29 protein-coding genes are annotated in these 44,187 nt (G+C 30.6%); 3 read left to right on the top strand and 26 right to left on the bottom strand.

All coding sequences use genetic code 11. The annotated features are described in order from the left end of the window. Positions 1-319 precede the first annotated feature (319 nt). The 11 genes from IEW40_RS13915 to IEW40_RS13865 form a co-directional block, all read right to left on the bottom strand. A complete protein-coding gene (locus IEW40_RS13915; RefSeq protein ID WP_188618729.1) occupies positions 320-4,384 on the bottom strand; it encodes an L-type lectin-domain containing protein in 4,065 nt (1,354 codons plus the stop codon). 492 nt (positions 4,385-4,876) lie between these two features. Further along, positions 4,877-5,464 (bottom strand): Crp/Fnr family transcriptional regulator, encoded by a 588-nt coding sequence (locus tag IEW40_RS13910; RefSeq protein ID WP_188618728.1) that lies wholly within the window; start codon positions 5,462-5,464, stop codon positions 4,877-4,879. Between the two features lie 245 nt (positions 5,465-5,709). Then, positions 5,710-6,294 carry a phage tail-like protein gene (locus IEW40_RS13905; RefSeq protein WP_188618727.1) on the bottom strand — a complete coding sequence of 195 codons (585 nt, stop codon included), beginning with the start codon at positions 6,292-6,294 and terminating at the stop codon, positions 5,710-5,712. Positions 6,295-6,406: 112 nt separating this feature from the next. After that, a complete protein-coding gene (locus IEW40_RS13900) occupies positions 6,407-10,435 on the bottom strand; it encodes a phage tail-like protein (protein WP_188618726.1) in 4,029 nt (1,342 codons plus the stop codon). 125 nt (positions 10,436-10,560) lie between these two features. Continuing rightward, positions 10,561-11,223, bottom strand: a complete 663-nt coding sequence (locus tag IEW40_RS13895; protein WP_188618725.1) for a hypothetical protein — start codon at positions 11,221-11,223, stop codon at positions 10,561-10,563. A gap of 201 nt (positions 11,224-11,424) precedes the next feature. Continuing rightward, positions 11,425-12,897, bottom strand: a complete 1,473-nt coding sequence (locus IEW40_RS13890) for a helix-turn-helix transcriptional regulator (RefSeq protein ID WP_188618724.1) — start codon at positions 12,895-12,897, stop codon at positions 11,425-11,427. An 11-nt stretch (positions 12,898-12,908) separates the two neighbouring features. Beyond that, a complete protein-coding gene (locus tag IEW40_RS13885; RefSeq protein WP_188618723.1) occupies positions 12,909-14,351 on the bottom strand; it encodes a helix-turn-helix transcriptional regulator in 1,443 nt (480 codons plus the stop codon). Positions 14,352-14,362: 11 nt separating this feature from the next. Further along, positions 14,363-15,850, bottom strand: coding sequence for a tetratricopeptide repeat protein (locus IEW40_RS13880; protein ID WP_229663464.1), 1,488 nt, complete (start codon positions 15,848-15,850; stop codon positions 14,363-14,365). A gap of 288 nt (positions 15,851-16,138) precedes the next feature. Beyond that, the gene (locus tag IEW40_RS13875) at positions 16,139-18,676 is read right to left on the bottom strand and encodes an alpha/beta hydrolase family protein (protein ID WP_188618721.1); all 2,538 of its coding nucleotides are present in this window, start codon (positions 18,674-18,676) and stop codon (positions 16,139-16,141) included. A gap of 34 nt (positions 18,677-18,710) precedes the next feature. Beyond that, on the bottom strand, positions 18,711-20,150 hold the full coding sequence (locus tag IEW40_RS13870) for a RagB/SusD family nutrient uptake outer membrane protein (RefSeq protein ID WP_188618720.1): 1,440 nt from the start codon (positions 20,148-20,150) through the stop codon (positions 18,711-18,713). 4 nt (positions 20,151-20,154) lie between these two features. Further along, positions 20,155-23,151: a SusC/RagA family TonB-linked outer membrane protein gene (locus tag IEW40_RS13865; RefSeq protein WP_188618719.1), complete on the bottom strand. Its 2,997-nt coding sequence runs from the start codon at positions 23,149-23,151 to the stop codon at positions 20,155-20,157. 611 nt (positions 23,152-23,762) lie between these two features. On the opposite strand from IEW40_RS13865, the gene IEW40_RS13860 reads away from it, so the two are divergent. Next, positions 23,763-24,089, top strand: coding sequence for a hypothetical protein (locus tag IEW40_RS13860; RefSeq protein ID WP_188618718.1), 327 nt, complete (start codon positions 23,763-23,765; stop codon positions 24,087-24,089). A 359-nt stretch (positions 24,090-24,448) separates the two neighbouring features. On the opposite strand, the gene IEW40_RS13855 is transcribed toward IEW40_RS13860, so the two are convergent. The 8 genes from IEW40_RS13855 to IEW40_RS13820 form a co-directional block, all read right to left on the bottom strand. Beyond that, entirely contained in the window at positions 24,449-26,335 is a 1,887-nt protein-coding gene (locus IEW40_RS13855) for an AAA family ATPase (protein WP_188618717.1), read from the bottom strand. Next, positions 26,319-29,324, bottom strand: a complete 3,006-nt coding sequence (locus IEW40_RS13850; RefSeq protein ID WP_188618716.1) for a DUF262 domain-containing protein — start codon at positions 29,322-29,324, stop codon at positions 26,319-26,321. Before IEW40_RS13850 ends, IEW40_RS13855 begins: the two co-directional genes overlap by 17 nt. 296 nt (positions 29,325-29,620) lie before the next feature. Then, on the bottom strand, positions 29,621-29,875 hold the full coding sequence (locus tag IEW40_RS14280) for a P-loop NTPase fold protein (RefSeq protein ID WP_188618715.1): 255 nt from the start codon (positions 29,873-29,875) through the stop codon (positions 29,621-29,623). Positions 29,876-29,907: 32 nt separating this feature from the next. Beyond that, on the bottom strand, positions 29,908-30,873 hold the full coding sequence (locus IEW40_RS13840; RefSeq protein ID WP_188618714.1) for a toprim domain-containing protein: 966 nt from the start codon (positions 30,871-30,873) through the stop codon (positions 29,908-29,910). A gap of 3 nt (positions 30,874-30,876) precedes the next feature. Further along, complete coding sequence (locus IEW40_RS13835) at positions 30,877-34,119, bottom strand: DNA repair protein Rad50 (protein WP_188618713.1); 3,243 nt, start codon at positions 34,117-34,119, stop codon at positions 30,877-30,879. After that, positions 34,116-34,763: a condensin complex protein MksE gene (locus IEW40_RS13830; RefSeq protein ID WP_188618712.1), complete on the bottom strand. Its 648-nt coding sequence runs from the start codon at positions 34,761-34,763 to the stop codon at positions 34,116-34,118. The genes IEW40_RS13835 and IEW40_RS13830 overlap by 4 nt, the downstream gene beginning before the upstream one ends. Further along, on the bottom strand, positions 34,733-36,052 hold the full coding sequence (locus tag IEW40_RS13825) for a hypothetical protein (RefSeq protein ID WP_188618711.1): 1,320 nt from the start codon (positions 36,050-36,052) through the stop codon (positions 34,733-34,735). Before IEW40_RS13825 ends, IEW40_RS13830 begins: the two co-directional genes overlap by 31 nt. A gap of 78 nt (positions 36,053-36,130) precedes the next feature. Further along, the gene (locus IEW40_RS13820) at positions 36,131-36,469 is read right to left on the bottom strand and encodes a DUF1016 N-terminal domain-containing protein (RefSeq protein WP_188618710.1); all 339 of its coding nucleotides are present in this window, start codon (positions 36,467-36,469) and stop codon (positions 36,131-36,133) included. Positions 36,470-36,832: 363 nt separating this feature from the next. Between IEW40_RS13820 and IEW40_RS13815 the strand changes: the two genes are divergently transcribed. Both IEW40_RS13815 and IEW40_RS13810 read left to right on the top strand, forming a co-directional pair. After that, complete coding sequence (locus tag IEW40_RS13815; RefSeq protein WP_188618709.1) at positions 36,833-37,093, top strand: hypothetical protein; 261 nt, start codon at positions 36,833-36,835, stop codon at positions 37,091-37,093. Then, a complete protein-coding gene (locus IEW40_RS13810; RefSeq protein ID WP_188618708.1) occupies positions 37,081-37,800 on the top strand; it encodes an ATPase in 720 nt (239 codons plus the stop codon). Before IEW40_RS13815 ends, IEW40_RS13810 begins: the two co-directional genes overlap by 13 nt. A 257-nt stretch (positions 37,801-38,057) precedes the next feature. Here the strand turns inward: IEW40_RS13810 and IEW40_RS13805 are convergent, their stop codons facing one another. The 7 genes from IEW40_RS13805 to IEW40_RS13775 all read right to left on the bottom strand — a co-directional run. After that, positions 38,058-39,095 (bottom strand): DUF2931 family protein, encoded by a 1,038-nt coding sequence (locus IEW40_RS13805; protein ID WP_188618707.1) that lies wholly within the window; start codon positions 39,093-39,095, stop codon positions 38,058-38,060. Between the two features lie 197 nt (positions 39,096-39,292). After that, a complete protein-coding gene (locus IEW40_RS13800; RefSeq protein WP_188618730.1) occupies positions 39,293-40,030 on the bottom strand; it encodes a DUF2931 family protein in 738 nt (245 codons plus the stop codon). A gap of 20 nt (positions 40,031-40,050) precedes the next feature. Beyond that, a complete protein-coding gene (locus IEW40_RS13795; RefSeq protein WP_188618706.1) occupies positions 40,051-40,341 on the bottom strand; it encodes a DUF2931 family protein in 291 nt (96 codons plus the stop codon). Position 40,342: 1 nt separating this feature from the next. Further along, complete coding sequence (locus IEW40_RS13790) at positions 40,343-41,386, bottom strand: DUF2931 family protein (RefSeq protein ID WP_188618705.1); 1,044 nt, start codon at positions 41,384-41,386, stop codon at positions 40,343-40,345. Between the two features lie 4 nt (positions 41,387-41,390). Next, the gene (locus IEW40_RS13785) at positions 41,391-43,409 is read right to left on the bottom strand and encodes a phospholipase effector Tle1 domain-containing protein (RefSeq protein WP_188618704.1); all 2,019 of its coding nucleotides are present in this window, start codon (positions 43,407-43,409) and stop codon (positions 41,391-41,393) included. Positions 43,410-43,487: 78 nt separating this feature from the next. Then, the gene (locus tag IEW40_RS13780; RefSeq protein ID WP_188618703.1) at positions 43,488-43,808 is read right to left on the bottom strand and encodes a hypothetical protein; all 321 of its coding nucleotides are present in this window, start codon (positions 43,806-43,808) and stop codon (positions 43,488-43,490) included. Beyond that, positions 43,790-44,187, bottom strand: a 398-nt coding sequence (locus tag IEW40_RS13775) for a hypothetical protein (protein ID WP_229663463.1), incomplete at its 5' end; no start/stop codon positions are given. The genes IEW40_RS13775 and IEW40_RS13780, both read right to left, overlap by 19 nt.

Genomic DNA, 44,187 nt, shown 5'->3' with positions numbered 1-44,187 from the left:
TATTACAGCAACTAAATAATAGAATTGAAGTTTTAGTGTTATTTATTAATAATATCTGTAATAATATTGGATATTTCGAAATTAAATATTGTAATAATAAAAATCTTTATACATTTATTATGTTAATAATTTATTCGTTCTAATTAATAATTAATTATCAGAAATAAATAATTGACAAGAAAAACATCGTTAATAATTAAAACAAAAATTAAATATTAAAAAAAGACATGATAAAATTATTTTTTTAAACTGCAAACTTTAATTCAAAAAAAGATGTATTTAAAGTTCTTTGAAATTATTTATCATTTGCTTTTGTTTATCAATTAGGACAAGTTTGCGTACCGAAACAGTACCAATTAAAATTTACCCCATTGTCAATAGAAGTATACACTTTCAAACAATTATTAGTAGTATCATAAACCAACATTCCTTCAATTGGATTGGTAATTACCAATGTTATCCCATTATCAGCAACAGGTTGATTACTTGCATTAAATTTAACTCTATTAATTACAAAACCTTTGGTTTTAGCCTCTAAAACCGTCCAAGCACTTTGTCTTACCATAGGCCAATTGTCGCTACTTGCACCTGCTCTTCCTAAAGCTGTAATACCATGATTTGTTGGATAAGTATTACCATCTGTAATAGCTGGCTTATAGCAGAAAGCACTACTACATTGAGAATTTACACTAGCGTTCTGCGCATCTCCTATAGCTTGTCCGCTAGCTCCAACAACAGTTGGTACGCCATTAGCATCTACACTTGTTCCAAAATTAATATTCGGCGTTTGAGTACTTAAAGCTCCAGATGCTGTTGTAGATGGATTGAAATTGCCAGCTCCTTCTATTGCATCTGGGCAACTATCTCCATCACTATCCAAATCTAATTGATTAGAAATTCCGTCGCCATCAATATCACAATCTATCTGTATTCTTGGTCTTATAGTTTCACTTAAAGCTCCACCATTAAGAGTCAATACAGTATAACCCATTTTCACAATACGTTTTGTTCTATCTACGCCTAACAAAGTTAGATCCGCTGAAGCCTGAACTCCAATTGTCTCAATAGAAGTTGCTCCATTTGTGGAGGAAAGAAGAATTCCATTCGCCGGTGAAATATTAGCTAAACTTAGATTTAAATTACTTAATCTGGTACCATCTTCATAAACGATAAAGAAGTGCCCGAATTTAGAAGAAGTATCCATACCATTTAAAATAAAATCTATCCCATCAGTAGCTAAATATACCGGGTTGCTAAAATTAATAGACATTTCTTTACCTACGGCTACAGTAGCGTTACCCATATGCCAACCTATAAAATAATCTGTAATAGCAGGTGTTATTGTTGCTGTTGTAGGAATCACATTAGCGCCATTTACAGTAGTAACTGTAGAAGTTTGACCTCCAAAAAAATCTGTAGAAATAGCAGATTTACATATTTCTGTGGTATCCAAAATTCCATCATTGTCATCATCCAAATCCTGCCAATCAGGAATACCATCACCATCAGAATCTAAACACTGGCTGTAGTTGGTTGCAATTTTTGAACCTCCCACACCTTGTCCTGTTCCTGCAATGGTGGGAACCCCCATTGTAGCCACTGTACTTCCTACGATATTTCCTAAGTTGCTTGTTACTGGTCCTGCTGTACCAGTATAACTGCCTCCTGTGTTTCCTCCAGGCATTGATGAATTTACGAGATTGGATATTGTAAATGCAGCATCGCCTTCTATAGCATCTGGACAACCGTCACCGTCTGAATCTAAATCTAAATTATTTGAAATTCCATCTTGATCTGTATCGCAGGTTTTTAATGCAAACAAAGAAAACGCTACAGAATCTCCTGAGCCTATGTTTGTACTATTTATGGTTATACTACTTACCAAAGAGTCACCTTGCCCTTTGAGTAAAATTCTTTGATTATCAGTTCCATCGTGAGTCATCACTCCAGTAACAGGATTAAAATTTAGATAAGGATCAGTTGCTGGTGGACCATAAATAACTTGTGAGGTAAATTTCCCATTAGGATCCGCACCATTTACTTTAAAGCTAATAGAAGAACTTACACTGCCTGCAGGATCTAAATCATTTAAATAGAAAGCTATTTCTTTGGCTTTAACAGGTGTACTAAAGGTATAGGTAAAGTTATTAAAATTGCCACTCACCACATATCTATTTTCTGCACCACTATTATTTACGTAATAATAATGTTTGCCATCATTAAAAGAATTACTATTGGTTTGAGAAGTAGATGTACCTAAACTTACGGTAAGATTAGAGTTTGTATCTCCTTTCCAAGTGCCATTAGTATTTTGGGCTAAAAATCCTGTACAATTTTCATCAATATCAAGAATTCCGTCATTATCAGAATCAAGATCTAACCAATTTGGAACGCCATCATTATCACTATCTAAACAGTTATTTTTACTAATATCCTGTGATTCTCCTATTCCTTGTCCAGCAGCTCCAACTTTTGTCGGAATGCCATTTCCATCAACTGCAATTCCAAAGTTTTGATTAGGACTTTGAGATGAAATATTTCCTGATGCTGCAGTTAACTGGGAAGTTGTAAAACTTCCTGCGCCTTCTATAGCATCTGTACAACTATCTCCGTCACTATCTAAATCTAAATGATTTGAAAATCCATCTTGATCGGAATCTAAATAAATAGGCAATGTACATAAGGTATCAAAACCTACAGAATTATTACTTCCTGCTCCTCCTGTAGAAGCTGTAAAACCAAAATACGCTGAATTTCCTGCTAAAATGGTTTCAATAGCATTGGCTCCTGTTTCAGGGAAAGTGTAATTGGTAACCGCAACACCATCAAATGTATAAGAAAGATTTCTGGTTACAGAATTCCAATTAATTACCACATCGTGCCATAAACCGTCATCCACTGTTCCATCTCCCAACTGACCATCTCCTGCCAGTTTACCAGCATTGATCCAGCCAGCAGTAGTTCTGATGCTTCCGTGGTCAAAAATTGGGTCACAATTTGCGCCATTATTTGCATCATTTACACAACTATTAGCAAAAGTATCTAGCTCTAAAGCAATTCCATTGGCAATTCCTCTTGCGCCAAGACCTTGTCCATTTGTACCTGATGCTGACTGTGCAAGCGGACTATTGTGAAAAACAATGGCAATACCATCTGCATTTGATAGTAAAGCTTTTGTAGATAGCGTGAAACTTTTTGTAAAATCTACCTTACCATAAGACCAAACCTGCCCGTTTTGAGAGCCTCCATTTGTTAATCTATACTGATGTACCGGTCCTATAGAAGGACTTGCCATTAAGGTAGCATTGTTATTGGCTTTAAAAATTTTGTCTAAAGTAGTGTTGAGACCGTTTTCCGCACAATCCAGAATGCCATCATTATCGTCATCAAGATCTTGCCAGTCCGGAATACCATCTCCATCAGAATCTTTGCAGTCTTTAATCACATCTAAAGAATCACCAATACCTTGTCCGCTTGCTCCAACTGTTGTAGGGATACCATTAGCATCTACCGCAGTTCCAAAATTGATATTTGGAGACTGAGTTGTAAGAATACCTGAAGCCGATGTGGAAGGATTAAAATTACCTGATCCTTCAATTGCATCCGGACATCCATCACCATCGCTGTCTAAATCCTGAAAATTAGGAATTCCGTCTGCATCAAAATCCGAACAAGAAATAAGTTGTACAGATTCAATCGATAGATCATCAGCATTGGTAGAACCTGAAGTGAATCTTATCTGAAATTCTCCGCTGGATGGTAAAGATGAAGGCAATGAAATAATTATATTAGAAGGAGTTGAATAAACTCCGGTTGAAGCTATTGATGGCAAAGTATTAATATTGGTAACCGCACCATTATTTCCGGTTACAGTTGGTATGCTTCCTGCAACGCCAACTCCTGTATCAATCGTTGCATAAACGGTTCCACTATACAAAATTTCTGTAATTAGTCTTCCTGAAGCAGTTGCATTATTGGTTGTGAGCCATCTAAGGTTATTCAAATTAATGGTGCTCCCGAAAAAAACACTTGAAACAGTCTGTCTCACAGTGGTTACTGCATTATCCGCATCAAATTGCAATCCTCTTGCATTTAAAGCAAATAGGCCAGTTGTGGTCCAACCAGGAATAGTAGCTCCAAAAGTAGGGAAAACTCCCGCTGTAATTTTGTTTGATGACTGACATTCATCAGCATCTAAAATTCCATCGTTGTCATCGTCTAAATCTAACGAATTAGTGATTCCATCTCCATCAATATCAGAACTTTGTGCCGATAATTGCTGAAAGCTTGCGAAAATCAATATCAATAGAAATACTGCTTTTACAAAGCATTCCTGAATTGAAGATGCATTTTTCATAATAAATTTGATTCTTGGTAATTTCATTTAGTTTATTTGATTTTTTTAGTTTATAAAGTCATTCTAATGTTTTAAAATATCTTTTATAGACTTACCTGAATTTTCATCTTCTTAATCATTTGCATCTACGGCATTCTCAAAAACTAATTTTTATTTGAATTAATCTAGGTGAGAGAGGTTTTTGCCGAAAGCAGGAAGCTTGTTGAAGGGTTATACCACCCTACTATCTATTTCATTATGTATTTTTTAATTCTTAATTAAATTATATAGAATCTTGTTTAAAAAATGTATAATTAAATTTTTAGGTTTACTAATAATCATTCAAAACATTGATGTATTAAAAAATTGAAATAATATTCAAAAATCTTAGTTTAACGCTAAATATTTTAACAAAAATAAATTAATTGAACATTATTAATAAACAAAAACCCCAATATTTGTGAATAATATACTTTTACCACTTATCTTATTAGCAATTGTCAATAATACTATAAACAAAAGATTAGAATATGTAGTAAATCATACTTTACTATCTTTCGAAACAAAATATCTTTTCTTCAATCTACTCAATGAGGTAGGATGAATTCCTAAATAAGAAGCAAGATCTTTGGACTTCACATTTAAAATTAACTGAGGATTTTTCTGCAAAATTTCTAAATACTTTTCTTCCGGAGATAAACTTAAAGATGTATAAAAATTACGGTAAATTTCTACAGTTGTTCTTTTCCAATACATAAGAAGCAAACTAGCAATATTTGGATATGATTTAATTGATTTTTCTAAATCATCATAGTTAAGCAAAAACATACTCGTTTCTTCTAATGTTTCAAATGTTAGAGATGAAGCACGATTAAGTGCTAAAGTATCTATTGAACCATATATACCATTATTTTGAACAAACCAAACCGTTCTATTATCCTTATTATAAACTCTAATCAATCCTTTCAGTATTATCCCAACTTGTTTTATTTGTTCACCTCTATGAAGTAAAATTTTATCCTTTGGAATGGTGACAAATTGAACCAATTCTAAAAGTTTTTCTCTGTCTCTTGAGTCTAAAAAAGTATTTTGATCAAAATATTTATCTGAAAATTCATTTAATGTCATAGTAATTTTGATATCCGATTTTGGAATAATAAATTTATAATTAATGACTAATTTGTGTTAAGACTAGTCTATTTTTAACTGTAATTTCTAATAGTTCATAGCATATTTTACCTAAAATCAATTACAACTTATCTGAAATTAATTAAAAAACCTTCAGCTAAAAAGCATGAAATCTGAAAGATTCCTAAAAACACATTTGACATTTTTAGACTGAAGGTAAATCCAATTATAATTTTCTTTTTAAATTATGGTTTCCAAAATGACCAATTAGTTCCATTAAAAACCGCTAGCTGTCTATTGACAGTATCATAAACCAGCATTCCCGCTGTAGGATTCTTAATATTGAGATGAGGCAAGGCAACCTTTGGCAATACCATTGCTTTATCCGAATCAGTAAGTACTAAAATTCCAGGAGTAGTATCAGTATCACCATTTGTTCCTATTGCTGCTTTTGCTGTAGGTAATTCTGGTTTAGAATCTTGCAACGTGGTATTGGCATTTCCATTGGTATCAACGCTTAAATCGAACCAAGTTCCTGCTTTTTTATACTTTACTTTATAATCAGAAATGTCATAAACAATAGTTCCATCAACCACCGTATCAGCACCAGTATACCCACTTATAAAAGGTGAGGTATTAGTGGTTCCCGTAACCCATGGAAGTACAATTCCTCTTTTTTCGATAGTATCTGTTCCGAACTCTAAAGAAATATCAGGATTAGGAGTAAGGTTATCAGATAGTTTTGTAATTTCTAATTTTCCAATCGCAACTTGTGAAAATACAATTGAAGAAAAAGTAGATAATAATAAAATAAATGTTTTTTTTCTCATAGCTTAGAATTTGTTTGTTAGGCTTTATGATGTAATGTTTTTATTTTGAGATTTCAAGAGCAGCGGAATTTAAACGCTGCTCAATGAAAATCTCTTATCATTTGTGTTTTTATTAGTCAGGACAGCTCTGCGTACTCATACAGCGCCAATCGAAAGTTGTTCCGTTTACCGTAGTATATACTTTCAAGCAATTATTAGTGGTGTCATAAACCATCATACCTTCAACTGGATTAGTAATTACTAATGTTGTTCCGTCGCTAGCAACAGGTTGGTTACTTGAATTAAATTTTACTCTGTTTACTACAAATCCTTTTGTTTTAGATTCTAGCGCAGTCCAAGCACTTTGTCTTACCATAGGCCAATTGTCACTATTTGTTCCTGCTCTTCCTAAAGAGGTAATACCGTGATTAGTAGGAAAGGTGTTACCTGCATCCAAAACTGCTGGTTTGTAGCAATATGTAGCACCTACAGTAACCGCTGTTGTAGGACTATAGCATATTGCTAAACCGTCATAGAATGAAACATAATAAGTTGTGCCACTAACTATTGCTGTAGAATTTGATAATCTGTTAGCATCTGTAGCTGGAGTTGCAGAATGTATGGTAATCACTGTACCTGCTGGTTTATTGCTAGCCGATAACAAAGAGATTAAATCTCCTACAGTAGTAGGATTAGATGTAATATTTGTACTTGTTAAAGCAGGTGCGGCAGTACCAGATTGACAGGTAATACAAGCCCAATAAATGTTATTTGGAAGCTGTCCGCTTATTGATCTTCCATCTGTCGAAAACTGAAGCTGAGAACCAACTGAAGAAGGTGGGGTATTGGCATCTGCATTAATATAAAATAATTGTCTTATAGATGAACCAGCTGGTCCAACATAACCTATTCTATAAAGTTTACCATCTGGTGCTATTTTAATAGCTCCTATAGGTCCAATTACTGATTCTAATTGAGTAGTAGTATTAGTTACTAAATCAAAATACTTTAGATACATCCCATTACTTGGCTGATCATATTGGTTGTAATAAATATATCTTCCATTGGGTGATAATGCAGCACTATAACCTGTATAAAGTGATGTATAAGCAAGCGAATTGTTAACAGTTATATATACTTGCCATATACCCAAAATTCCTGTGGATGGATTAAAATTAGCCAAACCTACTTTATTTTGCCTTGCAATAAGAACTTTTCCTGGTATTCTAGGATCCCAAGAAATAAATGAATTTGTAGCACTATTCTCTGCGTAAGGTACCTCTATTGAAGAAACTGGAGTTGTATTGAACCCTGAAGCTTTTGAATATAAAAACGATTTTGTTTTTTGATCAGAAGTGGTTACCAATACCCAATAGTCTGTACCATTGGTATGAGGTATTACTTCTAAAGCTTCACTAGTTAAACCAGAAAGATAAGTCACTTTGCTGTGAATGGTATTGGTTTCCAGATTATATTTTGCTCTTACGATTGATCCAAAACTACTCGTTGCACTGTTTCCAAAAATGACAAAATCTCTTCCTAAAACACCTTGTGGATCTGGAATCACAGCAGCAGCTTCCGCAGAACTGGTACTCCCACCAGCAAATCCAGTTGCTTTGGCGCCATCGGATGCTCTATAAACGTTGCTTCCATCTGTCGCAAAAAGTAACTCTCCGGTTACGGGATGAGTAACAGTCGTATTCCCTTCCTGACCATCTCCAATAACTCCTTGCCCTAAAAATCCTGTTGAAGGATTGTTTAAAATAGGGTTTCCTGTTTGAAAATCAATTCTTACTTTGTTTCCAGCACTAGGTAGCCACCAGGTTTGCATTGCCGAATAAGGATCTGGTGGACAAGTGGTAGTAATACAATCATTCACAAAAGAATTGGCAGCATTGTTTATGGTTTGTCCCGTTCCTGCAATTGTTGGTACACCCATAGTAGTAGCGGTATTGCCTACAGTATTGCCAAGATTTTGAGTTACAGAAATAGGAGTACCTATGTAACCTACACCAGAATTGCCACCTGCCATAGATGAATTTTGTAAATCACTTGTAGTAAATGTTGCACCACCTTCTATTGCATCTGGGCAACCATCTCCATCAGAGTCTAAATCTAGTTCATTAGAAATACCATCACCATCCAAGTCACATATACTTGTATCAATAGATACATTGTCAATAGTCCAATCATCATAACCTGCACCGTGATTAAATGTCAATGTTGCAGAATTTGGACCTATATATGGAATGGTTATTGTTACATTCTGTGTGGTATATCCTGATATTGGAGCTGTTGAAAAAGGTGTAAATGTAGATGTAGCACCTGAAAATAAAGTTTGTGTAACATTGTTAGATTCCAAAATCCTTACTGTACCATTAGTAAATGTAGCATAAGTAGTTCCGTTTAAAATGATGTTTAATGAAGCTGAATAACCTCCACTATTAAAACCATCTTGTGCACCCAAAGTGAAAGATAATTTTAACGTTCCATTAGTTGCATTAAGATTGTTAAGCGTCTGTGAAAGGTTAGAATTGACATTGTCATTTTCATTTCTTGCGATTCCTGTTGTTGTATCCCATCCTGTACCCAATGTCCATTCTGTAACTGGTGAAGTAAACGTACCATTGTTAATAATAGTAACATTTGGACATTCATTAGAATCAAGAATTCCATCATTATCATCGTCTAAATCCATCCAATTCGGATATCCATCATTATCAGAATCCAAACAATCATTTTTAGTATCATCTTGTGACTGCCCTACTATTTGTCCCGAAGAACTAACAACTAGTGGAATACCATTTACATCTACAGTTGTTCCAAAATTTTGATTTGGGGATTGAGATGAAATTATACCCGAAGCATTTGTTAACTGAATAGAAGTAAAATTACCACCTCCTTCAATTGCATCTGGACAACCATCATTATCAGAGTCTAAATCTAAATTATTTGGAATACCATCTGTATCAGAATCACAAGTATTAATGCTTACATTATCAATAGACCAGTCATCAATTTGGTTAGCTCCCATTTTAAATGTAAGAGAACCTGAAGATGATCCTGAATAAGGAATATTTATTGTAAAGGTTTGTGAGGCATAAGTAGTAGTGCTTGTTGCAGTAAATGGAGTAAAATTAGATGTTGCACCATTACTTAATGTTAAAGTAATGTTATTGCTCGTTCCTGTAGAATTATTAACTGTGGCATATAATGTTCCTCCTAAAAATACCTGAAGTAATCCTGTAGAATTGGTGCTACCATCTTTAGCTCCTAAGGTAAATGTTAAAGGGATGTTTGCTGGAGGCAAATTACTTAGCAGTTGTGTCAAATTTCCTAAACTAGCCGACCCAATAAAAGAAGTATTCTCTACATATTTCCCTGTAGCATTATAAGTCCACCCCCCATCATTAGTCCATCCTGAAGTAAAATTAGTTTCAAAATTACCATTTGATACTAAGTTAGTAAGAATACACTCGTCAGTATCTAGTATGCCATCGTTGTCATCATCTAAATCACATTCATCAGGAATATTATCTCCATCAGAATCAAAAGTTCCTGTACAACTCTCTTCGATTGAAGTTTCACAGATAGCGAGAAGCGATCCACCGTCTCCTCCATCACCTTTCATAACAAGTTGGGTAAAAGGAGTTGGAGATGTTAAAGTAAAGATACCTCCTCCGCCTGTACCGGTAGAGCTAGCTCCTTGACCAGAAAGAATAATATTCCCAGAAACAGTACTAAAACAGCTACTATTATCAGTAACAGTAATTGTACCATTATTAGATGTAAATTCGAATTTTTCATTATGAATACTACCAGTAGCTGATAATAATATTACGATGTTGTTTACAGGTTTTGAAAACGTAAGCGTAGTTTGCCAAGGTCTAGAATTTGCAGTAGAAGCTCCAGAACCAACATACAATGCCCCTTCACTTAACAAAAGTGTACTTGATGTACCACAGACTTGATAATCCATAGGATAACTTGTTACTGCTCCTGAAGAAGAAGATGTTACGTTTATACCGTTTATTGTTAAACTACCATTAGGTGGAATGTTTGCTGTTTTGGAACAAGTCTGCCCAAAGAGTTGAGTTGTTGATAATGCAAGAATAAAGCTCACATTAATGAAAATTGTTATAATTTGTATTAATTTCATCATTTGTTTGTGTTCATTACACACCGAGACAGATTGACTGAAAAGCCAATAATCTCAGTATGCAACTATAATTAATTTGTGTTTTTGAAAAATAATTAGAAAATAAAGCTGCAAAGTAGAACTTGCAACTATTTCAAAAATTGAAAAAGTGTAGGAGGTCTTGTAGAATATTTACCAGAAAAATAGTGAGTTTTAACACTTGGATTCGTGTAAATAGCATCCTGACTTTTTGATAAAGAAAGTAAATTTGTTGTTAGACTAACACAAGACGCTAATGCTTTGGCAGAAGTTTGTACTCTGCAAGGTGAAACAACTACTCTATCTTTTAGCTTTTGCGAAAATTTCTCAGAACTTTTTTGAGACGTATAATAAACATCTGTCTCTAATGTATTTTGAGATTTATATTTAGGCTTAGAGACAATTGTTTTATTAGAAGTTCGTTTTTTCGCTTTTGGAGTAAACTTTTTTGCCTTTTCTAATTCTACAATTGATACATTGCTTATAGAATCACCATTATAAATTACTGCACCCTCTGATATGAAAACTACTGCTTTTTTACTTTCAGAGCTATTCTCATTTACTCCTACTTTTCCTATTATTTTTAAATCATCAGACTCAAAAATAATAACACCGCCTGTCATACTTATAACAGTAGTAGTTTTAGAATTTATCTCTTTTATTTTAGCAGAAAGAGTGAAGCTAAAACATATTGCCCATAAAAATGTGATAGATTTCGCCATTTTCATGACAAAACCAAAAGCCCCAATTTTATTTACAATTTTAGTTAACATCAAAAGTAATTTTTCTATAGTCTTAAAACGATATTCTCATATAGAATACCACTCTGCAAAATTACTTTTATATTACTTCCTTGACATTACACAAGCGTGACGACTCTTCACAAAATATTAAATTTAATACTCAAATACTACACAAAACTAAAATAACTCACAAAAAATAGCATTTTTTTAACATTTTGACAATTTTAGAATTTATTTTTTAGAAAGCCATTCATAAATATTTTGATTAGATAAAACACCTAATTTTTTTCTTAATCTGTATTTTTTAGAATCCACAGCTCTTAGAGATATTTTTTTTGACCATGAAATTTGCTGGCTGTTGAGTTTAAGTTTTAATAGAGCGCAAAACTCAATATCAGAATTATTGAGAGCAGGGTAAATTCTTAATATGTTTTCTTTGAATTCAGGATATACTTCTAAAAAACTTGGCAAAAAAGCGATATTGTTTTCTAGCGCCAATTGACGAAGCTCTTTATTTTTTTCATCCAAAGATGCATCGCCAGAATCAACACTACCATAAAATTCATTACTAGCTCTTTTTCTCCTTTTATAGTAGAAAAGTAAAAAAAACAAGATAAGCGATAAAATAATAAGAATAGGGTACAGTACCGCAGATTTTGTTTCTTCTGGTTTTACCAATCTTGTTGTTAACTGCATTGGTTTAATATTATCATCATCAGCCTGAAACACAAGTTTCTCTATAGTTTTATTTTCCTTTTTAACCACTGTATCTTTTAGTTCAGTGTATTTATTCAAATATTGAGCTTGTTTTTCTTCATTTTTTTTGGCTTCATAAATTTTGGCAATATTAGGATAAATTGCTTCTTTTAACATAAGATTATTAGATTGTCCCGCGTATTTTTCCGCCAACTTATAATGTTCAAGAGCCCTATCCAGGTAATCTTTTTGATTTTTTTGATAATTGTATATAAATTCGGCCTTCGTTTTATGATAAAATGTAAGGTCAAACAAATTATCAGTTTGATTGATATATTTTTCTTGAAGATTTAAGTAATATTCTAATTTTTTAAAATTCTTGGCAGTAGCATAATAAATACAAAATAATCTAGCGGTGGACAAGATAACAATTGGTTTTTCCTTTTCTGTATTTGGAAGCAACAGCGCCGACTTTAACCTTTTCGTAGCGTAATAATGCACAAAATCTTCCATATTCTGGTTTCCGTATAAATTAATGTACCTGCCATAAAAGAAGGTCTCCATCAATCTTCTCTTATTTTTGTCTTTAATTTTCGGAATTAATTTAATGTTTTCATCTAATACCTTTTGAGTTTGCGAATATAACTTCAGCGCGTTTAGCATAGCAGCTTCTATCGTTTTGGCTCTTGCCATAGAATAATAATCATCTTCTTCTACGGATAGACTTATTGCTTCATTTAGGTCTTGTTGCACTTTGTCAAACTCTTTGATATTTACTCTATGAGCAGCTCTACGCAATAAGGCATTTATTTGCCCTTTTGTATAACTTATTTCTTTAGATTGATAATATAAATCTGTAGTTATAGTCTCTATTTTACTAGCATTCTCAGAATTGGTGGTGAATATAGTATTCTGAATACTATCTATTTGTTTTTTAGTAAGTTGGTTTTGAGAAAACAATGCTACATTTAATAAAGTAAAAAAAAGAAAGTAAATATTTTTCATCATTATTTTCATCATTAAATTTTAGACATCCATACATACAGATTTTCATCTGAAGGAACATTCAATTTTTTCCTTATTCTATATTTTTTAGAATCCACAGCTCTTATCGTCATTTTTTTTGCAGATGAAATTTGAAGCGAGTTTAAACCGAGTCTTAATAATGCACAAAATTCTATCTCAGAATGAGTAAATGTAGAATTAATTTTTAACAGATTTTTTCCAAAATTAGGATAAACCTCTAAAAAACTTGAAAAAAAAGCAATATTATTTTCTAATGCCAATTTTTTAAGACGCATATCTTCATTTAATACATTGTTGTCTAAAACTCCATTAGGAGCAATAATTTTTTGTTTCTTTTTATTAAGAATATGCAGGATAAATAAAATTAATACAATTAAAAATAGTAAAAAAATAAAATATGTCCATTGATTTTGACTAAGTCCCTTTTTATCTTTATTAAGAGATTGTTTGGCGTTTTTTTTGTCAATAATATCATTTATGGTTTTATTATCATTTTTTATTATTGAATCTGTAATATTTATATGTTTTTTAAGATACGAAGCTTCTTTTTCCATTTCTTTTTTGTCTGCATAGATATGCGCTATTTCTGGATATATAAGCTCTAAGAATTCTGGATCGTTGTATATTTTCGCATAAAGTTCTGCTTTTTTTAAATGAAACAAAGTACTATCTAAATATCCTTTTTCATTTTTATGATGATCATAGATAAAATCGGCTTTTCTTTTATGGTAATTGATCAAGTCAAAAAGGTTATCCGTTTTGTGAAGGTACTTTTTTTGTACATCTAAATAGTATTCTGCTTTTTGTATATTTTCTCCGTTGTAATAATGTGTTAAATAACCTGCCGTAGAAACAATTATTCTAGGCTTTTCAATATCGGAATCAGGCAAAGATAAAGCAGCCTTTAGCCTTTTTTTAGAATAATGCAAAATAGAATCATTATAATCAGAATAGAGTTGTATATATCTAGCATAATAATAAGTCTCCATAAAAAGCCTCTTATTTTTGTCCTTAATTTTTGGAATTAACTTGATATTTTCATCCAAAGTTCTTTTTCCTTCATTGTTTAACTGAAGATGCATCAACATGGAGGCTTCCATAGCCTTTGCCTTAGTAAGATAAAAATAATCTCGCATTTCATTGGCTAAGTTTACACATTCATCTAAGTACTGCTGTACATTTTCATAGTTTTTACTATTAATTCTAAAAGCTGTTTTCCGCAATAGTGCTTCTACCTGCCCTTTTTTGTAACCAATTTTTTTGGATTGATCATACAATTCGGTGCAAATTTGTTCTATCTTGTCAGCATTTTTAGCATTTGTAGTGTAAATTGTATTTTGTAAGCTATCAATCTGTTTCTCAGTTAATTGTTTCTGAGAATACAATTTTATTAAACCAAGAAAAATAAAAAGAAAAATTAAATAATTTTTTTTCATAGTTAAATGTTCTAGATTTTAGACATCCAAACGTACATATTATCGTCTTTAGAAATAAAAAGTGCTTTTCTTATTCTGTATTTTCTGCCTTCTACTGCCCTCACAGAAATATTTTTGATAGCAGCTATTTGCTTTGTAGTAAAATTAAGTTTTATAAAGGCACAAATCTCTAAATCTAATGGTTTTAAAGATGAGTTAATACTTAAAATTTTCTCCTCAAAGCAAGGAAAAACTTCTTTAAATTTCATATAAAAAGAAGAATCATTTTCATGGGCTAGACAAGTTAATTCTGAAATGGATATGGGATTCTTGTCAGTAGCACAATTATCCTTTTTCAAGATTGGTATAGGAACTTTTTCTAATAAATTATTATTTTTAGAATAGACATTCAACAAAACAACAATAAAAATAATAATCAGTAATAATGCATAGATCAAATTTCGGGTAGAAAAGGAATGTTCTTCATAGTCATTCAAATTAATTTTATTAATTTGAGATTTCATTACCCTATCTATACTATCCTTTATTTTACTATTAAGCTTTAAATAATAGACATGCTTTTTTAAGTCATTTTTGCGATGATAATAATCTGCGATATCGCCATAAACTCTAGCTTTTAGCGTAGGATAATGAATTTTAGAGGTCAATGAATCTGCTCTAGAATAAAAGTTTAAAAATGATTTTTCATCTCTATTTAAAAGAGCAAACTTTCCCATCAAAAAGAAAAAATCTGCATTCAAAAAAGGGTTTTTATTAATCTTAGAAACAAAATCAAGATGACTTCTTGCTTTATCTAAAGCCTTTTCTTGTGTATAAAACTCCGCCATTTTTAAATGGCTTTCTACAATATAGTCATTTTTAAAAATGAAGCCTTTTGAAATTTCACTAGATTCATGCAAAGTTCTTTGAAGGTAAAAAAATGCAGAATCTTTCTTTTGCTTTTGCTGATAATATAGCGCTAAATATTTATAATTTTTGTAATTTAAAATATTTCTTTGCTCTTGATTAGATATATTTTTGCTATCCTTAATACTTTTAAAAAAATTCTTTTTTCCTTCATCTTCAAGACCTAATTCTGTAAAAGCAATCCCCAAGAAATTTCTGATAACAGGCAAAGAATTACTTTCAGTTTCAATAGCAATTTTTTCTGCAATTTTCCCTTTGTCTATTACTTCATCATACTTCTCTTTTCTAGAAATATAATATTTACAAAGTAATAAGATAGCATCAAGCTGTCCTTTTTCATAATTATTTTCTTTTGATTGGTAATATATTTCTGTAAGTTCAGCCTCTTTATTTAAAGTTTCATCATTTAATCTAGCGTTTCTATGTGAAGATATTTTATCATCAATACTTTTGATGATGTCGTTTTTTTGGGAAAATACATTGCCCGTAATAAATATAAAAATTATGAGAATGTAGCTCTTCATATATCTTTGTGTTTTTATCTTCGCAAAAATACTTTTTTTTATTTTATTATTAATTTCTGTTAAATACAAACAATAAGAGCTTTTAAGCTTATTACAAGAATCTAAAAAAGATTATTCATTTTGAATTTTAAATAGAATTTAATTTATTTTCTTTGCTATTTATAAATTTTTGCATCCAATTCATTATTCTAAAACATTTCATAATTGTTTAAGTGATGACAATCTATTAAGAAGAATTTAAGTTCATCTAACTATATTTAATAAGTGATTATGTCATTTATAAATATATAAAAACAAAAACCAACAACATTTCTGCTGTTGGTTTAGTTTATTATTTTTTTCTGTCAAAGTCATTAATCATTCCTTCAAATATTTATCCCACCACTCCATTATCCTTTGGGTAGCCTCTAATTGGTTAAACTTACGTAATAGTCCATGTCCATCTTTAGGAAAAAGCAAGAGTTTGACCTCTTTCTTTAATCCTGCTAAAGCAACATACATAGCAACACTCTGGTTCCAATTCACGTGGTAATCTTCTTTGCCTGCCCAAAGCAACAAAGGTGTTTCTATTTTATCGGCATGAAATACAGGATTATTTTCATAAAATACTTCTTTCAACTCATAGAAGTTTCCCGTCAATCTATAGCTCTGGTTGGTAAATCTCCATATATTAGGACGTAGAAAATTGGTGTTATATGAAAAATAGGAAGCAGTGATGTCTGCTACTGACACTCCACTTACAGCAGCTTTAAATTTTTTCGTTCTGGTAATGATATAATTGGTTTCAAATCCACCAAAGGACTCTCCTGCAATGCCTATCTTGTTAACATCTATTGAATATTTATTTTTCACTTCTTCAATGGCTTCTTCTATTGATCTTAATGCAGAAGCCCCTGGCTCATTTTGAGAATAGGTAATTCTTGGTAGTATAATGATGTATCCCTTTTGAGCTAATAGGCTTCTGTTCATTCCTTGCTGATTGTACCAACTAGGATAGACAAAGTCCTTGTACTCCTTGGCTTTATTTTCATACAAATGGACTATTGTTGGATATTTATTATTAGGAGTATAGCCTGAGGGAAGGATTACTGTAGCATAGTTCTTGGTATATTTTTGTAAGGAGCTTTCTTTTTCCCAAGTGAGGACTTCTGTCTTAGGAAAGCTTTCATTTTTGTAATTCTCCTGATTAGATTGAAACAATACCACATTAGAATTGTTTTTGGGTTTAGGATAAATACTTTTCCATTGATACATTTTCAACTGAAAGGGGGTGTTTCCATTTTCAAAGGTATAGCTGAAGCCAGTGTTTCCAATTATAATACTTTCAAATGAACTCCCTTGAAGAGGTTCTATAATCTTGAGTTTTTCTTTATGATACACCATCAGACCTTCCAAAAAATCATCAGAAGTTTTTAAGCGGATGATGATTTCATCTTGTGGTAATGTGGGGACATCATTCCATTTTAGATTCTCCACTCTAGAGCTACCAAATTTTTGAATTTTATATTGAAGATTTTCATCTTTATTTTGCGTAAGATTAATCAATTGCTTTTTTTTCAGATTATATTCCCAAATGTTATAAGCACTTGTCAGATAAACTTTTTGATAATCCTTTGAAAATACTGGTTTATCAATAGGCTGTTTGTATTTTTTACTTTGTCTGCTGTAATAGTAAAATGGTTCTTCAACTTTCTCGGTTATACCATGGGTTTTATGTGTATTTCCATCATATATCCACCATTGCCCTTGGTCAAAATAATAAATAATTTGTTGATGTTCAATAACATAAAAATCTGTAGTCTTTTCTACAGCCCATTCTATCATTTGAGTTTCAAGGTTTCGAAGCTCTATTTTGGGGATTAAATGCTCATCGGTAAAATCTTCATTCGCAAGATCTAAAACCTCTAATGCATATCGATTTCCAAAAACAATAAACTTACGGGTTACTCCATCTTCGGCATTGCTTTCTCTCGTTTTATCAGTAGAAAAATCATATATCAGCGCATTTACTTGGGAATTCCTGTATCTTTCAATCAAAGGTGCTAGACCTCTATCACTACTATCCCATTCTTCTATCCTTTGTGAAGTCTCTCCTGATGTGGATGTTACAGACTTTGTACCTAGTAAGATATGCGGAGGCCTAAAACTAAATTGGGTATACCCATTCACTATTTCTGTAATGTTCTTTTTAAGGAATTGATTTCCCATGATACCATAACTTTCCAATATATAACCTTGGGACTTTCTCATGAGAAATAGGGTTTTTCCATCCTTAGTATCCTCCCCAAAAGCAAGCAATTGTTCCTTTTCACCAATTGGCAAAATGATTTCTTCCTTTTGTGTTTTAAGGTTAATCTGCACAATTTGTGATTGCTGTTGTATGAGTTTTCGCTCTGGGGTAGTCAATTGTTCGATTCTCGAAACTTTTATGTATTTTTTGATAAGACTATTGTTTTCATCTACCCAATACAGTTCTTCTGCTTTCATCAACAAAAGACTTTTACTTATGGGATGATATTCATATTTTTTCACTTGGCTTTCTTTCCATTCTTTCCCAGACCTTAAATTTTTAAACTTAAGATTTCCTTGTTGGTCTCTTAAAATGAAGTGTTTATCATCCAAATAGACCTCTGCTGGTTGAGGAAATATTTCAAAAGCTTTAGTTTGGGTGTTTTGCAATACTCCTTCACCTCTTCCGTCATCATACTTTTTGATAAAATAACTCCATTGACCATTTGGACTTAAACTGACATTAACTAGTCGATGCCAATTTCTATATTCTAAAGCTTTTTCTTCTAGGTCTTGAGCTAAAGTTTGTTTTTCATTGTTTTGTTTTTGGGCAGGTGAAGACAATTGGCTTAGGGACGATTGTTCTTGCCCTTTTAGGATGAACATTATTCCTAAGCACATTATCAGTATACCATACTTTCTAATAACCATTGTTCTGTGGTTTTAATTTTGGATTGGCCAACAATTCTCTTTCAGGTAATGGTAATATTTCCATATAGGATTTCCAGTTAGGCTTTAAAGAACTCAATGTGTTATTTAGTTGTCCACTTCTTTTTAAATCAAAAAAACGATGTCCAAATTCTGTAAAAAACTCATGTCTTCTTTCTTCAAAAATGGCAGCTCTAATTGTGCTTTGTGAAGTAGAATTGAATATTCCTAGACCGGCTTTACTTCTGATAATGTTTAGATGTCCTAAAGCTTCAGCAGTATTTCCGAGTTCATTATTGCTTTCAGCTAGAGTTAGGTATGCCTCCTCAACTCTAAGTACAACACTGTATTCCTGTGAGGCAGTCGTTTTATTATTAAGTTTATATTTAAAGGCATGGCTATAAGTGCCTTGGCTATTACTTAAAGTTTTTATCCACTTCTGTTTTCTTTGGTCATTAGACTCAAAAGAATTGAGTAAAGTGTTACTCAACGCTACATTTGCAGGAGGCAATGTAGTAAAGATAAAATATTGCCCTTCCAGAGTATTGATGCCAATATCAGCAGGCATCCACTGCAATATGGCACTTTTACTATCTTTTAAAAAGGTTTTACTTAGGTCTTGCTCTATTAAATATAAGGAATTGTTGATGACTTTAGTAGCGTAATTTTTGGCATTTGTCCAATCTTTTTGATAAAGATAAACTCTCGACAACAGCAATTGGGCAGCCGCTTGGTTAGCTCGGGTTCTGCTATTAGTGGGATATATTACGGGTAATAATTCCTCCGCTTTTTTAAGGTCAGCAATGAGCTTCGAATAAATTTGGTCAATGGGCATTCGCTCTGCTTGTTGATTTACTTGATAGTTGGTACTTTCTATATAAGGTATCTCTCCATAGAGATTCACCAAATAAAAATGCAACAGCGCTCTGATAAAATAAGATTCTCCATTCAACTGTTTAATGGTGCTTTCATCCAGATAATCTTTACTTTGAGATACTCCCTCAAGTATATTATTAACTGCATAGATTTGTTTATAGGCATTCACCCATAGGGCATCTACCACACTTGTATTTTGTTGAACATTGAGTTCATAAAAAGTACGATAATCCAGAGATTGGTTGGTATATGATGTAATTTCATCAGAGTAACAGCCCATTAAATTGTTTAGTCCATACAAATCTCCTTTCAGCATGCTGTTCGCCCTTAGATTGGTATATACATCAGACAATGCAGAAAAGGCAAGCTTTTTGTCTTTAAAGACTGTACTTTGGGTAATTTGATTGGTTGGTTCGTTTACTTCTAAAAATTTTTCACAACTCTGGGTGAATAGAATAATGCTTATCAACAGAAACCTTAGGATATAAGGATTCAATTGTTTTGTTGTTCTTTCTCCTTTTGGATTTTTCATGGTATTTTGATATCGATTTTTCATAGTTTTAAAATTTAATGATAGCAGTCATAGAAAAGGTTTTCATCGTTGGCAAGTAAAGGCCATTCACTTCAGGGTCTAAGCCTTTGTAATTGGTAATGGTAACTAAGTTTTGTGCTTGACCAATCAGGGTGAGGCTTTCTATACCTTTACTATTTAAAGGGAATTTATAGCTTAACTGTACATTGTTCAGCCTTATAAAAGAAGCATCAACGATAACGGCATCACTAGCATTGTATCTAGAGAATGCCGTTAAAGCCTCAGAATTGCCTCCAGTGCTTGGTCTCTGGTATTGGGCATCTGTATTTTCAGGGGTCCAATAATTGAGCATGTAAGTAGGAATATTTCTCTGGATACCGAGTAATGAAAGATTATAGTCCATACTGTATTGTTTTTGCTTTACATATTGAACTAGGAAACTCAAACTCAAGTTTTGATAACGGAACTGATTGCTGATTCCACCAAAATGCTTCATCCCTATTTCTACCACTTTTTGACGGTCATTGCTATCCAATTTGCCATCTCCATTCAAATCACTAAACTGATAAATACCTGTTGTTGGGTCTACTCTTTTGAATTCGTATACCTTTTTAATATTCATGGGTTCTCCTACCACATAAGTACTTGCATAAGAACTGCTAGATAGGTTGTCGTAAGACAAGAGTTTACTTTTCGGAAGGGTAAAGTTGGCACTAACCTCCCATTTGAAAGAAGTATTTTTATATATGGAAGCACTAAATTCTGCTTCAAGTCCTGTATTTTGAACTTTTGCTGGAAAGTTACTTTGTAAACTTAAGAAACCTGTAGTTGCAGCTAGAGGTACACCTACCAATTGATTGCTAGAACGATTTCTATACCACGATAGGTTGAGGTTGATTCTTTCTCTTAAAAAACCAAGCTCTATGGCCGCTTCTAGCTTGGTTGTTTTCTCCCAGCTGAAATTAGGGTTATAAAGTCTAGATGGGTACATTCCAACTACTCCGTCATAGAGCAATGTTCCTGTTGTATAAGTATCCAAATATTGGTAATCCCCTATTAAGTCACTCCCTGCGGTTCCTATACTGGCTCTGATTTTACCAAAACTCAAAAAGTTTCTAAGTCCCTCATTCTCTTGAAAAAGGTTTTCTTTACTGAAAATCCAAGCAGCTCCTACGGCTCCAAAATTGGCGAATCGGTTATTTGCACCAAACCTACTAGAACCATCTCTTCTAGCGGTAAGGTTCAACAGGTATTTCCCAGAATAGTCATAATTAAATCTTCCATAGAAAGCAGAATATCGGTATTGTACCCTACTGTCTTCATTGACTTTTTGAACCCTGGCATTGGCAATATTTTGAATCAAATCATTAGAAGCAAAGTCACTCCCTTGTAATCTTTGAATATGGTCTTTTTTTTCTTCTAAGGTAAGACCAATCAAAGTACTAATGCGGTGCTCCTTCCATTCTTTACTCCATGAAATTTGGGGCTCAACAATCCAACTATTTCTTTGTACATTTCCGAGATAAATAATGCTATTGGTACTGGTGTAGTTCAGATTAGGATTATAGGCAGTAGATGGATTCAAACGCTCTTCATCTTGTAAAGTTTGGGTATAGCCGGCATTTAGTTTTAGCAATACTTTTGGCAGAATTTCATACTGGCTATTTACTTGTGCAGAGAAGGTTTTCAACTGAGAGTTGAACTTATTCTCAAGCTTAGCAATAGGGTTGTCAAAGGTGTTGTTCTCCCAGTTCAAGGCACCTGTGTCAGTATACAATGATGGGGCATTGGTACTAAGAATAATTTGTGCAGTGAGGTCTCTATCTATCAAGTTATTGTCTTGTAGTGTATAATATATGGTAGGGCTGATTCTGAATTTTTGGTCAACACTTTGATGTACCATATTCAGGTTAAAGCCTTTTCTTTGATAGCCAAAGTCTTTTCCATAGGGAGTATCTTGCTCCTGACGGTGGATACTCATATACCATTGAGTTTGTGTACTGCCAGAGGATAGCGTGAGTTGCTGTTGCATATTAAGATAAGACTTTCCGATAAATTTTTTGTACCAATCAGTATATCTTTGGCTATCCCATTTTCCATTCACATCATATGCAGTGGCAGGATAATTAACAATATTATCTAATTGATATGCATCTTTTCGCATTTGTAGATATTGAGGAGTATCAGCAAAAGTGATAAATTGGTTTACTTTAGAAACGGAAGTATTGAGCAATAGTTCAGCACTTAATTTTTGGTTTTTACCTCTTTTAGTCGTAATAAGAACTACTCCATTGGCTCCTCTACTTCCATAGATTGCTGTAGCATCCGCATCTTTTAGAACTTCAAAGCTTTCTATATCATTAGGGTTGATGCTATTGAGTGGAGAAGATTCTCCTTTAGAAAGAATACCCGATGATAAAGAAGAGATTGAGTTATTTTGGGCATTTAAGGGTACACCATCTACAATAATTAAAGGATAGCTTCCATCAGGTCTTAGACTGTTTTTACCTCTAATTTGAATATCAAAACCACCACCTGGGGCACCACTATTTTGAACGATGCTTACCCCTGAGAGTCTCCCTTGTGCAGCACTCAAAACGTTGATTACAGGTTGATTTTCAAGTTGTTTATTGGTAAGTTTGGCAATGTTTCCGGTTCTTTCCTTGTCTTTCACTTGGTAGTACCCTGTATTGAGTATCACCTCATCTATTTGCTTTTCTTTTTGTAATAAAACGTTGATGGTACTTAGTTTCCCCACTTCTACTCTAGTTTCAGAATAATCGGGGTGTTTAAAGATAAGAACTGGATTATTACCCTTGATTTTGAGTTGATAATGTCCAGAGGCATTGGTTTGGGCTACGCTGTCATTTCCTTCTTGGAAAACCAATACCCCTTCAATAGGTTTTTGGTTTGCGGTAACCGTTCCAGTGATGGTGCGTTCTTGCCCTTGGGCATAAGCAGACAACACCATAGTAGCGACTAGGCTCATCTTGAGATAGCCTAGACTCATTTGGTTTTTTTTCATAATTTTGCAATGGTTTATACAATTAAACTTAGCCGCTCTTCCTTGCTCAAGTCGCCAAACTACGCAGGAAGGGCTTTTCTTTTGATGTTTTTATATTTTTTCACTTTTTACTTTTTTTACCATTCACTATTTTCCTTTTACCTCTCACCCTAGGTTGGGAGACATCATACACAGCCTCCCTTTCCTAAAGCTCAATTATAAAATTTGATATGAATGTTGAATGTATTTTTCCCCGTGTAAGCCCTAAAGCCGCAATGGTGCGCTGCCATTGTATCCGTCAATTTGATACTGTATTTTGAAAAATTGCTTAGGAATAGAGAATGCGGACGGCATAAAAGAAAACGGCATGGGACTCTTCAATATCCGTACTAGAGGTACTGGTATACCGTGCAACAGATAAGAGAGCCCACGCCTAGGTCGTGAGCTTCATACTTATCATCTTGTTGCTTTAAAAATTACCAGTTTTCTAGTACAAGACTCTAAGCAATAGCTTCTAATATTTCGTTGAAGTATCGCAAAGTTACATATTCAGTAACTTATTTTACAAATATAATAAAAATAACGACATAAACGTCGTTGAATATGTAATTTATTATAAATTATTTTACTTTATGAAATTTCATAAAGAAATATTTAGATATAAAGTAGCAGTAGGTATTGTTCTAAAGAAATTAAGAACAGAAATAATTATTGATGGAAAACCAATGACACAGCAATATCTAAATAATGAAATTTCTGAAAAATATAATAAATCATGGAACTCTGCTAGAGAAGAGACCCTACCGAATACCACTTTAGAAAATCTATATCTTATAACTGATTATTTTAAAATAGAGGTTGACTATTTCTTTCAATTAGTTAAAAGTATAACAAAAAAAGAAATTGATGATACAATAAAAAATAAAATCAGACTAAGTAGTCTTTATAAAGAGATATAAGTAGCTTTAGTTTTATATTTTACTTAAATAACTCATTATCAAAGTGATTAATTAACATCATTTCATAAATGACAGATTCCTTAATACAACTTGTTAATTTCACAACTCGATTTAAATCTTTTATTATATTGAGCTTATCAACAAGGAATCTTAATTCTTCATCGGAATATTCAAATTTTTCTTTTCCTTTCAGAAAAGGTATTTAAAGCAATCAGGTATAGAAAGCCTTTTAGCCTGGATTTAAACTTGCTTAAATCAACCTCAGCAAAAGGCCGGATTGCTTTTTTATTAAGTATGCAAAGAACCTTGCAAAAATTTCAGTATTGTATTTAGAAACCAAATTTTACAACTCTTCAATTTTATTTTCTAGCTCCAATTTTCTTTTTGAACTGAAAATTCAACCAATTAGTGCCATCAAAAATCCTCACTTGATTAAAAATACAAAGAGGCTTCTGAAAAAAACGATATTGTTTTAATATAACACTTGTTATTTCATTGTATGAAATTTCTAAGGAGTTGTATCTAATATTTGAAGTGCCCTTATTCAGCTTTTTTACAGGCTGAGCAACATTATTCTTAGTATAATAATATTGAGTACAAACCACCTCACATTTAGAGAATTTTTTATTTGAGGGGTCAAAGTATAATGGTTTTTTAATATAGAATTCGTAATACCAAACATTATATTTATTAATATAAAACTCTACTTGAATTGTTGTATTAAATGCACAATATTTAATATCTTTTAAAAATGCAAGTTTAGTAGAATCTTCAAAAAGACATTTTATTTTATTGTCAATCTCCTTTAAATCTCTTTTATAAGTATTGATAGACGTGTTATAATGTGATAAAGGATGCAATAATATAAATAAATAAGAATTTAGCTCTTCAAATTCAGTAATATTTACATCTAAGTTATGTAGAAAATCACGACAAAGAGAAAATACCTTAGATAATTTATAGGATTCAATAATTTCAAAATTGTTATCTCTAAAAATCTCTTGAGGAAATACTTCAGTTAACTTTTTTTCTAAATATTTTCTAAAATAATTTGCAGATGCTGGGTAATCAGGTCTTTCATTATTATATAAATGAAACCTAGCCTTGGATAAATCACTGTTGTTAGTGATTACAATTGGTACGTCAATAGTACTTGTGTCATTTACCTGAAACTCTCCAACATATATCTCAATCGATTTCCATTGACTATATTGTTTTCCTTTAGATAGAATATGATTACATACTTCAAAAAAATTCTTATCATATGTTGATATGAAAATTTGATAATCATTAAAATCCTTATTTATGATGTTTATGATAGGAATTCTATTAGAAGTATCTAAACCAATGAAAATATCATCTAGATAAATTAACTTATACTCTATTTGGGTAGGAAATAGTTTTAAAGATGCTAAATATAGACAAACTGCAAAAGAAGAAAGCCTTGCTTCATTTAGGTAATCTTTATATTCATCCCCTAATTCCTGACCATTTTTTAAGACTTTTAATCTTAAATCAGTTTCAAGATACCAACTTACTCTATAATTATTCGGATACTTAAATGTGATTGGCTTAAGAGTATACTCAATTGAAATATCTTTTAAATCGAAGAATTCTTTTAAATATTTATTTACTAAATCAAAAATAGAATCCAAAATAACTCTTAAATTTCCATCAAAATCAGATATTTTATTTAAACCCAATTTATGACAACGACTATTTCTTGTCTTTGCATCAGTAATGAGATTTTTTATTAGAAATTCATATTGAGCTCCAATACTTGAAGAAACACCTGTTTGAACAGGAATAAACTCTTTCAGTAAATTTCTGATTATTAGGTTAAATAAATTTGGATTTGGCTCAGATTTCAGATAAATCTTTAATAAGTCCGTATAGTCAAGGAATCCATTAAGTAATGAAGATTCCTTGATAAAAGACACATTATTGTTAGAATCAGTATCAGAAAACTTATATACATCTGAATTTAAAACACGTCTATCTTGATCATCAATTTCAGAAAATGTTAATTCTATCTTTCCATCATTTCCTTGATTAAACAAGTTTTTAGAAAAATTTTGTATTGAAATAGAATTTTTAAAAAAATAATGAAAAGATTTAAATAGAGATGACTTACCTGAACCATTCTCCCCGTATATCAATAAATTTTCTCCTCTTGGAAGCTCTATATGATATTTATTATAATAAGCTCTACAATTCTCTATTTCTACTTTAGTTATCCTTTTCATTATTTCTAAATAAATAATTCATTCTAAGAATAAAACTCGAGAGGACAGAATCGTTATTAGAAAGTTTTCTATATATGTCTTCTGAATTCTTATTATTTTCAAATTGACTTTTTAAGTCATTAAGAATATTTGTAATAGTAATATTTTCTAGGGAAAAAAAACTACTAGATAAAAAGAAATTACAAAGATTATTAACAACATTAATAAAATATATTTTTCTATTAATATCTTCTTCATCTAAGATAAGATCATAAAAACTCTTAAAAACTTTTTGACTATCTTCATCTAATATAGGGATTTCAAACTCACTGATATTTAATTTTGTTAGCTTTTTGCTACTTCTTGTATTGAAAAAAGCCTTTGAAGATAAAAGCATATAAATATACTCATATAAAAAGCCTCCTCGTTTATTATTTAAAACAAAAATACTATCATCCACATAATAATTATTTTTGTCCCAATACAAGTCATAGTTTTCATAAGAATATTGACTACTTATCATAATTTTATCCGTTTCGAATATTTTCTTTAAATCTTTTACATCATAATCACCAATCGAAAGTTTAAAGTTTTCACTCTCAATACGTTTTTCAAAACTTTTAATTTTTTCTATAAAAGTAACCCCTATTTCTTTTTTTGAAACAGGAGACAAAAACTCTTTATTAATTCCTTTATTTATTTTTAGAATACTATCAAGTTTAATTTTATATATAAAATTTTCAGAATTTTGTTTACAATGTTTTTGTTTAAATCTTATTACAGAAGCATTAAATTCATCAATGTTTTTAACGTTATTCATTTGGGTAAACAACCTTCGTATATCCTTAACTATCTCCTTACTGTTACTAATTATGTTATAAATATCAACTTCATTAACAAAATACCATAATGCATACAAAGACTGTTGAGTTCTTCTTCCATTATCTACACATAGCAAGTAATCTAAGCTTAGAGCTAAATTCTTTTGACCTACATCAGTAATTAACAGTTTTAATTTATTAATAAAACCAGCTTCAAAAACATTAGACATAAACACTAGTTTCTTAGGCTCATTCTCTAATATTCTTGTTAAATCTGGTTTAGATTTTAGCCTAAAATTAATTTTATTGCCAACCTTATAATAGTCTAATGCTTCATATAACTTAGAAGCATCATTTGAAATCATAAACTGGTATTGTAGATAAATCAAAGCGGTAAGGATGTTTTCATTTTCCATCCTAGTAGTTGTTTTTCTGAAATAAAACCAATCTTTGTTATTGTTGTAAACATCTTTGATAGTATTGATTAAATCTCTTGAAATGTAAGAGTTCCACATTTCAAAAGAATCAATTTTAATAGGATAGGGTTTGTAATTCAGTCTAATAAATAAATCTACAGGATCAAACTTGTCATTATATTTAGAGTCAATTTCTACTACCCATAAATCATAATTCTTAATTTTTTCTTGATACTCTGGTGACAAATCTTTAAACTTCTTGGAACTTAAATCAGACAGAATACCATTTTTCAAATTTAAAGAGTAATAGTCTTTTTTTGTGGATTCAAATTCATTATCTGTATTAATAAAATCTTCACCTAAAAATCCTAAAATTGACAGAAGACGTTGTTGACCATCTATGACTTCAGAAACTCCATCATTTTTATAAACAAATATTGGGGGGATTTTTATCCCTAATAATATACTCTCAATTATTGAAGAAGCTTTCTTTTTATCAATAACTTCATTTCTTTGATATTGTGGTCTAATTATAAACTTCTGTCTTTTCATTGACCTGATAATATCATCAATAGATATTGAAGAGGGTTCAGGTTTATTAATTCTTAAATCTTCAAAACTTATAACTTCTGTATTATCTTGGGTATTATTAATATTGTTTAATTGCTCATTGAAATCAATAGAGTCTTTCAAATAAACATTGAAATTAATACCATATAGTTTTTGAAAAATTTTAGAAATATTTTCATAACGATTTTTTATATGAATAGCGAAAGAACTTCTATCCATTTTATAATTTTCTATATTTTCATCAATGTAATTTGCAATTTTAAGTATATCATCTTTAGGGATACTTAAATGGTTATTTTCTTTATGAAAAATTGACAATACCCAAAAAAGACATTCGGAAATCAATCTGTTATACTCGTCCTGATTTTTAATTTTCTTATAAATATTTTCAAGAATATTTATTTTTGTAATAAAAACATTTCGCAGATCTTCTAAATCTATTGTTTCAATGTTATCATATAAATACTCGTAAAACTGATTTACCACATTACTCTTTTTAACAGAGTAATATTTTATAGGAATGTAATCTATTACTAATAATTCTCTTATTTTTTTTAATAGGACTTCTTCATTAAATTTTTCAAAATGAAATAAAGACCGTAATATTTCAAAAATTCTTTTATCGCTAATTATTTCATTTTTTAAATATTGATTTAAATCATCATAAAGAAACTCTGCTTTATCTATTTCATTTGTTTTTAAAGGAGTAATACCTGAATTATATCTCTTAAAAATCTCTTTTTTTACACTATCTTCAATTATATCGGTTATACCATCTTTAGTATTAAAACTAAATTCAATCACTCTAAGTTTGGTATCCCATATTAAGTCTTTGTACTTTTTGTCTAGAGAATCAAAGTTCTTTCCAATAAAATCTTTATTAGAAAGTTTTTTTAAACCACTTCTTTTTAATTTAAAATCGTTGTTGATAAACCTAAGAATTGTTTGATATCTTTGTCTACCGTCAATAATTTCTACTTTTGAAATATTTCTAAAATAAATTAATGGAGGAATCTCTGTCCCCAACAAAATACTCTCAATGAAGTAAGTAGCTTTTTCATCATCCCATACGTAATTTCTTTGATAAAAAGGCTTATAGTTAGTATTTTTTAATTTATCTTCATTATTAAATAGAGAATCTATTGAAACTGTTTTAGAATCAATTTTTAATTTATTTTCAAAAACATCTTTTATACTAGTCATAGTTATTCTTAAATAAAAAAATTTTAGTATTTACTAAATTATTTCAAAACTTTCTTCTTACTTAAAAAGGTAAAGTCCTAAAACATGTAAATGTACTAATTTTTGATTAAAACACTTTAATATACAATTGATTTCGAAGATAAGTAGGGTTACCTCATTTTTTGATTTTTTTAATTATTCAGAAAGAGTTGCTCCAGTCTTGGTCAAATCAATATTCAACACACCTTCTCATACACCAATAACATACTTTTTTATAAATCCTCCAAATTTTTCTTTTGCATTATTCAAATCCTAATCTAGTACAATCGAGATGTTTTTTTTAAGAAATTTAAAATCAGAAAATCTTCGTCTTTAAATATCCAAGGATTAAACTTTACTACAAAAATATCATCCTTCTCTTCTAAATCATTTTGAATCATATTAAGTACTGAAGTTTTGCCTTCACCCCAAACTCCATATAGTCCTATGACTAATCCTTCATCGCTTTTTATATTAAGATATTCAAGAAGAAAATTTATTTCTGTTAAATCGATCCTTATTTTTATTATCAATCGGTTTATCTGAATTATATATTTGTTCCATTTTACGATATATTAAATATTGATTTATCTTTCATAATTGCTATTAAGTCCATTGATTCTTCTTCAATCCACTCATCGCTTGAAATAAGCTCCATAATTAGTTCAATTTGAGTTTCTGTGAAATGATTCTTTGTCAAATTGGAAAAATCAGCTTTCTTCCATTTACTCTTATGATGCTTTACGGAAACAGGTAACCTTTTGGCATTTGGAAATGGCTGTATTATTTCAATATTCTTATCCTTATCTTTAAATATTTGTTTTATCTGAGAATAGATACTAAGACCACTATAATCCCAATCACAGAAATAATAAATCGGAAGATTTAACTTGTCTTGTGAAATATGTATTAAAGGTTTTGTATTATTTCCGCCTACATACCACAACTCTATATTGTTTTCCTGATATTCTATTGGCACTTTTAGACAATCCAGATTTTCGCATAATACTACGAATTTGGGATCTAAACAATCAACAATAAATCTCCACTGCTGATTTTTGGGATCTACTTCTGGAAATTCGTCAATTTCTAACAATTGTAAAACAGCATTTTTCAAACTTGGCTTATTCTCCAAATATTTAGAATTTTCATATTTAAAAACTTGCGCAGAGAATTTCTTTTGAGTTGTAAGATTATTTCTAAGTTCATCTCTGTTATAATAAATGAAAACCAATGCTTTTAAATCTTCTTCTGTGAAAGTTTTCTTTGCATTATTTTCTATACCGGAATCTGCAAAAAAATCATCATAGTAATTATAGGTTTTTAAATAATTATGCTCATAAAAATCTGCAAATCTTTTATTATTAGTAACCATTATAACAGAATGATTTCCTTCTTGGAACTTAATTAGTTTTTTTTGCTTGAAGAGTACTAAATAAATATACTCATTATTGAGAATTTTTAACTTAGTCTTTCCATTTTCATAAAGTTGGTGAAGTCCTTTTAAATACTTCCATTCAATGCTTCTCATAATTTATAAATTATTGAATGTTGATCCAAAAATAGGTATTGGATCATAATTAACTTTTTCATTCTCGCGACTATTATGAAGTAAGTATATGTTTTGTTTTTCTATATCAATTTTATTAGGATTAATAGATAGAGACAGCAATTGATAGTCATTTGCTTGAGCAATTTTGTAAAGCATATCAAAATTACTTCCTAACCCCTCTGCTTCATCAATAGCCATAAACCGAATAGATTCTATAAATTTATTTTTTGATTGTTTATTTAATAGAGATAATTTTGCAATACATAATAAAGCAATCGCGGCATAAGCCTGACTCGTACTGCCATCGTTCTTTTTGCCTTGACTTGTTTTAATTGAAAACTTTACATTATAGTACAATTTCGGATTCAATAGTTCTTCAATTTTTGGTTTTAGATTTCTCGAACCACCCGATCTGTAAAATGCTTCTAATAACTTTTCTTTTAAAGAAGGAAATCTTTCCAAATCATTTGAAATTCCTTTTTCTGATTCAAATAAGGAATCATCCAAACCTAATTCAAAATCTTTAGTAATACTATCGGTAAAAGCATTCATCCATCCAGAAGAAAATGAATCTTCACTAAAATCCTCTAGACTTACTATGTGACCTCCCGTTATTTCTTTATCGCCAGAATTAAGAAAATTATTGATTAATCTAATATCATTTCTTTGGTCACTTACTTCATTGGATACTTCTTCAACGATAACAGCAAGTTTTTGAAGTTTTCGACTGTTTAATCTTCTGTTCTTTAAGTTAATGCCTTTAAGATATTTACCTATCTTTTCAATAACTTCTTTTTCTAATATGGTAATATCATTCAAAATTTCGGATGGCAAAATCTCTTCACATAAAGACTGGAAGTCTCCTGTATTTTCGAAGCGATTTACATTATTCTTTAAGTGCTGTCTAACTAAAAGATTATATTCTAAATCGTAATTATTTTTTTTTGTATCATAGTTATTTTTAAGTTCTTCTATTATTTGCAGGGTTAACTCTTCTGAAGAATCGTGAACATTCTTTAAAGCATCAATATTTTGTGAATATATTTCATTTTTGTTTGAAATCAATTCTACAATTCTTTTATTCAATTTAATAATATCTTCCGCTGTTTCATATTTTGATTTTTCCTGAAGATAAATATTTTTGAACTCTTTATAATAGTCTTCAGCATCTAACATAGAAGAGAAAAAATGTTTTTTGTCGAAATTTTCTTCGAAAGCAAAGCAATGATTATTTTTAATACTTTCTATCTCTTGATTAGTCTTTAGCGTAAAGAAGTTTTCATAATCTCTTGTTAAATTATCTTCGAGGGTTATTAAATGGTTTCTATTGGTATTCAATTGAGAATATACAGCTTTACTTTGCTTAAAATCTTCCTCAATAGAAGTCTGGCTGTATAGACTGGAATACTCAAAGAAATCTTTTTGACTTACTTCATACATTTCGTGAGTCTCAAGTTGGTCTTCCAAATCTGTTTGAGTATTCCACGCTTTCAGATACCCATCCGGATTTTCTAAATTCTCGAAAACATTTTTTAAAATTGTTTTTTCTTTTATCTCTTTTTCTAAGCTCTTAATATCACTTAGAATATTTGTAGTTTCTTTTTCAAAATATTCCTTTATCTTACTTTTATCTTGGGTGTCGAAAATTGGAGAAAAATTCGTTGAAAAAAATTCAATAACACCGTTGAGATTAAGCCAAAACGCCTTATCTTCACTTTTATATATAACAATATTGTTCAGTAACGCTTCAGGACTAGGGATATATCTTTTAGAGGAATCAGCAGGAGATTCTATTTTAACACCTTCATTCTGATATTTACGAATAATTGCTTCCTGATTCATGTTTAATTTACTTGGTAAATTTAAAGCCCAATGAGCCAAAGAATTTTTATCATCAATATTATTTAAAGCTTTGAGTTTATTTTTAAGTTCTAAATCTCTTGCTAACTTCTCAAGTTGTTTATCAATTTGATATACTATATTTTTTTCCTTATACTCATTACTTTTGAATGCAGTAAGTATATTTTCAGATTTTAAAATTTCTTCTAATTCTCTTATTTTGTTTATAGTATCTTTGGATTTATGGTATTTGTTGAACTTTTCTATAAGTTCTTCTTGTGAACAATTAAACGCCTGCATCCAGGAAAAGAATTTTTTCCTTTTAGAGACCTTCGTATCCAATTCGTTTTTAACTTTAATAGCTTCTTCCCATTTTGGTTCTATATTTTCTAACTCTTTTTCTGCCCAAGCAATTTTCTCGTAAACATTTTCTTTCAACAAAGGAAGTGACTGCAGACTGCAATAATAATCATTTAACAGAGTTTGAAGTTTATTCGAGTTTATGAAAATTTGATTTATATAGTATTTGTAGGAAGATTTTAAATATAATATTTGAGCATCTTTTTCTATGGTTTTTAAATCTAGTAAATTACTAAGTTGAGTCTGTTTGATGGTTAATGACTCTATTTCTTCCAAATTACTTTCAAACTGTCTTGTATCTTCTTGTAATTCTTCTACAGTATCATAAAACTTTTTAATTAATTCTTGTTCTTTATCGTCACCAAATAAGAAAGATTGTAAACTATGACTTTTACTTACATCTAAAGATTCTCTGGAAAAAGCCTGAATGATTTTAGCATAATTATCTAAAGTTTTACTGTTGAGTGAAAGGTCTATTGGTAAAATATTATTTTTGAAAAGTATCTTATGATAGTTGGCGGTTCTTTCCCAAGATTCACAAGTAAGGTTTAGATTATTTTGTATATGTTCTTTTAATTCATTAATTGGAAAAATGATGTTGTTCTTTTGGAAATCTTCAACACCCAGCAATTTTGAAAATGGAATCAACTGAGTATCCGTATCAAAATTATTTCCGTCTTGAATAATAAACATATTAGAAGTGCCCGAACTCTCTAAATAAATACCTATAACCAAATATTGATTTTCATCCTTTTCAATATTGATAAATGCATATGCCATATCTGTTCCTTTACCCTCAGTTCGTAGTACCATCGTATGAGGTTTTCTTGGTCCTGTACCTTTTGTTGGAGAGTGGAATGCTTTTGTTCCCACACAAACCAATTGCAGAAGGTCGGAAATCATACTTTTTCCTGCTCCTCCTTCTCCAACAAAATCTGTTCTGAAAGAACTGAATTCATAATCAAAATTTTGATGATGAACAATCCCCAAAGTAGATAACCTTTTTATTCTTGGATAGTCTTTCATTTCAATTCATTTAGGGTTTCATCAATATTCAGGATATATTCTTCATAAATCTTTATCAGCCTGTCAAAAGCTGGAAGTAAACCAAACTCATCTTTGCTTAATTCAATCCAGCCAATTTTTCTAAACTCTTCCAATGCTGAATGGATTGTAGTATCTATCGTTTTATCATTAAAATTTCCCGGAGTAATATTTTTTGATTTTGCAATTAGCCTATATATTCCCGGTTTATAATCTTCATATTCAATTCTTATTTTTTCTTTTAGCTTTTGAACTGAATCTAAATCTATTTCCTTATCAATATAAATGATTTTATAGATTATAAAACCGATGATTATATATTCACTTTTCAATATTTCCCTATGTCGTGGAGATATATTTCCACGACTATTTCCATAAAAATCTAAAAAGAAATAATTATTTGGTCTTTCACCTCCTTCAGAAAGTTCTACATCGAAAAAATCCTGATAATATAGCTTTAGACTGTCAATGTTCTTATCGATAAAATTAAAATAGCGAATCTGATTACCTTGTTTCTGAAAGTGCATTCCATCTTTTAAAAGATAATCTATTTCTGCAAAAAATTCTTTTGCATTTTCTGCATATAAAAAATCACTTACTGTAGCTTTGTTATCATCATTTTCCATAGCGAAATATTTTTAAATTCATTATTTGTCACTAATGATTTTTCTATAATTAACTGTAATTTTTCAGGATTACCATATATATGTTTTATCAAGTTAAAAAGAACCGTTACAGCTATCTGACTATTATTTTCTTCTTTTAGAATTCTAAAAAATACGTCAGACAAATTAAGTTGGTCTCTCAATGCTATTTCAGATAAAATAAGATTTTCCCATTTTCGAATTGTATCAATTTCTTTAATTTTCGCAAGCACTCTTTCCTTGTTTTCACGAATAACTTTTTCATTCTGTTTATACTGCTTACGTTCTTTGGGCTTAGGTGGAAACAGTTCCTTATCTCTACTAATTATAGTAAAATTCGGTGTAGGTATATGTATGACAGGACACGGAATACCTTGAGGGAAAATAATATTTTTTTTGTTATCTAGTTCGCTATTCTTAAGAAGAAATGAAATAAATTTTTCAATTTTGGAATTGAAGGCAGGCTTGTTTAAAGTCGAAAAAAGTTGACGAATTTTAGGTTGAATTCTGTCTAATTTCCGGTCAATTGAATTTAATCGGTCATTAATATATTTAATAAAATAATGTACCTCAGAAATCAAACTGTTAATATCATTATCAGAATTATTTTTCTGTTCCAATAATCCTCTCATAGTTTTAGTTTCAGAATAAGCGGATCGTAATTCTTTTACGTGAGATTGTGATTTTGTCAAGCGTTCTTCGGTTGCTACTAAAACATCAATAAAACTTTGGTTTAATAGATTGGTTTCTTTCTTTAAATCTTCTATTGATAGAGAAATCTGGCGATCAAGAAAGTCTATCTGTTCTCTTAAGTCAGGTTCGTATTTTTTGAATTCCTCTTCTAACCAAAATCTAAGGTCATCAGAGTTTCTTAATGTATTTGTCAGATTAATACAAATTTTCTGAATTCGAGTTGGATTAAATGCTCCTTGTAAAGTTTCTTTAGCGTACTTACAAAACTTATAGGCGTAATCTTTAAAATAATATTTTTGAGTTTGTTGATCATAATCCAAGAAGTATTCTTGTAAGTTCATTATCTGCTCACTGTATACTTCTTTAGGATAACGTTCTTTAGTTATGTAGATTTGCTCAAAAGCTTCGTGCAAGTCTTTCTCAGTGAATTTACCCTCTTCAAAATTTTTGTTTTCAATCTTCTCGAAAATTAGAACAATAGCCAATCCTACTTCTCTTTCAGGGAAGAGAAGCTTATACGTTTTGTCCTCATTGAGTATTTTAACGAAGTCAAAGTTTGGATTAGTTTCGCTATTCAATTTTTATTTTTTTGATTTTTCTCTCAATTTTTCATAAGAAATCTACTATTTATAATTTTTTTAAAACTTCCTTTTTCCTTAACTATCAAAACTTAAAAGCAATTTATACTCTATCAAACTTAATTTTATCCGCAGTGGAGACACAATTGGAAATGTTCGAAAAAACTGTCTATACCAATTCAATTGTATCGTAAAAAAACCACTTCCGAATTCTGGCTCGAGTTCATTAACTATGTATTCCGTAAGATACTTCCCATAATCAGCACGGTCTTTACCTTCTTGCTCTTCTTCAAAGATACGTTTGCCAATATGCCAATACATGAGTGTGCGCTGATGGTCAACCGCTCTTATCACCCTTTCTTTAGATTGAGCAATAATAGATTTTATGTGTGATATTATACATGGATGAGCTAGCATTGTTTTATAAAAATTAAGCAGAGTAATTGACCTTCGATGCAGTACATCAATTTAGAGTTGCTATAAAATACATTCAAGCTCGGAGATTGTTTTATAGAAGAAGTTTGAGTTTTCACCATATAGACAAATGCTTATTAGTTTCATACAAATATAATAAAATCAATTGATTATAAAACATGAATTTTCATTTTTTTATCAAAAAAAAGAGAAATTTAAACTTAACTCATGATAAGATTAATTAATTTTCACTGAGTAAAATTAATGTTTAAATTAAGTATACTCAATTTGAATAAAATTCAAATTAAAGAGTATTTATTTCTTATATAAAGAAAAAAATGTAATTTAGCATAAAATAAATTTATAATGAGCAGAATAAATAACATTAGAAGCAGAATTAGAGTTTCTCGTAAGATGAACAGCAGAAGGGTGCTTATAAAGTTTGCTAAAGCTGCTTCACAAAATGCAAAACGGTCATCAGTAGCATTAGAAATTCCCTATGATATTATCAAAGATGGTTCAATATATAAGGTATTTGAAGGAAATATGATTAAAACAGCCTCTATTCGAAAAACCAATATTGATAAAACTGAATTAACCAAAGGAAGCATAATATGCCTAAAATAAAAAGACTTAGGATTTTTGCGGGCCCTAATGGCTCGGGAAAATCTACTTTATTTGAGTCTTTCCAAAGAAATTTTAACCCCAGAATATTCATTAATTCGGATATAATAGAAAAAGAAATCTTTGAAAAAGGATTCCTTGATTTACAACAATATGGGCTAAACTTAAACCAAAATGATTTAATGCTCTTTTTGCAAAGCGCAAATGCAAAAACACTTTTACAAAAATCCGAAGAAAAAGGTCACAAAATAGATATTGAGATTAAAGAAAATATAATTGTTGATAAATCTCGTGATACTCATAGCTATGAAGCTGCTTTAATTACTTCATTTATTAGAGAGAACCTTTTAAATAAAAATATTTCATTTTCTTTTGAAACAGTTATGAGCCATACTTCCAAAATTGATGAAATCATGGAGGCCAAAAAATTAGGGTACAAAGTATATTTATATTTTATTTGTTTGGATGAGCCTCGACTAAATGTTTCCCGAGTAAAGAACAGAGTATTAAAAGGCGGACACGACGTTGATACAGAAAAAATATTAACAAGATATTCTAATACATTAAAAAACCTTTATTCAGCTTTAAAACTAGTTGATCGCGCATACCTTTTTGACAATTCTGATGAAATGCTAATGATTGATGAAAAAGAAGATGAAACTCTAAGAATAAATATTAATGAACAAAATTTCACTAATATTAATGATTGAAAAAAAACGTATAGCTGATATATGAAGTACTTTACGTTTCAAAACTTTTATGAAGTCGAAGAGTTCGTTTAACTAAATTTAATTATTTTATTTTGCTTAAAGTTGAAAACTTTATTACAAGGGCAATTAAAATTTGCCGATAAATGTACGCATTTTCAATTGTCAAAAATTGATCCCAATTATTTCTAAAATCCGTCTCAATTTTATTATTGAAACGGATTCTTTTTAATTATTATTTGAAATAAATAACCTTTTAATTATTTTATAAAATATTCTACTTCTGTGGCGTAGTAATAATCATTATTTTTCTTTTCTTCTGCTGTTGGAGTTTTATTTTTAAACCTCATTATTTTCTCTTTTAAATTATTTGTAATAAGATATATAACTGCATGTTGATCATCATCCTCTAATTCAAATTTTAGCTTTACTTCTTTTAGTTTTTTTTGTTCAATATATTTTTTAAAATTTTTAGGCATTGCTACGTTGCATTCATATACAATGTTTGATTTACCAAGCCAAGCGATTGGGTTGAACTGCACAGGAAGCTTTTGATAACATTTTTCATTTTCCTTTTGATAATACGTACCGTCTGCTGAAATATAATTAAATCCAACCTTATTTTTTTCCTGTTTATAAAAATCAAAATACATATCATATTCTTTTTCATTATTTGCCCATGCTTCGTATGGTATGCCGTGAAGTTGCCAATAGATTTTATACTTATCCCAATATTTTGATTTCTTATTTCTAAAACCCTCTCCAATTGTATTATCTTCATAACCTTTTAGCTTTGCCTTTGCTAGTTCTATACATACTAAATCATTTGCTTTTTTATCTATGGTTTGAAACCATACTCGTATCCAACCGTTTGGTGCCATACCTACCACTAAATATCCTAGATTATCTTTTTTATCTAATTTATATTTTTCAAATAAACTTCTTATATGCTCTTGTGGAAGCAATACTTCTCCTTTATATACCAAATTATCAATTGCACTTACATAACTAATAAAAACTTCTTTTGGAGCTTCTTTGTATATATCACCAGAAGAAACAGCTCCATAAGTATCTCCCCAACCATTATCAAAATTGGTTAAGCTTCCATGCCCAGCATTACCAAAATCAATTTTTACATCTCCTACAGGGTAATATTTGGGAGCAGAGATACTTGGCTCCCATTGAAATTTTGTTTTTTGGCAAGAAAATAGAAACAATAAGCTAAGACTTATCATAAGCGCCAAGCTCTGGCATATAAATTTCTCTTTTGTAAGGCGGATCTTGAAAATTTTTTTCATCTTTAAAGTGTGGTACATTGGTATATGCGAAATTAAAATGGTCTAATATTTCTAATAATGCAGAATTAAAATTTGCCGATAAATGTACGCATTTTCCCTTGTCAAAAATTGATCCCAATTATTTCTAAAATCCGTCTCAATTTTATTATTGAAACGGATTCTTTAGAAATTGTTCTTTGAGATAAATAGACTTTTGATTACTTTATAAAATACTCTATTTCTTTTGTAAAATCGCTGTTCCCTAAAACTGAATCCTTAGATGGATAATTTTTAAAACGCAATAATTTTTCTTTTTTATTCCCCGATGTTAGATACAAAATTCCATGTTGGTCGTCATCCTCTATTTTTAAAGTAATTATAACTTTTTTAAACTTTCGCTCCTCAACTAATTTTGAGAAATTTTTAGGAAATGTTACATGAGTATCATAATATACATTACTGTTTTTTGATTTCCAAACTGCAACAAGGTCAGCAGGTAATTTTCTTTTTAATAAACTATCAAGAGGTGTTCTAAAGTAATATGTGCCATCTAATGATGAATATGCAGGGTCAGTAACTTCGTTTTTTGGATTAGGCTTTTCAAAATCAAAATACATATCATATTCTTTTTCATTATTTGCCCATGCTTCATAAGGGATACCGTGAAGTTGCCAATAGATATAATACTTCCCCCAATTCTCAAAATTCTTTACTTTATATCTTTCGTCTGCTGTATCATCATAGCTCCCTTTTAATTGAGCTTTTGCTACTTCGATACTTACATAGTCATCTGTTTTTTCATCACGAGCTTTAAACCAAATTCTTATCCAACCTCCTGGTGCCATGCCTACTGTTAAATAGGCAATATCAGATTTTTGTTTGCAATATTTTTGAAATAAATACAATATTTTTTTTTGATCTAGTTTTACAGCACCTTGGTAGGTATAATTTTCTATAGCTGTATTATAAGAGAGATCTACTTTTGAGGGAGTATTTTATATTTTTCACCAGAAGAAACACTTCCATACTCATCTCCCCAGCCATTATCAAATGACATTCTACTACTATTTCCAGCATTACCAAAATCAACAACACAGCTACCAATAGGATAATATTTTGGAGCCGAAATACCTGGCTCCCACCAGAATTTATCCACTAATATTTCATCTGTTTTTTTTTCTTTTTCGCAAGAAATGAGAAATAGGCTAATAAGAATGAGAATGAACTTTGTCTTGCACAGTAAGTTGAGGAGTTTGTATTTTTGCATTTTATTTTATGAAGTATTGTATGTCTTTTGGATATGGATAATTATCAAACAAATCCTTATTTTTGGTTAAAGAGCCCTTAAATCTTAATACTTTTATTTTTCCTTTTTTTGATTTAAAAAAAACTGTAACATGTCTGTTGTCCTTTTCTAACTCTAAATAAATATAACTATTAACAAACTCATTATTTTGTAGATAAGTATCCTTAAAAATTTTCTCAAAAGTTTTAGGCATAGCAATTTTATTATCATATACCCGTCCTGATATTGAATCTTTCCAAGAAATAGAGACATCAACAGGTATTTTTCCTCTCCAAGTATTATTTTTTGTGTTAAGACTGTCAATTGCTGTTCCTTCTGCCAAAAAAGATGTCCACCATCCATCTTTAGAAACTACATTGCTTGTGTAAAAATTACTTTTTTTATTCTTTGTAACAAACTTAATCCCATATTCATACACTTTCTCATTTTCTGCCCATGCTTCATAAGGAACTCCGTGTTTTTGCCAATAGATTGATTTTTCATCCCAATCTTTTCTGTTTCCATAAACCTTATTTAATTTTGGGTCATGATAAGTTGGTAGTTGTGCTTTCAACACTTCTTTTAATTGAAAATCATTGTTTCCTCTTACCCAAACCCGAATCCAACCACCTGGAGCCATACCCACAACGATATAAGAGGAAAACGTATTAAGAGGACTAAATTCATGCGTCTTATAAAAATCTTTCTGATTTTCTTTAAAAATTTGTAGAATTTTATCTTTTGGAAGTTTCAATGTTCCTTTATATGGAAGAGAATCTGTTGCTGAAGCATAATCTATAAAAACTTTTTCTGGAATAGGTTTATAGCGATCTCCTGTTACAAAACTTCCATACTGGTCTCCCCAACCTGGATCAAAAGGTGTGCTTTGTCCCGCTCCTGCATAACCAAAATTTACGGTTCCTGCTGCCGGATAAAATTTGGGGGCAGAAACAGCTGCAGACCATTCAAAGCGATCTATAGAATCTTTCTTTTCCTGTCCTTTGGTTTGTTTGCAAGAAATTAGCAAAATGCTAATGAGAATGAGAATGAACTTTGTCTTGCACAGTAAGTTGAGGAGTGTAAGAGAACCTTTGGTAAGGCTGTGTTTCTCTTTCTGCAATATTGGGATTAAATTGTGGAACATTGGTATATACAAATTGTTTATGATCTAAAATTTCTAAAAATTTCGGCACTCCATTATAATTAGCGGATAAATGTATAAATTTATTGGCAATCAGTTCATACGTTTTGGCATCTATTTCATAGATTTTGTTTGAAAAGTCTCTAAAAAGATATTCATAGTTTGCAATAGAACCATCTTTATATTTCTTCCAACCCGATTCTGCAATTTTTTTCATATTTTCAAGATAATCACCTAATTCTTTTGGTAAGATATATTCTTCTGGATGTTTTGTTTTTGCCTTTAATTTTTCATCAAACGGAACATTTCCGAAATTCATTGCCATGTGTTGCATTACATAAAACGGAACCAAAGAAAGTTTACTGTTCAGTTTTCTGGTAGAAACTAATTTGTAATGTTTTGCTTCCAATTTGTAGAATGTATCTCCTTCTACTTTTTGCAGTTGCTCTTCCATAAATTCTTTTTGTTTTTCTGTAAGTTTAGAGGATGGAAAAATTAAGTTGGTTTCAGAAACATGGTGTGTTTCTATCCAATCTAATTCGTCTGGTTTGCAATATAATTGGCTGATATACCAATTCCTTAAATCTTCCCTTTCTTTTTCTAATTTCGCAACTTGTTCTGGTGTTGCTTTCATGGAAACATCCATAAAATGCAGTTTATTTTTTTCCACGATTGCAGATGCATAACCTCCACCAATATCGCTATGCGCACCAAGCATCCACATTTGTTTACTATCAAAAGCGTCGGTAACCTGCGTTACAGGAAAGTTTTCTCGCCAATCATTTTGTGCCATAATGTGAAATACTTTTTTAATCTTGGCGTTTTTTAATGATGGATTTACTTTTGGGATATCCTTTATTTCTTTAGTGCCTTCCGAAATTAAATCCATAATTTGCTGAATGCTAAATCCCGTAATTGGCGTTTTTACATTTTCTATGGCATTCAAAATAAAACTATCATCAATTTTTTCTTCTAATATATCTAAAAAGTCATAAAAATTTTCAGCAGCGTCTATAATTCCCTTTTTTTCTAACATCTGTGAAATTACCGTATCGAAAAGGCCCAAAAATTCTACCGATATCTTGTCTATAGGGTAATCTATAAAAAGAGTAGTGTTAAAAAGTTCTTCCATATAACTCCCAGTATCTTCTGGTTGTAGCATATGATTTTTCTCTTTTTTTACCATTAATTGATCTGCCACTTTTTTCTCATTGTATTTTTTTTGTTTTTGTGGTTTTGCGGCAACTTTTTGGTTGGCTTTATTCTGTTGGTCATTTAATTTTTCGGGAAAAGATTTTCTTTTCAGCACTTCATTGCAAAAATGTCTTGCAGCAGCAGCACCTCTACTAAACCCAAAGACATCAAACTTAATTTCTTCAATCTCAAAACGAATTTTTTGCTTTTTGTTTTCAGGAAGTGATTGTATGGATACAAAATGGTTGTTGATTTTATTGGTAATCTCACTACATGCTTCTTTTACCCGCTCTACTACTCCTTTTTTGCTTTCACCAAGTGCAGCACCTATTACATCATCCTGTTCTTTTTCTTTAGTTCCGATGCCTTCAACGTATTGTTTTAATTGAACTTCATAATATGGATTTTTTCCCTTATTAATTAATTTTTCTTCATACAAATCATGCAGTAAAGTGATATTAGTATAAGCGTTCCAATAACTAGATCCTGCTTCTGCTTCAAAAGTTTTTCCTTTTTCGGGGGTTATATCCACTTTTGGAGGTTTATCATCTTTAATTGGTAGTTTTTGCGTGTAGTAAGCTTCATCAGAGTTAAACTTATTATTCCCAGTTCCATCAAAGAATACCCCAATACGCAGTTTTACTTTTTCGTTTTTTTCAGCTTCATCTAACCTATCAAGTATATTTTGTACACTTGGGCTTAATATTTCATACATAATTTTAATTTTTAAAAGTTAATTTTTTTCAAAATCTCTCTCAAAAAAATGAGAGAGACTTCAAAAAGATTTTTAAATTTAGTTTCTAACAATTACATTGGTAACTTCTCTAGGCAAAGTAGTTGCTAAGTCCCTTCCTGCCATTTTAGCATCTTCTAACAATGCAAAAGGAGTTTCAAATACCAATTCATCTGGGTTTTCACAGTTTGCTACATCTGTTTCTGGGAAGATTGGTAAAGCGTCTGTAACTTCTAAACCGGCAGATTTTGCCTGTAAGATGGTAAGAGAGGTAGGGATAGTAGTAATCCAATATTTACCTTGTGGTTTGCCGGTTGGATTTTGGACATAAAAAAACTCGCAACATTTGTTGCGAGTTTGAATTATTTGTCTGATGCCCATATATTGGGATAAGAAGCAGGATAATTTCTAAAAATGTATATATGCTTTTTATCTTTATAGATACCCTTAACAAAAATATCTTTGCTATCTTTTGTTCCAATTTGATGAAATGTTGCGGTATCCACTAATTGTTTTAACTTTAAAACTTTATCTTTATATAAAACTGCATCTAAATAAACTGTTTTATTATTTTGAGGATATTTTTCACTAGCAATATCTATTTTTTCTTTTAAATAAATATTATCCTTATTATCAATATATAAAAAATTGTTTTTAATAATTTTAAAGGTGTCTTGCTTTTCACATCCAATAGAAATAAATAAAAGAGTTGAAATAATTAGAATTCTCATTTTCTTTGAAATTTCAATAGAATACCATT

The sequence above is a fragment of the Cloacibacterium rupense genome (assembly GCF_014645495.1).
Lineage (GTDB): Bacteria > Bacteroidota > Bacteroidia > Flavobacteriales > Weeksellaceae > Cloacibacterium > Cloacibacterium rupense.
This window is presented reverse-complemented; position numbering and strand designations above follow the sequence as displayed.

Bases quoted from the DNA above. Each gene is read 5' to 3' on its own strand.
- IEW40_RS13850 (WP_188618716.1), bottom strand. From the start codon at position 29,324: ATGACTAGTATAAAAGATGTTTTTGAAAATAAATTAAAAATTGATTCT.
- IEW40_RS13805 (WP_188618707.1), bottom strand. From the start codon at position 39,095: ATGAAAAAAATTTTCAAGATCCGCCTTACAAAAGAGAAATTTATATGC.
- IEW40_RS13840 (WP_188618714.1), bottom strand. From the start codon at position 30,873: ATGAGAAGCATTGAATGGAAGTATTTAAAAGGACTTCACCAACTTTAT.
- IEW40_RS13860 (WP_188618718.1), top strand. From the start codon at position 23,763: ATGAAATTTCATAAAGAAATATTTAGATATAAAGTAGCAGTAGGTATT.
- IEW40_RS13810 (WP_188618708.1), top strand. From the start codon at position 37,081: ATGCCTAAAATAAAAAGACTTAGGATTTTTGCGGGCCCTAATGGCTCG.
- IEW40_RS13915 (WP_188618729.1), bottom strand. From the start codon at position 4,384: ATGAAATTACCAAGAATCAAATTTATTATGAAAAATGCATCTTCAATT.
- IEW40_RS13870 (WP_188618720.1), bottom strand. From the start codon at position 20,150: ATGAAAAATCGATATCAAAATACCATGAAAAATCCAAAAGGAGAAAGA.
- IEW40_RS13875 (WP_188618721.1), bottom strand. From the start codon at position 18,676: ATGTTCATCCTAAAAGGGCAAGAACAATCGTCCCTAAGCCAATTGTCT.
- IEW40_RS13905 (WP_188618727.1), bottom strand. From the start codon at position 6,294: ATGAGAAAAAAAACATTTATTTTATTATTATCTACTTTTTCTTCAATT.
- IEW40_RS13885 (WP_188618723.1), bottom strand. From the start codon at position 14,351: ATGAAAAAAAATTATTTAATTTTTCTTTTTATTTTTCTTGGTTTAATA.
- IEW40_RS13900 (WP_188618726.1), bottom strand. From the start codon at position 10,435: ATGATGAAATTAATACAAATTATAACAATTTTCATTAATGTGAGCTTT.
- IEW40_RS13815 (WP_188618709.1), top strand. From the start codon at position 36,833: ATGAGCAGAATAAATAACATTAGAAGCAGAATTAGAGTTTCTCGTAAG.
- IEW40_RS13785 (WP_188618704.1), bottom strand. From the start codon at position 43,409: ATGTATGAAATATTAAGCCCAAGTGTACAAAATATACTTGATAGGTTA.
- IEW40_RS13780 (WP_188618703.1), bottom strand. From the start codon at position 43,808: ATGGGCATCAGACAAATAATTCAAACTCGCAACAAATGTTGCGAGTTT.
- IEW40_RS13855 (WP_188618717.1), bottom strand. From the start codon at position 26,335: ATGAAAAGGATAACTAAAGTAGAAATAGAGAATTGTAGAGCTTATTAT.
- IEW40_RS13795 (WP_188618706.1), bottom strand. From the start codon at position 40,341: ATGCAAAAATACAAACTCCTCAACTTACTGTGCAAGACAAAGTTCATT.
- IEW40_RS13895 (WP_188618725.1), bottom strand. From the start codon at position 11,223: ATGTTAACTAAAATTGTAAATAAAATTGGGGCTTTTGGTTTTGTCATG.
- IEW40_RS13910 (WP_188618728.1), bottom strand. From the start codon at position 5,464: ATGACATTAAATGAATTTTCAGATAAATATTTTGATCAAAATACTTTT.
- IEW40_RS13830 (WP_188618712.1), bottom strand. From the start codon at position 34,763: ATGGAAAATGATGATAACAAAGCTACAGTAAGTGATTTTTTATATGCA.
- IEW40_RS13865 (WP_188618719.1), bottom strand. From the start codon at position 23,151: ATGAAAAAAAACCAAATGAGTCTAGGCTATCTCAAGATGAGCCTAGTC.
- IEW40_RS13835 (WP_188618713.1), bottom strand. From the start codon at position 34,119: ATGAAAGACTATCCAAGAATAAAAAGGTTATCTACTTTGGGGATTGTT.
- IEW40_RS13820 (WP_188618710.1), bottom strand. From the start codon at position 36,469: ATGCTAGCTCATCCATGTATAATATCACACATAAAATCTATTATTGCT.
- IEW40_RS13890 (WP_188618724.1), bottom strand. From the start codon at position 12,897: ATGATGAAAAATATTTACTTTCTTTTTTTTACTTTATTAAATGTAGCA.